Below are 57,671 nucleotides of genomic sequence, written 5' to 3'. Positions count from 1 at the left end.
CCCGACTCGGCCGCAGGATCCACCTTGCGGATCTCCACGCCCCCGTCTTCGGTGCGCCGCAGTGCCGCCGACTCCGGCGTGGCCTTGCGCACGTCCACCGAACCATCCGCATTGCGCTGCACGTCCACCGCGTCGGGCAGGGCCTCCCCTTCCGCGGGCTGAGCCGGCTGCATCTGCATGGCCTCACCCACCGGGCGCGCCGGAGCGCTCTCGGTGCCAGCATCGCGTTCGACGGTCTGCGCGGGATCGTTGGTTGGCGTGCAGGCCGCCAGTGCCAGCAACGCGAAGGGAACCCACAGCGTGCGGTGCAATCGATTGATATCAGCCATCAACATCTTCCTTCGTGCATGCGCCACTGGCGCGGAAGATCCATTGGGTGCGATACAGGACGCGACGCGGTGAGAAGCAGCGCACAGCATTGAAAACACTGATGACGCGTATGCCCCTGATTTCAGCATCGCTTCAGTAGATCCACGCCATTCATGGATGACGTGCGACCGGGCGTGCAGGCATCCGCACGCTCAACCCGGCGCGCAGACAAGAAAAAAGCCACTTGGCGAACCAAGTGGCTTTCGTCTGGTGGGCTGTCAAGGATTCGAACCTTGGACCTATTGATTAAGAGTCAACTGCTCTACCAACTGAGCTAACAGCCCGAAATCGGGGCGCGAATTATGACCCGATCCGCTCGGTGGGTGCAAGCGCTTTTCTCAACGCCGTTGAAACCAGCACTGCGATCCCGCTGCCGTTGCAGATCCGCGCCGAGCGGGGCCTGCAACGCGTGATCCATCCAAATGAAGGAGTCACACTTATAAGAAAAAAGCCACCTGGCGTACCAGGTGGCTTCTGTCTTGGTGGGCCGTCAAGGATTCGAACCTTGGACCTATTGATTAAGAGTCAACTGCTCTACCAACTGAGCTAACGGCCCGTGAAACTCAGACGCACATTGTAGCGTGCATTCTTCTTATTGCAATACCGTTTCGGCTGCGCCGGCACGGTTGAAACAGTGGGGTGGCTGAGGGGATTCGAACCCCCGACCACCGGAATCACAATCCGGTACTCTAACCAACTGAGCTACAGCCACCACTGAAACGCTTGTTCCTGCCGATGCGGCTGGCAACGGAACTTGAAACCTTTGCCTGGAGACTGTCACCGAAGTTCCGGTCCGCCGAAGCGAGTCCGATATTCTGGTGGAGTCTTTACGCTTTTGCAAGCACTTCTTCACATCGGCCGATGCGATCCCGTTACTCGCCGATGGCGCGCCCGACAGGAATCGAACCTGTAACCGCCGGCTTAGAAGGCCGGTGCTCTATCCAGTTGAGCTACGGGCGCCCGAACCGGAACGGTGTCCAATCCGACGTGACGTGGGATTGGTCGGGGTAGAGGGATTCGAACCCCCGACATCCTGCTCCCAAAGCAGGCGCGCTACCAGACTGCGCTATACCCCGGTCTTGCAATCCCCTCGGGCCAGGCCCGGGGAGTCGTTCATTGTGGCCAAGCACATCGTGAGCTGTCAACGCAGGCGAGACCAGCCATGAAACCGCCACGGCGCCATGCGTGGTCATCGGCTATGCTCGCAGACATCGGCCGGACGGCCGTCCCGACCTTTCATTCGCACGGAGAACACGCATGCGCAGCGGCAATCCGGCTCTTTCCGAGTCGACCTTCCTCGACCTCGCCAGCGGCTCGGTGGTGACCAGGCCCGACCAGGCAATGACCCTCAACGGCACCGTCAACAAGACCGGCTTCCTGTTGCTGTTGACCGTGCTGACGGCCGCTTTCGCCTGGAACCAGACCATCGATGACTACGGCCAGGTCATGGCCGGAGCCAAGCTGTATGCCATGGGCGGCGCCATCGGCGGCCTCGTGCTGGCGCTGATCACCGTCTTCAAGAAGGAATGGTCGCCGGTCACCGCGCCGATGTACGCGCTGGTGGAAGGTCTGTTCCTCGGCGCCATCTCGGCCGTGTTCAACGCCAAGTTCCCCGGCATCGTGTTCCAGGCCGTGCTGCTGACCTTCGGCACCCTGTTCGCGCTGCTGTTCGCGTACCGCAGCGGCCTGATCAAGGCCACCGAGAACTTCAAGCTGGGCGTGATCGCGGCCACTGGCGGCATCGCCCTGCTCTACCTGGCCTCGTTCGTGCTGGGCTTCTTCAACATCAACGTGCCGGTGATCCATGACTCCGGCTGGCTGGGCATCGCCTTCAGCCTGTTCGTGGTGGTCGTGGCCGCGCTGAATCTGGTGCTGGACTTCGACTTCATCGAGACCGGTGTCGCCCAGCGCGCGCCGAAGTACATGGAGTGGTATGGCGCATTCGGCCTGATGGTGACCCTGGTCTGGCTATATGTGGAGTTCCTGCGCCTGCTGTCGAAGATCCAGCAGCGCTGAACCGGATAGAGCCATAAACGACAAAGGGCGCCTTCTGGGCGCCCTTTTCTCTTTGTTACGCATCGCTGCATTTCCCGGCTAGCCAGTCGCGCCCACCTGTGCAGCGTAGTGCGCCGCAAGGTGCTCGACCAGCGCGCGCACTTTCGGCGCCAGCGCCCGCGCATGCGGATACAGCGCGAAGTAGCGCCGCTGCCCGGCGTGCCAGGCGGGCAGCACACGGATCAAACGACCGGCGCGCAGGTCTTCCTGCACGGTCAGTGCGGTGAACAGGCTGATGCCCATGCCCGCCAGCGCGGCGGCATACAGCGCCGGCGTTGCATCCACCCGCAGGCGTTGCCCGGCCTCGATGCTCGCGCTGGCGCCGCGCGGCCCCTGCAGCTGCCAGGGCGACATCGCCGCTGCAGGACTGAACCCCAGCAGCGCGTGCTGCGCAAGGTCCGACGGCTGACGCGGCAGGCCATGACGCGCCAGGTAGGCCGGTGCGGCGACCAGGATGCGCGGGCAGCTGGCCAGCTCGCGCGCGACCAGCTGGCTGTCCGGTAGCGAGGCTGCAATACGCAGCGCCAGGTCGAAGCCACCACCGACGACATCGACGAGCTGATCATCGGCCGACAGATCCAGCGCGACCTGCGGGTAGCGCTGCAGGAAGGACGGCAACCAATGCGGCAGCTCCTGGCTGGCCACCACCTGCGGCACGCTGATCCGCACCCTGCCACGGGGTTGCGCCTGCCCGGCGCGGGCACGATCGTCCGCCTCCTGCAGGCGGTCCAGCAGCGTTGCCGCCTCGCGATAGTAGTCGCGCCCGGCCTCGGTCAATGACAGCCGGCGGCTGTTGCGATCGAGCAAGCGAACCTGCAGATGTTCTTCCAGCTGGCGCAACTGCCGTGACATCGCCGAATGGGTCGTCCCCAGTCGTTCCGCAGCAGCAGTGAAGCTGCCCGCGTCGACGATGGCGCGCAACGCACGCAGGGCGGCGAAATGATCCATCGGCGGGTGGCTCCACATGGCGGGACCCGCGGCGCGCGGGCCCCGCCAGCTTATCAAGCGCCGTCGCCTGCCCTGCGCACCGACAACGACAGGATCGTATCGGTACTCATGACATCACCGAAAGCGTCTTCGACCTGCGCCAGCGAAGCCTCGTGCAGCGCGCGATGATCGATGCGACGGCCGCCGGCCAGATCAAGGTCGCGGCTGGCACTGGCATCGGACGCCACGATCACCCGATAACCGCGCGGTGCGGCAGCAGCATCGCGCGCGGCACCTGCCACGCAGGCATGGGTCTGCAGGCCGGTGACGATCAGGGTGTCGATGCCAGCGTTCTTCAGCACCTGGTCGAGCACGGCGGCCGACGCGCCGGCGAATACGCTGACGTTGTCCTTCTGCACCACGGTCTCCCCTTGGCGCGGCTGCAGGTCGCGATGGAAGGCCGCATTGACGCTGCCCTGCGCGAACAGCGGTGCACCGGCAGGCAGCACGTGCTGCACATGGATCACGCGGATGCCGTGGGTATCGGCGAACCGCACCACCCGCTGGGCCTGGCGCAGCGCGGCCACGCCCTCGGGGATCACCATGCGGCCACCGGCAAAGCCCGGTGCGGCCTCGGCATCGAAGTACTCGTTCTGGAAGTCGATCACCAGCACGGCGGTCTTCGCCGCATCCAGCGAAGTGACAACAGGCACGCCAGCCATGTGGCGGATGGTGGGATGGGCCGGTTCGGCAGCGGCGACCGGGGTGGTGGCGGCCATGCCGATCAGGCTGGCCAGGCCGAAGGCGGTGAGGTTCATGTCCAAGCTCCTGTGCAGTGGAAAGCGGGCACAGGATGCCGAGCGCACGGCGCACGAACCAGCCGCGTAGCGGCACATGATCTGTGCGATATACGCACAGAAAATCCCCTGTAGAGCCACCCCATGGGTGGCTGCGGACCGTAGGGGGCCCCGTCATCCACGCATGGCGTGGATCTACCGAGCCAGCCCACAACGCAACGGGGCGCCCGAAGGCGCCCCGCTGTAGATCCAACCGAGGTCGGCCAGCCGCTTACAGGCGGCTGGCGATGGCCCGGGCAAAGCTCATGGTGGTACCGGTACCGCCCAGGTCGCCGGTCAGCGAATCCTTGGCTTCCATGGTCGCCACGATGGCCTTGCGCAGGCGTTCGGCGTTTTCCGGCTGGCCAATGTGGTCCAGCATCTGCGCGGCTGCCAGCAGCAGCGCGCACGGATTGGCCTTGCCCTGGCCGGCGATGTCCGGCGCGGTGCCGTGCACGGCTTCGAAGATCGCCGCGTCCTTGCCGATGTTGGCACCCGGGGCCAGGCCCAGGCCGCCGACCAGGCCGGCGCACAGGTCGGAGATGATGTCGCCGAACAGGTTGGTGGTGACGATCACGTCGAACTGTTCCGGACGCATCACCAGCTGCATGCAGCAGTTGTCGACGATCATTTCCTGGAATTCGATGTCCGGGTACTGCGCGGCCACTTCACGGGCGACGTTCAGGAACAGGCCCGAGGTCGACTTGATGATGTTGGCCTTGTGCACGGCGGTGACCTTCTTGCGGCCGGTGCTCTTGGCCAGCTCGAAGGCGTAGCGCACGATGCGCTCGGAGCCCTTGCGGGTGATGCGGGTGCCGGAGAACGCGGTCTCGCCGTCGGCAGACACTTCCTGGCCTTCGGCCAGGTAGGCACCTTCGGTGTTCTCACGAACGGTGATCAGGTCGACGTTGTCGAAACGCGACTTGGTGTTCGGGAAGGTGTGGGCCGGACGCACGTTGGCGTACAGGTCGAAGTGACGGCGCAGGCTGACGTTGATCGAGGTGAAGCCACCGCCGACCGGGGTGGTCAGCGGGCTCTTCAGCGCGACCTTGTTGCGCGCGATCGATTCCAGGGTCACCGCCGGCATCAGGTCGCCGTGCTTTTCCAGGGCCACCAGGCCGGCGTCAGCGTCTTCGTACTCCAGGCCAGTCTTGAGCTGGTCGAGCACGAACAGGGTGGCGTCCATGATTTCCGGGCCAATGCCGTCGCCGCGGATGACCGTAATTTTCTGCGTCATTGATCGATGTTCCGAACAGGGGGAAAAACGCCGTCCGGACGTGCCCGGAAACGCCGGCGCAAAGGAAGTTTCACCGGCAATTATGCCTGAGCCGGGGCCGAGGTCCCAAATAGACCATGGTCCCAGTCCCCGGCTCAGGCAGAATTGCCCGCGCATCCCGCCTTAACCCTGCGCCTGTCGGCGCGCCCCCTTGAACAACAAGGGGGCTCCTGGGCTGTTGGATTGCGGGGAAGGCCCCCTTGCAGGTCCGGTAGTGCCGGCCGCTGGCCGGCAACCCCGGCCATGTCGGGTTCAGGTGATGCCGGCCCGCGGCCAGCACGCCCCTCAGTGCTCGTGCGCGGCTGGCGCGGCGGCGCCGCCTTCGAGCTGGTCGAGGAAGTCGACCGCGCGGCGCAGGTGCGGGATCACGATGGAACCACCGACCACCAGGCCGACCGAGAAGGTCTCGAAGAACTCTTCGCGGGTCACCCCGGCGTCCTTGCACTGGGCCACGTGGTAGCTGATGCAGTCGTCGCAGCGCAGCACCATCGAAGCCACCAGGCCCAGCAGTTCCTTGGTCTTCACGTCCAGCGCGCCGGCCTGGTAGGTCTGCGTGTCCAGCGCGAAGAAGCGCCGCACCACCTGGTTCGGTTCGCCCAGGATGCGTTCGTTCATGCGCTTGCGGAAGTCGGTGAACTCGGCGATGCGGTCCTTGCTGCCGTCGTCGGCCGCGCTCATGCCTGACCCTGCCCGGCCAGCAGCGGCTCGAGCTTGCCTTCACGGTGCAGGGCCATCATGTCGTCGTAGCCGCCGACATGGACGTCGCCGACGAAGATCTGCGGCACGCTGGTACGGCGGGTCTTGGCCACCATCTTCTCCCGCTCGGCCGGGTCCAGGTCGATGCGGACCTCGGTCCACTGCTGGCCCTTGCTCTTCAGGAAGTTCTTGGCGGCCACGCAGTACGGGCAGACGGCGGTGGAATAGATGGTGATGGCGGGGGCACCGCCGGCGGTCTGGGCTGTCACGGGAAACTCCACGATGGATCGACGGTCTACATATGGTACCGGTGCGCTGGAATTTCCACGCCACGGCCGCAACACTGTGGATTAACGAATGGTTGCCCCCTGCCCTGCCACGCTTGGCGCGCCCCGCCCGAGGACCCCCTGCTTGCGAGCCCTGCTGCTGACTACCGCCGTCACCCTGGCCCTGGCCGTGCCGCTGGCCCAGGCCCAGGCCCAGGAGAAGCTGCCCGACATCGGCTCCTCGGCCGGTGAGCTGCTGACCCCGGCCCGCCAGGCCGAGTACGGCGCGATGATGCTGCGCGAGCTGCGCAACTATGGCTACCTGCTGGACGACCCGCTGGTGAACGACTGGCTGCAGACCATGGGTACCCGGCTCGGCTCCAACAGTGACCAGCCACGGCAGCCCTATACCTTCTTCGTGATGAAGGACCGGCAGATCAACGCCTTCGCCACCCTCGGCGGCTACATCGGGGTCAATGCCGGCCTGGTGCTGACCGCCGAGCGCGAGGACGAGGTGGCCGCGGTGCTGTCCCACGAAATCGCCCACGTTACCCAGCAGCACGTGCTGCGCGGGGTAGAGCGCGCCCAGCGCGACCAGATCCCGATCCTGCTGGGCATGCTGGCGGCGGTGGTGGCCGCGCAGGCCAGCAACAGCACGTCCTCCGGCAACGCGACCATGGCCGCGATCAGTTCCGGCATGGGCCTGATGCAGCAGCGGCAGATCAACTACACCCGTTCCAACGAGTCCGAGGCCGACCGCCTCGGCATCCGCACGCTGTCGCGCAGCGGCTACGACGTGGATGCCATGGCCGGCTTCTTCGAACGGATGGCATCGGCGATGCGCGGCAACGAAGGCGGCTACAGCGTGCCCGAGTTCCTGCGCACCCACCCGGTCAACATCACCCGCATCAGCGAGGCCAAGGCCCGCGCCGAGCAGATGAAGAAGGACACGGTGCTGCTGACCACCACCACCCCCAGCGGCGAGCGCAGGGAGCGCGTGGACCCGGCCGACCCCAGCCTGGCCGAGCCCCTGCTGCGCGGAAACAACCCGCTGCTGCCCAGCAACGTGCTGCGCATCCCGATGGGCCAGCTCAGCCGCGGCGCCAGTGGCGACTTCGACTGGGCGCGCGAGCGCCTGCGCGTGCTCAGCGCGGACTCCGCGCCCGAGCTGGAACGCGAGTATGCCGACCTGGCCAAGCGCCAGGAGGACGGCCTCAACGATGCCCAGCGCTATGGCCAGGCGCTGGCTGTGATGCGCGGCGGTCGCGCCGGCGCCACCCAGGCCCGGCAGACCCTGGCCGGCCTGCTGCAGGCCCGGCCGGACAACCTGTGGCTGGCGCTGGCGCTGGGCGAAGCGGAGTCACGGGCCGGCCAGGCCGCCCAGGCCAACAGCCGCTTCGAGCAGTTGCTGCGCCAGCACCCCAACAGCCGCCCGGTGGCACTGACCTATGCCGAGATCCTGAACGAACAGGGTACCCGCGAGGCCGGCCAGCGCGCGCAGGCCATGCTGCGGCCCCTGCTGTCGCAAAGCGGTAACGATCCGGTCTTCCAGCAGCGATATGCCCGCGCCAGCGAGCTGGCCGGCGACAGCGTGCGTGCCAGCGAGGCCTATGCCGAGGCGGCCTTCCTCAGCGGACGGCCGGAGCAGGCGCTGCTGCAGTTGCAGGCGCTCAAGCGCAACCCGGCACTGGATTACATCGGCCGTGCGCGGGTTGACGCGCGCATCGAATCGATCACCCCGACCGTGCTGGAGCTGCGCCGCCAGGGTGTGCAGGATCCGGACCTGGACCGGCGCTGAGCGCTGCATGACCGGCCGATGGCAGTCCCAGCCGGTTCCAGGCCGGGTAGTCACAAACATGTCATCAAACCGTAGTCTACTGGCACCACTCCAGTAACCGAGCCCTACGGTGTCCTCGTGCAGAAACGCATCCTGATCGTCGATGACGAGCCCGCGATCCGTGAAATGGTCGCCTTCGCCCTTCGCAAGGGCGATTACGAACCGGTCCACGCCGGCGATGCCCGGGAGGCCCAGACTGCGATCGCCGACCGCGTCCCCGACCTGATCCTGCTGGACTGGATGCTGCCCGGTACGAGTGGCCTGGACCTGGCCCGTCGCTGGCGCAAGGAAACGCTGACCCGCGAAGTGCCGATCATCATGCTGACCGCGCGCGGCGAAGAGAACGACCGCGTTGGCGGCCTTGAAGCCGGCGTCGACGACTATGTGGTCAAGCCGTTCTCGGCGCGCGAACTGCTGGCCCGCATCCGCGCGGTGATGCGCCGCGCCCGCGAGGACGACGAGGACGGCAGCGTGGCGGTCGGCCCGATCCGCATCGATGGCGCGGCGCATCGCGTATTCGCCAATGACCAGCCGGTGCCGATCGGCCCGACCGAATACCGCCTGCTGCACTTCTTCATGACCCACCCGGAGCGCGTCTATACCCGCGCCCAGCTGCTGGACCATGTGTGGGGCGGCAGCGTGTACGTGGAGGAGCGCACCATCGACGTGCACATCCGCCGCCTGCGCAAGACGCTGGAACCGTTCAACGCCGAGAACATGGTGCAGACCGTGCGCGGCGCCGGCTACCGTTTCTCCACTGCCACCTGAGTCTCGTCGTGCCGGCGCCAAGCACCTGCGGGTGCCGGTGCCGGCAACTCTGCTATAACCCTCGGTTCACCCCAGTGAACCGCCGCACCTCAACGACGAGATCGCAATGCCCCGCCACATCCGCTCTGCCTGGTTGAAGACCCTGGCCACCGTTGCCGCGGTGCTGCTGTTCGCCGGACTGGTGGGGTGGTTCACGGGCCATCTGTGGTTGTGCATCGCACTGGGCGCGCTGGCGACCCTGGCCTGGCATTACTGGCGCCTGCGCAGCGTTCTGCGCCGGCTGACCGCTCGCCAGCGCTGGGACACCGCCGAGGAAGGCAGCGGCGTCTGGAACGAGCTGGACCGCCTGCTGTACCGCAACCAGGTGGAAATGCGCGTACGCAAGCGCCGCCTGCTGGACATGCTGCGCAGCTACCGCGCCGCTGCCGCCGCGCTTCCCGATGCGGTGGTGGTGCTGGACCGCAACAGCCAGCGCGTGCAGTGGTTCAACGAAGCGGCTACCGCCCTGCTCGGCCTGCACCATCCCGGCGACCTTGGCGAGGCCCTGGTCGAACGCCTGCAGCCAATGCCGCTGGCGCACTGGCTGGCCGGTGGCCGCAACGCCGAGCCGATCCTGGACGTGCCCTCGCCGGTCGACCCGGCGATCCGCCTGAATCTGCGCCTGATTCCCTATTCGTCGGATTACTGGCTGCTGATCGCGCGTGACGTCAGCAAGCTGCTTCGCCTGGAACAGGTGCGCCGCGACTTCGTGGCCAATGTTTCACACGAACTGCGCACGCCGCTCACCGTGGTCCACGGCTACCTGGACATGATGGACCCGGAGGATTTCCCGGGAACCGGACCGATGCTGGAGGAAATGCGCAAGCAGAGCCAGCGCATGGCCCAGCTGGTGGAAGACCTGCTGACGCTGTCGCGCCTGGAATCGCAGGAACACAGCGAGGAAGAGACCGTGGCCATGCAGCCGATGCTGGCAACCCTGCGCCGCGAGGCCGAAGCGCACAGCCAGGGCCGCCACCAGATCAGCATCGACGATCTGGCCGGCGTCGACCTGCAGGGCTCGACCAAGGAGCTTCACAGCGCCTTCTCCAACCTGGTCACCAACGCGGTGCGCTACACCCCGGCCGGTGGCCGCATCGCGGTGGAGTTCCGCCGCGAGGGCGACGGCGCCGTGCTGGCCGTGCGCGATTCCGGCTACGGCATTCCCGCCACGCACCTGCCGCGCCTGACCGAACGCTTCTACCGGGTTTCCAGCAGCCGCTCACGCGAGAGTGGCGGTACCGGACTGGGCCTGTCGATCGTCAAGCACATCCTCGGCCTGCACCACGCACGGCTGGAGATCGAAAGCGAAGTCGGCAAGGGCTCGGTGTTCTCCTGCCATTTCGATGCCGACCACGTGCGCCCGCGCGAGTCCGCCCCCCTGACCTCCATCGAAGAATGACGCCATGAGCAGCCTCGGATCCCTCCCCCTCCCCGTGAGCCCGGACAACGATCCGTTGCGCGACCCGGCGCTGTACATCAACCGTGAGCTGTCGCAGCTGGATTTCAACTTCCGCGTGCTGGCCCAGGCGATGGACCCGCAGGTGCCGCTGCTGGAGCGCCTGCGCTTCATGTGCATCTCCTGCACCAACCTCGACGAGTTCTTCGAGATCCGCGCCGCCGCCGTGCGCCACGCGCAGGAGTTCGGCCTGCCGCCGGCACCGGACGGGATGAGCCCGCAGGCCATCCTCAGCGCCATTCATGACCGCGCCGCCGAACTGGTTGACCAGCAGTACCGCTGCTGGAACGAGACGCTGCGCCCGGCGCTGATGGACGCCGGCATCGGCGTGCTCGGCCGCCATTCCTGGACCGATCGACAGAGGCGCTGGCTGCGCGCGTATTTCCGCAACGAGATCATGCCGGTGCTGTCGCCGCTGGGCCTGGACCCGGTGCATCCGTTCCCGAAGATCCTCAACAAGTCGCTGAATATCGTGGTGGTGCTCAAAGGCACCGACGCGTTCGGCCGCGCCGGCCACCTGGCCATCGTGCGTGCGCCGCGCTCACTGCCGCGCATCATCCAGCTGCCGGAAAAGCTGGGCGGATCACAGAATTTCGTGTTCCTGTCGTCGGTGCTGTCCACCTTCGTCGATGAGCTGTTCCCGGGCATGGAAGTCCAGGGCGCCTACCAGTTCCGCGTTACCCGCAACTCCGAGCTGGTGGTGGATGAGGAGGAAGTGGAAAACCTGGCGCTGGCGCTGCGCGACGAGCTGGTGGACCGCGGCTACCGGCCGGCGGTGCGCCTGGAGATCGCCCACGACATGCCGCGTGAGATCGTGCGCACCCTGCTGCAGAATTTCGGCCTGACCGAGAACGCGGTCTACCGCATTGATGGCCCGGTCAACCTCAACCGCATCATCCAGCTGTACGACCTGATCGCGCAGCCGGACCTGAAGTACCCGCCGATGACCCCGCGCACCCTGCGCGACAGCGACGGCATCTTCGAGACAGTGACACGCCAGGACCTGCTGCTGCACCATCCGTTCGATGCCTTCACCGCGGTGCTGGACCTGATCCGGCAGGCGGCGATCGATCCGAACGTGCTGGCGATCAAGCAGACCCTGTACCGCACCGGCAAGGATTCGCTGATCGTCGATGCACTGATCCAGGCCGCGCGCAACGGCAAGGACGTGACCGTGGTGGTTGAACTGCGCGCGCGCTTCGACGAGGAAGCCAACCTGGGCCTGGCCGATCGCCTGCAGGAGGCCGGCGTGCAGGTGGTGTACGGCGTGGTCGGCTACAAGACCCACGCCAAGATGCTGCTGATCGTGCGCCGCGAAGGCCGCAAACTGCGCCGCTATGTACACCTGGGCACCGGCAACTACCACAGCGGAACCGCCCGCGCGTACACCGACATCAGCCTGATCACGGCTGACCCGGACATCGGCAACGACGTGCACCTGCTGTTCCAGCAGCTGTCCGGCCTCGCCTCGAAGATGAAGCTCAAGCGCCTGCTGCAGTCGCCCTTCACTCTGCATACCGGCATCCTCGGCCGCATCGAGCGCGAGACGCGCATCGCCGCCGCCGGCCGCCCGGCGCGGATCATCGCCAAGATGAACGCGTTGAACGAACCGCAGGTGGTGCGCGCCCTGTACGCGGCCTCGCAGGCCGGCGTGCAGATCGACCTGATCATCCGCGGCGCCTGCACCCTGCGCCCGGGTGTGCCGGGCATCTCGGACAACATCCGCGTGCGCTCGATCGTCGGCCGCTTCCTGGAACACAGCCGCGTCTACTGGTTCGGCAACGACGGCGCTCCGGAAATGTACTGCGCCAGCGCCGACTGGCTGGAGCGCAACCTGCTGCGCCGGGTCGAGACCTGCTTCCCGATCCTCGACCCGGAGCTGGCCAAGCGGGTCTATCGCGAAGTGCTGCAGAACTACCTGGACGACAATCTCAACGCCTGGGAACTGGATGCCGACGGCATCTACCACAAGCGCGCGCCGGCGCACGACGAAGCGCCGCATTCCGCGCAGATGGCATTGATGCAGGGGCTGTAGTCCTGCCCCGGTGGATCCCGACCGCTGGTCGGGATTCGATCAGTGCCGACGAACGGTCGGCACCCACCCACAGCGGGATCTGACCCCTTGCCATCGTGCTGCACGCCTCCTTCCAAAATGTGAAGGCCGCGCGGTGACGAGCACACCGCCCCTTCGGCTAACATTCGTCCATGCCGCATACCACCACGACTCCGCCCGCATTGCAGGATGGCGACCTGCTGGCCGCCATCGACCTTGGCTCCAACAGTTTCCACATGGTCATCGCGCGCTACACGCTCGGTCAGCTGCGGGTGATCGACCGCCTGCGCGAGACGGTGCGCATGGCCGATGGCCTGGATGGCAAGGGTGGTCTCTCTTCCGCTGCACGCCAACGTGCACTGGAATGCCTGGCCCGCTTCGGCCAGCGCATCCGCAATGTGCCGCCGCACCGGGTGCGTGCGCTGGCCACCAACACCGTGCGCCAGCTGCGCTCGCCGCAGTCGTTCCTGGTTCCCGCCGAAACCGCGCTCGGGCATGCCATCGAAGTGGTCAGCGGTCGCGAAGAAGCGCGCCTGATCTACCTGGGCGTGGCCCATGCGCAACCACCCAAGCCCGGCCAGCGCCGGCTGGTGATCGATATCGGCGGCGGCTCCACGGAATTCATCATCGGCATGGGCATGCAGACCCTGGAGCGCGAAAGCCTGCAGGCCGGCTGCATCGCCAGCACACGGCGTTTCTTCCCTGGCGGCAAGCTGAGCAAGAAGCGCTGGAAGGATGCGCTGGCCGAGATCGGCCGTGAGTTCCAGCCCTTCGCCAGCAAGTACCGTGCGCTGGGCTGGCAGGAAGCCCTGGGTTCTTCAGGCACGCACAAGGCGATCAGCGAGATCTGCGCAACGATGAAGCTGAGCAAGGGCGCGATCACCGCCGAGGCCCTGCCGCAGCTGCGCGATGAACTGCTGAAGGCGAAGAAGATCGACGACATCCAGCTGCCCGGGTTGTCCAGCGACCGCCGCCCGATCATCGCCGGCGGGATCCTGGTACTGGAAGCCGCGTTCCAGGCGCTGGGCCTGCAGAAACTGCTGGTGAGCAAGGCCGCGATGCGCGAAGGCATCCTGTATGACATCGTCGGCCGCGCCGGCGAGAACGACCTGCGTGATGAATCGGTGGCCGCACTCAGCCAGCGCTACGGCATCGATACCGTGCAGGCCGAGCGGGTGCAGGAGACCGCGCTGTCGCTGCTGGAACAGGTGCAGGATCGCTGGAGGCTCGATGCCGACGATGCGCGCATGCTCGGCTGGGCCGCGCGCCTGCACGAGCTGGGCCTGATGATCGCGCACAGCGGCTACCACGTGCACGGCAGCTATGTGCTGGAGCACTCGGATATCGCCGGCTTCTCGCGCCAGGAGCAGCAGATGCTGGCCGCGCTGGTGCGCAGCCACCGCCGCAGCGTAACCAAGACCGCCTTCGACGCCCTGCCCGAGCGCCTGCTGCTGACCGCACGCCGGCTGGCCGCCCTGCTGCGCCTGGCGGTGCTGCTCAACCGTGCCCATGAGGACGATCCGCTGCCGGCACTGGAACTGACCGCCGACGACAACCGCCTGTCGCTGATCGTGCCGCAGGCCTTCATCGATGCCCGGCCGCTGCTGCGCGCGGACCTGATCGGCGAGACCGATGGCATCGCCGGGCTGGGCATCCAGTTCCGGCCGTTCGTGGCCTGAGCGCCGCGCCCCCACGAGGGGAGTAGGTCACACACCGTTACAGTTGGCGCACGTGCCCCGCATAGATCTGCTGCGATGCAGCAGATCATGTCGAGCAAGCGCATTCAGCGTGACCGCTAAGCGACTGCTTTTGTTGAGCTTTCGTGAAATCTGATGAAGAAAGCTGGTACAAACCGACATATCCTCTTTACAGAGACTTAACCAACGAGACTACTATCGGGTCATCGGTCCGCTTGTCGGCGGCCGATTTCTTCGACGCCCTTTTTGGCGTCCCTGCACGACCTTAGAGAGAGAGAGCTCGTCATGACTTCACGTACTACCCCCCTGGGGCAGGCCATCCGCTACGCCCTGGCAACCACGGCGGCGCTGGCCGCCCTGCCTGCGTTCGCCCAGAGTGGCGGCACCGCCGCGCCGACCACCCTGGATCGCATCGAGATCACTGGCTCGCGCATCCGCCAGGTGGACGTGGAGACCGCACAGCCGGTCCTGGCACTGAGCCGGCTGGACATCGAGCGCCAGGGCTTCAGCTCGGTGGCCGACATCCTGCAGAACGTCACCGCGATGGGCAGCCCGGCGATCAGCCGTGCCAACGCGCTGAGCGCTGGCGAGAACACCGGCGGCACCTATATCGACATGCGCAACCTGGGCGCGCAGCGCACCCTGGTGCTGGTCAATGGCAAGCGTCTGGGCATCAGCACCTCCGGCTACCAGGACGTGTCCTCGCTGCCGGTGTCTGCGGTGGAGCGCATTGAAGTGCTGAAGGACGGCGCCTCGGCCATCTACGGTTCCGACGCGATGGCGGGCGTGATCAACATCATTACCCGCTCCAACGTCAACGGCGTGACCGCCAATGTCTACCACGGCCAGTACAGCGAAGGCGACGGTGCCCGTGACCGCTTCGATGTGGTCGGCGGCTGGAGCAACGATCGCGTGTCGCTGACCCTGGCACTGGAGCACTCCGAAGAAAAGAGCGTCTGGGCAAAGGACCGCTGGTTCAGCAAGTACGGCGTGAGCGACCGCCACCCGAACGACGCCTCCAACTGGACCACGCTGAGCCAGTGGGGCCAGGTTACCGGCCTGAAGGGCGGCCCGGGCTGCACCAACGCCACCCAGGGGTGTGGCTACTCGCTCAACCGCGGCGCTGACCCGACCAACCCGGCCAACTACCACCTGACCGACGCAACCCCGTTCACCGGCGACGTCAGCAACGCCAACGAACAGATGCACGTCATGTATCCGCTCAAGCGTGATTCGGTGTACTTCGACGGTCGCTTCAAGATCACCGACCAGGTCAACCTGCGCACCGAATTCGGCTACAACAAGCGTTCGGCCGAGCGCCAGATTGCAGGCTACCCGCTGCAGTCCAGCTCGGTGTCCATCTCCGGTGACCCGACCGCCACCGGCCTGATGTCCAAGGACAGCTACTTCAACCCGTTCGGCACCCAGCACGGCTATGCCAGGCCAACCGACGTGGCCTGGAACCGCCGCACCTGGGAAATCCCGCGCGTGAGCACCAGCGAACTGAAGACCTACCGTGCGGTAGTGTCGCTGGATGGCAGCTTCGAGATCGGCCAGCGCTACTTCGACTGGGACGTGGGCTACCAGTACAACCGCAACGAGCTGACCGCCACCGCCACCGGCAACCTGCACAAGAAGCGCGTGCGTGACGCCGTGGGCCCGTCGTTCCTGGATCCGGCCACCGGCAAGGTGATGTGTGGCCGTCCGGGCGCGGTGATCAGCGGCTGCACGCCGTGGAACCCGCTGGTGCCCTACGGCAGAAACGATCCGAACGGACTGACCGGCAATGAAGAGCTGATGGCCTGGCTGTTCCCGGCGGAGCACACCACCGGCCGGACCACCACCAAGAACGCGTTCGCCAATCTGTCCGGCAGCATCCTGACCCTGCCGGCCGGCGACCTGGGCTTCGCCTTCGGTGTGGAAAGCCGAAAGGAAGATGGCCGCTACACCCCCGACGCTCTCGCCCAGACCGGTGCCACCACCAACCTGGCCGCTGGCCCGACCGGTGGCAGCTACAACGTGAAGGAAGCCTACCTGGAACTCAACGTGCCGGTGCTGGCCGACCTGCCCGGCGCACGCGAGCTGAGCTTCAATGCCGCTACCCGCTATTCCAAGTACAACACCTTCGGCAACACGCTCAACAGCAAGTTCGGCTTCAAGTGGAAGCCGATCGACCAGCTGCTGGTCCGTGGTACCTGGGCCGAGGGCTTCCGCGCACCGACCATCAACGATCTGTACGGTGGTGGTTCGGAAACCTTCGCGCAGTTCAGCGACCCGTGCGACACCGTGTTCGGCTCGGCCAAAGGCAGTGCCGAAGTCCGCGCACGGTGCGCACGTGACATCGCCGATGCAGCCAACTTCCGCCAGCTGAAGCAGGGCAACACGCCGGTAACCACGGCGCAGGATGCCACCCCGACGCCGTTCGTGTCCGGCTCCAACCCGCTGCTGGTTCCGGAGACCTCGACCAGCAAAACGCTGGGCCTGGTGTGGAGCCCGACCTTCCTCAGCAACTTCAACGTGGCGCTGGACTGGTGGAAGATCCGCATCGACAACACCATCGTCGGTGACAGCCCCAACCAGATCCTGAAGGATTGCTATGAGCAGGGCATCGAATCGCGCTGCAGCCGCTTCACCCGCGATCCGTCCAACGGCATCGTCACCGGCCTGAAGTTCGGCAACCGCAATGCCGGTTTCGCCGAGACCGAGGGCTACGACCTGGATGTCAGCTATCGCGTCGACACCGGCTACGGCAAGCTGAGCGCAGGTTGGACCAGTACCTATGTGAGCAAGAACGTCTACCGCTCCACCAATGATGTCCGCGATGCGATCACGCCGATCAACGGCGTTGCCAACACCATCGGCACCGCTACCAGCCTTGCGTTCCGCGTGCGCTCGAACCTGGTGCTGGGCTGGGATGTGGGTGACTTCGGCGTCAGCTGGACGGCACGCTACTACTCCGGTGTGAAGGAGCGCTGCCTCAACGCCTCGCGGTATGCCGACGAATGCTCCGATCCGACCTTCCTGGCTCCGTGGCTGAAGTCGCCGACCGCCTACAACGAGCGGGGCGCGGTAACCTTCCACGACGTGCAGTTCCGCTACAACCTGCCGTGGGAGGCAACCGTGTCGGTGGGTGCCAACAATGTGTTCGGCAAGGAAGCGCCGGTGATGTACAGCAAGCCGAACTCGTCGTTCTCCTACTACGGTGGCTACGACATCGGTCGTTTCATGTACATGAAGTACCAGCAGCGCTTCTGATCCATCCACGCTGTTGAAGCTCGACGACCACGGCCCTTCGGGGCCGTGGTTTTTTTCTGCCTCCGCGCAGACTGTCGCTTTCCACATTGACCTTGATGCGTTCAATCAGGGGCACGGTCCTCTGATCTGCTTCCGCCGCACGGCCACTGTTTGCAGCAATCGATTGATTTACTTCTGCTTTGTGCAGAAGCGTCACGACTGTCTACGGTGCTTTCGTCGTTTGCCCATACGTCTCCACGCCCGTCTTCACTAGGTTCGAACGTCCACCACCGCGGTGGCATTTACGCAGCCCCGCTTGGCTGTGTTCCGAAGACTTCGAAGACCGAGAGAGAGACCCATGACCATCCGTATTCCCGAACTGGGGTTGGCGATCCGTCGTGCACTGACGATGACGGCCACCACCGCACTGGCCGCCCCCGCATTCGCCCAGCATGCACCGGAAGCCACCACGCTGGACCGTATCGAGATCACCGGTTCGCGCATCCGCCAGGTCGACCTGGAAACCGCACAGCCGGTGCTGACCATCAGCCGCGCCGACATCGAGCGGCAGGGCTTCAATTCCGTCGCGGACATCCTGCAGAACCTGACCGCGACCGGCAGCCCCGCGCTCAGCCGCGCCAGCCCGCTCAGCAGTGGCGAAGCCTCCGGCGGCAGCTACGTGGACATGCGCGGGCTGGGGGCGCAGCGCACGCTGGTGCTGGTCAACGGCAAGCGCCTGGGCATGACCACTTCGGGTTACCAGGACATTTCCAGCATTCCCGCCGCTGCCGTGGAGCGCATGGAAGTGCTGAAGGACGGCGCTTCGGCCATCTACGGTTCCGACGCGATGGCCGGCGTGGTCAACATCATCACCCGGCGCAACGTCCAGGGCGTGGCGGCCAACGTCTACCACGGGCAGTTCAGCGAAGGTGACGGTGCGCGCACCCAGTACGACGTGGTTGCCGGCTGGTCGAACGACCGCGCCTCGATCAGCGTCGCCGCCGAGCATGTCGAAGAGAAGGGCGTATGGGCCAAGGACCGCGGCTTCAGCGCCTACAGCTACACCGATCGTCATCCGGACGATGGCTGGACCACGGTCGGCCAGTGGGGGCGCATCGTCGGCTTCAAGGGCCCGGGCTGCAGCAGCAGCCGTGGCTGCAGCTATTCCCTCGACCGCGGCAGCCAGCCGGGCGGGCCGGACAGTTTCCACCTCAGTGACAACACACCGTTCACCGGTGATGTCAGCAACAGCAACGAGCAGATGCACGTGCAGACACCGATCAAGCGCGATTCGCTCTTTGTCGACGCACGCATGGATATGAACGACCAGGTCCGCTTCAGTACGCAGCTGGCCTACAACCGGCGTACCACCACGCGCCAGGTCGCCGGCTATCCGTTCCAGTCCGCTGCGGCCGGCATCACGCCGATGTCCGCCGACAGCTGGTTCAACCCGTTCGGCAGCCACCACGGCTATGAACACCCAAGCGACGTGCACTGGAACCGCCGCACCTGGGAGATTCCGCGGGTCAGCATCAGCGAACTGACCACCTGGCAGGGTGTGGCCGCGTTTGAAGGCAGCTTCCAGTTCGTCGGTCGCGAGTTCGATTGGGAAGCCGGCTACCAGTACAACCGCAGCGAACTGGAGCAGCGTGCCACCGGCAACCTGCACAAGCAGCGCGTCGCCGATTCCACCGGCCCTTCGTTCTACAACCCGGCCACCGGCAAGGTGGAATGCGGTACACCGGAGGCACCGATTGCCGGCTGCAAGCCCTGGAATCCGCTGGTGCCGTATGGCCAGGATGACCCTTACGGCCTGACCGGCAACAGCGAACTGCAGGACTGGCTGTTCCCCGAGGAAATCACCCGTGGCAGAAACACCACCCGCAACCTGTTCGCCAGCCTCAGTGGAGGCCTTGCCACGCTGCCTGCGGGGGAACTGGGCTTCGCCCTGGGCGTGGAGAGCCGCCGCGAGGAGGGGCGCTTCATTCCCGACGCGCTGGCCCAGACCGGTGCCACCACCAACCTGGCGGCGGGCCCCACTGGAGGGGGTTACCGCGTCGACGAGGCCTACCTGGAGCTGAGCGTGCCGTTGCTGCACGACCTCCCCGGTGCACGCCAGCTGACCCTCGACGCGGCAACGCGCTACTCGGACTACACCACCTTCGGCGGAACCCTCAACAGCAAGTTCGGCGTGTCGTGGAAGCCGATCGACCAGCTGCTGGTCCGTGGCACCTGGGCGCAGGGCTTCCGTGCACCGACCATCGCGAATCTGTACGGTGGGGGTTCGCAGACCTTCACCACCGGCTTCCGTGACCCCTGCGATACGGTGTATGGCGCGGCCGCCAGCAGCCCGGAGGTGCGTGCACGCTGCGCCGCCGACATCGCCAATGCAGACAGCTACCGCCAGCTCGGCCAGGGCAATGAGCCGATCACCGGCAGCAGCGGGCAGACACCGCTGCCCTTCACCAACGGTTCCAATCCCGACCTGAAGCCGGAAACCTCTACCAGCCGCACCCTGGGCCTGGTGTGGAGCCCGACGTTTGCCGAAGGGCTGAACATCGCGCTGGACTGGTGGAAGATCCGCATCGACAACACCATTGTCGCCGACCACCCCAACGACATCCTCCGCGACTGCTACGAACTGGGCATCGCCGAGCGCTGCGGCAGCTTTACCCGCGACCCGGAGCTGGGCATCGTCAACACGCTCAGCTATGGCAGCCGCAACAGCGGTTTCCGCCAGGCCGAAGGCTATGACCTGGAGATCGGCCACAAGATCGAAACCTCCTGGGGCACGTTGAGCGCCGACTGGAAGACCACCTATGTGGTCGCTGCGGAGCAACGGACCACCAACGAGGCGGATGTACCGCCGATTCCCAGCAATGGCATCGCCACCGACGGTGGCATCGGCTTCCGCGTGCGCTCCAACGCATCGCTGGGCTGGGAACGCGGCAACCTCGGCCTGACCTGGGGCCTGCGCTACTTCTCTGCGGTCAAGGAGCGCTGCCTGGGCGTTGATGAGTATCCGAACGAGTGTTCGCACCCCGACCAGCGCGCACCATGGTTCAGCGGCAGCCGTGACTACAACCGTCGCGGATCGGTCACCTTCCACGACGTGCAGGCACGCTACAACCTGCCATGGGATGCGACCGTCTCGATCGGTGCCAACAATGTGTTCGGCCGCCAGGGTCCGGTCATGTACAGCCAGCCGAGCGCCAATTTCTCCTACTACGGTGGCTTCGACATTGGTCGTTTCATCTACATGAAATACCAGCAGCGCTTCTGATCCACCGCGCTTGCTGCAGCACCGCCACGGCCCTTCGGGGCCGTGGCTCCACGGCAACCGGACGGCCGTCATCCCGTGGTCGCAAAGCGGTCATATCCGCTACATCGCCAGGCCCGAGCATGCCGGAAACCCGGAGGCCCGCCATGCGCTATGCCATCGTCACCGAGACCTACCCGCCGGAAGTGAACGGCGTTGCCCTCACCGTGCAGGGCCTGGAGCAGGGACTGCGCACTTCCGGCCATGAAATCGACCTGATCCGGCCACGCCAGACCAGCGAAGCGCTGGACTCGGCGCCAGGCACGCTGCTGGTTCCGGGTGCCGCACTGCCGCGCTACCCCGGCCTGCGCTTCGGCCTGCCTGCACCGATCCGGCTCAACCGCCACTGGCAGCAGCAGCGTCCCGATGCGGTCTACATCGCCACCGAAGGCCCGCTGGGCTGGTCGGCGCTGCGCACCGCGCGCCGCCTTGGCATTCCGGTCGCCAGTGGTTTCCACACCCGCTTCGACGAGTACTTGCCCGACTACGGCGTCGCCTGGCTGCAGGCCGCTGCGATGCGCTGGATGCGCCGGTTCCACAACCAGGCCGACGCAACGCTGGTACCCACCCGCGAACTGCAGCAGTTCCTTGTTGAACAGGGCTTCGACCGCGTGCGCCTGCTGGCGCGCGCGGTCGACAGCCAGCAGTTCGATCCCGGCCGGCGCGACCCGGCGCTGCGCGAGGAATGGGGCGTGGACGGCAATGGCCTGGTCGCGATCTACGTCGGCCGCATCGCCGCGGAAAAGAACCTTGGCCTGGCGGTGAGAGCCTTCCGACGACTGCAGCAGATCCGGCCCAAAGCCCGCTTCGTATGGGTGGGCGATGGCCCAGCCCGCGAAAAACTGGCACATGAAAACCCGGATTTCATCTTCTGCGGCATCCAGCGCGGCGATTCGCTGGCCCGGCATTTCGCCAGCGGCGATCTGTTCCTGTTCCCCAGCCGCAGCGAGACCTTTGGCAACGTGACCCTGGAAAGCATGGCCAGCGGCCTGGCCACCGTCGCTTTCGACTATGGCGCGGCTCGCGAATACCTGCGTGACGGCGAGAACGGCGCGGCCGTGGAAAACGATGAGCAGTTCATCGAGGCAGCCGTGCAGCTGGCCGCCGATGATGCACGGCGCCGCGAGTTGGGCAGCAGCGCCGCGCGTGCGATGAAGCGCCTGCATCCACAACAGGTGGTTGCCGAATTCGATGCGCTGCTGGCCGAGCTGGCCCAGTCGCGGAGGAGCGGCCATGCGCACTACGCCGCTTGAGCTGCTGGCCGGCCGCGAAGCACGGCTGTGCCGCCGGGCCAACCACTACTGCCGGCGTCGCCGTGTGCGCCGGCTGTTCTCGGTCATCAGCCGGCTCGGCGATGGCGTGTTCTGGTACGTGCTGATGGGCGCACTGGTGCTGCTGGACGGCTTCGACGGACTGCGTGCATCGGTGCACATGGCCGCCACCGGGCTGGCCGCACTGCTGCTCTACAAGGGCCTCAAGCGCTGGACCCGACGCCCTCGCCCGTATGCGGCCGATCTGCGCATCCGCGCCTGGGTGGCGCCGCTGGACGAGTTCAGCTTCCCTTCCGGGCACACCCTGCACGCGGTGTCGTTCACCATCGTCGCGCTGGCCTACTACCCGTGGCTGGCACCGCTGCTGGTTCCCTTCACCTTCGGCGTCGCGCTGTCGCGGGTGGTACTGGGCCTGCACTACCCGTCCGATGTACTGGCCGCCACCGGCATCGCCATCCTGTTGGCCTCGGCCAGCCTGGCCTGGCTGCCGCTGCCGGTGTGATGGCCGCTGCACCGGCCGCGCGTGGCCCGGCGCTACCGTCATCGTTGATGGCCTAGAATGCAGGCATGACCACGCTGTTCATTTCCGACCTGCATCTGGACCCCAGCCGTCCGGAGATCACCGACCTGTTCCTGCGCTTCCTGCGCGACCAGGCGCCCGGCGCCGATGCGCTGTACATCCTGGGCGACCTGTTCGAGGCCTGGATCGGCGACGACACGCCCTCACCCGCCGCCGATGCGGTGGCCGACGCACTGAAGGCACTCTTCGACAGCGGCGTGCCGGTGTACTTCATCCGCGGCAACCGCGATTTCCTGCTCGGCGAGGACTATGCCCGCCGCGCCGGCCTGCGCATCCTGCCCGACCCCTGCGTGATCGAACTGTACGGCCGCCCGGTGCTGCTGCAGCACGGCGACCTGTTGTGCACCGACGACATTCCCTACCAGCAGTTCCGCGCGCAGACGCGCGACCCGGCATTCCAGGCGCAGTTCCTGTCGCAGCCGCTGGCCGCGCGCATCGCCTTCGCGCAGAAGGCGCGTGATGCCAGCCAGGCACGCCAGGCGGAAATGAAGCAGGGTGACCGCGCACAGTTCGAGACCGTCACCGACGTGGCCCCGGCCGAAGTCGATGCCACCTTCGTGCGCCACGGCGTGGATACGATGATCCATGGCCACACCCATCGCCCGGCGGTGCACACGCTGCAGGCCGGTGGACGCACCTGCACCCGCATCGTACTGGGCGACTGGTACGAACAGGGATCGGTGCTGCGCGTGGATGCCGGCGGCTGGTCGCTGGATACGCTCGCGCGCGAATGATGGATCGCAGGGTGCCAACCAGGGTTGGCATCTACCCGGGCAGGTGCACGCACCCGGGCAGACACCGCCCCTGGCCGGCGCCTGGCCTCAGCGGAAGCCCGCGATGGTGGCCTTGGTATTGACCAGCACGCGCTGGTTGTCGGCGGTACTGGCGTTGCCCATCGGGATGCCGTTGTAGCTGATGTTCGGGTTGGACCAGTAGTTCAGGCGCGGGCAGCTGCGGGTGCAGTTGTAGGCCATGATCGTGCGCCAGCCGGTGCCGCTGGACGGCTCATAGCGATAACCATGGCCATAGGCGTACGGCGAGGTGCTCGGGTCGGTGGCGATATCATGCCGTGCACTCTGCAGGTGGCCGATCTCGTGCGCGAACGAGTAATAGCCTGTCGCGCAATCCCAGTACACCGCCGCGAAGGCGGTGGAAGCCGTCGAGCCTATGCCCGAGGCCAGGCCACAGTACGCACTGTTGTTGATCAGCAGCACGCCCACGTCCGCCGTGTAGGTGTTCCGGCTGGTGTGGATGCTGTCCATGTAGCCGTCGCTGGTGCCACGGAAGCGGGCCAGATCAGTATCGAAGCTGCCCGATTCGGTGTAGTTGGTGGTCTCGTAGCGGGCCAGCTGCATGGTGATGCCCACGTTGCTGTTGACATACCCCTGGTTGGACTCGGCCACGGCCAGCTGCACCAGCGACTGCATGTTGCCGCCATAGGCCGCCACGGCCGCATTGGTCGCCACCACCAGCACGCGGATGGTGGCCGGGGTGCCGGACGACGCCTGTGCGGTACCGATGCGATCGTTGGCGCCCATCGGGATTTTCGGCAGCTGGTTGTAGTCGGCCGGATGGTCGGCCGGCATCCGCGATTCGTCCACTTCCACCAGCACGTGGCGGTTGCCCAGCGGGCGCAGGCGATAGAGCTTGCCGTCCTTGCGGATCGACCCAGTGATGGTGTCGCCCGAGCGCACCAGGATCAGCGAATTGCCCGGATCGTCCTGGCCATTGGACGTGGCAGCGGTCAGCTTGTCCGAAGGGGAGCGGAACTGGCCGTACCAGATGCTGCCGCCATCGGGCAGCGCCTCCACCTTGCTGCGCACCGCCTGCACGCGCCGGCCGAGCAGTTCGAACTCGAGCTGCGGCTGCGCGGTGGCAGCTGCATCGACACGCACTTCCTGTACCGTCGCGGTGGACGGGGTGGCCAGCAGCTTGCCCAGCGCGGGCTCACTGTTTGCCGATGCACGGCTGATGACCGTCACTGGCTCGAACAACGGTGCCGCCTGCGCGGCCGCTGCCACCGACAAACCCAACACCAGGCCACCTGCCGCTTTGCCAATCGATCTGGACAACATTGCGTCGCTCCTTGAATGATGTGAACAGCGTTGATGCAGCACGCCCGGGTTTGCCGGGTTGGGCCATATGGCCTGCGTGGGCCGTGTGAATTCAATAGAAGACGGAGATGAAAATCAGGAACTGTGATCCACCGCATCTACGTTAATTAAGGTCAAAAGCGTCACTACACTTCGCCAATACACCGCTTTCGCGCTACCGTGACGTAGCCACGACGGGACATGCACATGGCTCCATCGCAGGACACGGACGAAGATGTCGGCTTGCTGCGGATAGGCCTGTTCTTCGATGGCACCCGCAACAACGCACACAACCTGGCACGCGGTCGCCCCCGGGTTCCGCAGCCACGTCCGGCGCAGCTGCGTGCGGATGACGATTCGACCTACCAGAGCCGGCTGACCAGCAGCTACGACAACGGCCTGACCAACATCGCACGCCTGCAGCAGCTGTATCCGGACAGCCGCCGCGATGCGATGGCCACACCTTCGCTGTCGATCTACGTGGAAGGCGTGGGCACCCGCGACGATGCCGACGACGACCTGATCGGACTGGCGTTCGGCATCGGCGCCAGTGGTGTGCGCGCGAAAGTGCAGCGCGCGCTGCAGGTGCTGCTTCCGGCCGCACTGTCGGGACTATCCGCACGCTGGCAGCGACCGCTGCATGGCGTGCAGCTGGACCTGTTCGGTTATTCACGCGGCGCTGCTGCCGCACGTGACATCGCCAACCAACTTCAGGGCTGGGACGGCGTGCGCTGGCGCCAGCTGCTACAGGCCGCCGGCCTGTCCTGCACTGCGAACTTCGCCCCGTCCACGCCGGTGCTGCGCTTCATCGGGCTGTTCGACACCGTTGTCGCGGTCAATGGCGGCCGCGCCGAGGAACAGCCGCAACTGGCGCTGCGCAGTGGCATCGCACGCCACGTCGTGCAGCTCACCGCGCGTGATGAACATCGCCAGCACTATGCACTGACCAGCGTGGCGCCGCCGTTCACCGAGATTGCTCTGCCCGGCGTGCACGCCAACATCGGTGGCGGCTACAACCAGCTCGAGGAAGGGCCCAAGCTGCTCAGTCGCCCGCGCCGGCAGTTGCTGCGCCGCCCCGCGGTTGCCGACTACCAGATTCCTCCACTGGCGATGCTGCAGGCCACCACGGCCTATGCTGAAACACAGGCCGATGCCGAACGCTGGCGACAGCAGCTGGGCGTGGACGAGAAGGAAATCTGGGTGGATGTCTGGCACCAGTGGCAGCAGCAGCGACGCGCCGGCAGCCGCAGCGTGCTGTTGTCACCGGTGCTGTATGTGACCGCCGCCGTGGTACTGCGCCGGCCCATCGACTGGCGTTACCAGCTGATCGCACTGCAGGTGATGCAGCAGCAGGCCATCGATGCCGGCGTGCAATGGACTGCAAATGCCGCCGAGGTTCCCGGCTGGGAACTGCCGTCCGCCCTGCGGCCTATCGCACGGCGCCTGGTGGCCGGACAGCCACTGACGGCGACACAGGAGGCGCTGCTGCGTCGGCGTTACCTGATGCAGTCGGCGCACTGGAACTTCGATGCGCTGGGCGACACCGCACTGACCTACGCCGCCGATGCCGGCGTCAGCGAACTGCCGTACCGGCCAGGCCCTGGCTTGTTCTATATCAACCGGCCAACCGTGGATGGCAAGCGCGTGGTGTTGCCGAACGCATAAGAAAAGGGGACCTCCCCTGTTCTCAGCCGGCCTGCTCGACAAGGTTGGCCAGCTCATCCGCATCGAACCCGGCCAGCAGGCGCGCTTCCATGTTGAACGGCCCGTGCAGGTAGCCGCCGGCATACTCCACAAGCAGTTCCTTGAAACGTGCGCGCGGCTCGACACCGGCGCGGTCGCAGTACCAGCGGTACCAGCGCGAACCGGCGGCAACATGCGCCACTTCCTCACGCAGGATCACCTCCAGCACATCGGCGGTTTCGCCATCACCGACATTGCGCAGTTTCTCGATCATGCCGGGCGTCACGTCCAGGCCTCGCGCTTCCAGCACGCGCGGCACCAGCGCCATGCGTGCCAGGCCATCGTGCGCGGTCTTTTCGCACATTTCCCACAGGCCGTTGTGCGCGGGGAAGTCGGCGTAGTCGTGGCCATGCACCTGCAGGCGCTCGCGCAGCAGCATGAAATGCCGCGATTCGTCGTCGGCACAGCTGACCCAGTCGGCATGAAACGCCGACGGCAGGCCACGGAAGCGGTACACCGCGTCCCAAGCCAGGTCGATCGCGTTGAGTTCGATATGGGCGATGGCGTGGATGAAGGCAGCCCGACCTTCCACGCCACCCAGTCCGCGCCGCGGAACTTCGCGCGGATGCACCAGCATCAGCTGCGCTGGCCGGCCCGGCATGCGGATCGGTTCCGGCGGTGGCGCATCGGCCACCACCTTCAGGCGACCGGCACGGAACGCGGCCGCATACGCCTGGGTCAGCGCAACCTTGCGCAGCGGGTCGGCTTCGGCCAGGCACTGCTGCGCTGCGCGCAGCAGGTCGCCACCAACGTCGGGTACATCGACCACGCCTGGTCCTCAGGCGCGCCGCTTGTGCTTGGCGTCGTCCGACCGCAGCTGCTGGATGCGCTCGAAGTAGCCCGGTTCAATGCCGGTCGGGTAGTGGCCGTTGAAGCAGGACGAATCGAAGCTGCGCAGCGCCGGGTTGCCTTCGCTCACTGCCGCTTCCATGTCTTCCAGGTCCTGGTAGATCAGCCAGTCGCAGCCCAGGTGGGCTTCGATCTCTTCCACGGTGCGGTTGTGCGCGACCAGTTCCTCGGCCGCCGGCATGTCGATGCCGTAGATGTTCGGGTAGCGCACCGGCGGCGCGGCGCTGGCCAGATAGACCTTGCGCGCGCCCGCGTCACGGGCCATCTGCACGATCTGCTGGCTGGTGGTGCCACGCACGATCGAATCGTCCACCAGCAGCACCACGCGGTTGCGGAACTCAAGGTGGATCGGGTTGAGCTTGCGACGCACCGACTTCACGCGTTCGCCCTGCCCCGGCATGATGAAGGTACGGCCGATGTAGCGGTTCTTGATGAAGCCTTCGCGGTACTTCACCCCAAGTACGTTGGAGATTTCCAGCGCCGCGTCGCGCGAGGTGTCCGGGATCGGGATGATGGTGTCGATGTCATGGTCCGGGCGCAGGCGCAGGATCTTCTCGCCCAGCTTGATGCCCATGCGCATGCGCGCCTTGTGCACCGAGACGTTGTCGATCATCGAGTCCGGGCGCGCGAAGTACACGTATTCGAAGATGCACGGGGTGTGCTCGGCCGGCTCGGCGCAGATCTCCGAGAACAGCTCGCCACGCGCGGTGATCACCAGCGCTTCGCCCGGCTGCACATCGCGCACGCGCTGGAAGCCCAGCACGTCCAGCGCGGCCGACTCGGACGCCACGATGTACTCGTCGCCCTCGGCATGGCTGCGCTTGCCCAGCACCAGCGGACGGATGCCATGCGGGTCGCGGAAGGCGACCAGGCCCAGGCCCAGCACCACGCTGACCACTGCATAGCCACCCTTGCAGCGGCGGTGCACGCCGGCCACCGCGCGGATGGCCGCTTCCGGGCTGAGCTGGCGCTGCTGTTCCAGTTCGTAGGCGAACACGTTCAGCAGCACTTCGCTGTCCGAATCGGTGTTGACGTTGCGGCGGTCCTGTTCGAACACCTGCTGGCGCAGCACCTCGGTGTTGATCAGGTTGCCGTTGTGGGCCAGCGCGATGCCGTACGGCGAATTGACGTAGAACGGCTGCGCCTCGTCCATGCCTTCCGAACCGGCGGTCGGGTAGCGCACGTGGGCAATGCCCACGCTGCCTTCCAGGGTGGACATGGTGCGGGCATCGAACACATCGCGGACCAGGCCGGTGGCCTTCTGCACGCGCAGGCGGCTGCCGCTGGCGGTGGCGATGCCCGCCGCATCCTGGCCACGGTGCTGGAGGACGGTCAAGCCGTCATACAACTGCCCGGCGACGTTCTGGTTGCCGACGATTCCGACGATGCCACACATGATGCGAGGTCTCCGCTGGGCTGTGCCCAGTTACAAGGAAGGTGGCCGTACCTGGCCGCGGTGGTCGCCGCGCACGCGGTCGACGTTGGCCGGATCGCCCGGCTCGATACTGTCCGGCAGTGCAGGAGCATCCGGGCGCACTTCCGCCGGATCGTAGGAATCGCCCTGTTCCGCTTTCGCAGGCCGCAGCCATCCGCTGCCTGCCACTACCTGGTTGAGGATGCCATTATCGCCTGCCGCGCCCGGCTTTCCCAACCCGGCGCCTGCGTTCTTGCCCAACTCCATCAATGCAGATGGGGACAGCGCGTCGGTCGGCAAGGCCTTGGGCAGCAGATCGGCCCCGGGAACCTCCCAGTGCGGCAGCTTGCTGTTCATCCAGGCAACGGTGGGATTCAGCAGTGGCCGCACCGCCGAGCGCTGCCAGGAGGGCTCGGCAGTCAACGGGGTGAAACTGCCCAGCAGCAGCAGGATCGCGGCGATCAGGCCGCCCCGCACGGCCCCCAGCACCCCGCCCAGCAGGCGGTCCAGGCTGGTCAGCATGCTGCGGTGGACCAGAGCCTTGATGACCATGCCGATCACCGCGACCACGATCATCACGCCGATACCGACGCCCAGGTAGCCGCCGACGAAGTGTTCGCCACCGGGGGCCGCCGGGGCAGCCCACCAATGGGCGGCATCATTGCCGAAGGCGAAGGCCGCCCACGCGGCCAGCAGCCACGACAGGGTGCCAATGACGATGCCGACGAAGCCGCGCAGCATCCCCAGCAGGGTGGAGGCGGCGATCACGATCAGCAGCACCACGTCGATCATGGCGCCCCGCTCCTTCGGCGGCGCTGGCAACGCGGCTGCGCGTGGGTCATGGGTGCGGCCGGACCATGCCGGCGACGCCGACCTTGGCGGCGACCTGCGCCTTCAGCTGCTCGGCATCGCCACGGTTGGCCACCGGCCCGACGCGGACGCGATGCAGGGTGCCCTTTTCGGTGCGCACCTGCTCGACAAAAGCACTGAAGCCGGCGGCGCGGACCTTGTCGCGCAGGGCGTTGGCATCGTTGGCCTGGCCGAACGCGCCCAGCTGCACGGCAAAGCCGACGCCGCTGGCGGCCGGTGCTGCCGGCGTGGCCGGGGCCGTTGCCGGCTTGCTCGCGGTGGCCTCCGGCTTCGGCTCGGGCTTCGGGGTTTCGGGCTTCGGCGCCGGCTTCGGCGGCTCGGGCTTGGCCGCCGGAGTGGTCGTTGCAGTCGGCGTACTCGGCGGCAGGCTTTCACTGCGCACCGGGTTGCTGCTGGCCGACGGCGCGGTGGCGGCGGATGGGGTACTGGCGCTCGGCGTAGCCGGTGCCGGGGTGGCTGCCACCGGGGCGCTGCTGTCCGCTGCGGCATCCAGGGTGATCACTTCGGCCTTCACATCGGCACGGATCTTCACCGCCTGCAGGCGGGCGGCCTCGGCCTGTGCACGGTCGGCGTACGGCCCCACGCGCACACGCCATGCCTGACGGCCGTTGATGGTGGTCGCTTCTGCGAAGCCCGGCAGCTGCGAGCGCTGCAGGTAGGCAATCACGGCATCGGCGTCGGCCTTGCTGCCGTAGGCGCCGAAGGTGACGGCGTAGTTGCCGGCAGCAACCGCCGGGGAGGTGTCCACGGTCGGCGGAGTGGCCGGCGTGGCGGCGTCCTGCAGCGGCTTGGCCTGCCCGGTCTGCAGGCCGGTGGCACCACCGGCCGGAGCCACCAGCGGTAGTTCACGGGTTTCGAACTGGCCATCGGCCGGCGCGTCCGGCGCGGCGATCGGCACCGAGGCCACACCGCTGTCCGGTGCAGGTCCCTTGACCAGCATCGGCAGGAAAATCACGGCCAGTGCGACCAGCACGATGGCACCAATCAGACGCTGTTTCAGAGGCGTATCCACGTGAGGCGGCAACTGTCCGGAGGTTGCGGTCGATTATACGGGTGCCGGACCGGACGGCGTCGGGATTGGCTGAACGTGGCTCAGGCGTTGCGCTGCAGCCACTGCAACGCGGCGGCGGCGGTATGGAAGGAGCCAAACACCAGTACGCGGTCACCGCGCTCGGCCCGGTCCAGTACCTGCGCCAGCGCCTGCTCGACCGAAGCGGCCTGCTGCGCGCTGCCAGCATCGGTCTCGGCCAGGCGCGCCTGCAACTGGGCGGCACTCTGGCCGCGCGGGCCGTCCAGGCCGGCAAGGGTCCACTCGCCAACCACGCCCTGCAATGCCTGCACCACACCCACCGCGTCCTTGTCCTGCAATGCGGCATACACCGCCAAGGTGCGCCCGGCCGACGCTTCGGCCTTCAGCGCGCGGGCCAGCTGGCCCGCCGCCTGCGGGTTGTGCCCGACGTCGACGCGGATCTGCACGCCATCTCGCTCGAACGCCTGCAGCCGACCCGGGATACGCGCCGCCGCGATACCAGCGGCCCACGCCGCGCGCGGCACCGGCTTGTCCAGCGCGCGCAGCGCAGCAATGGCGGCACCCGCATTGGCCAGCTGGATCGGCCCGGCCAGCGCCGGGGTTGGCAGTTCCATGCGCAGGCCAACGTCCCGCCAGCGCCAGCGCTGGGCATCGATCGGCTCGTAGAAATAGTCGCTGCCGCCGCGGATCGCGTTGGCACCCACCAGGTAGGCCCGTGCGAGCACGCTCGACGGCGGGTCGGTCTCACCCAGGATCACCGGCTTCCAGCCACGGATGATGCCGGCCTTCTCGGTGCCGATTGCTTCGCGGTCTTCGCCCAGCCATTCGGCATGGTCGATGTCCACAGTGGTGATCACGGCCACATCGGCGTCGACGATGTTGACCGCATCCAGGCGACCGCCCAGACCCACTTCCAGAACCGCCAGGTCCAGCCCGGCGTCGGCGAACAGCTGCAGCGCGGCCAGCGTGCCGTACTCGAAATAGGTCAGCGTGGTCTCGCCGCGTGCGGCCTCGACGGCGTTGAACGCAGCAACCAGCGCCGCATCGTCCACGTCCTGGCCGTCGATGCGCACGCGCTCGTTGTAGCGCAGCAGATGCGGCGAGGTGTATGCGCCAACCTTCCAGCCGGCGGCACGTGCAATGGCTTCGATGAAGGCGACGGTCGAGCCCTTGCCGTTGGTGCCACCAACCACGATGGTGCGCTTGCCCGGCGCCCCCAGGCCCATCGCGGTGGCCACGGCGCGCACGCGCTCCAGGCCCATGTCGATGGTCGCCGGGTGCTGGCGTTCAATGTAGTCCAGCCAGTCGGCCAGGGTGGTCGGGGTGTTCGTCACGGCAGGGGTTCCAGCAGAAGCAGGTGGTTCGGGGATCAGAGGGCGCGGTGCTTGGCTTCGCCGAAGAACGGCGTGTGGTGGGCGCAGTCGTTCAGGCGCACCACTTCCAGGCTGTCCAGGTCGGCGCCTTCGAGCAGGTTGAGCGTGGTCGGTGCCTGGCGGAAGGTCCACAGCCGGGAAAGCGGCAGGCCCAGCACCTTGCACAGGATCACGCGGTTGACCGCATCGTGCGCAACCACCAGCAGGGTGTCGTGCTCGCCGAGGCCTTCGGTGGCGCGGGCCAGGCCACGCCAGCTGCGCTCCAGCACCAGGCGCAGCGATTCGCCGCCGGGCATCAACACCGTATCCGGCTCCTCGCGCCAGGCCTGCAGGCGCGACGGATCCTTCTCGTGGATCTCGCTGGCCAGCAACCCTTCCCATTCACCGTGGGCGATTTCCTGCAGCTCCGGCTCGGTCAGCAGCATGTCGGCGCGGGCGGCGCCAAGCGCCAGCTGCGCGGTCCGCTGCGCGCGCGACAGCGGCGAGGCGACGGCACGGGTGATGTCCACCGAGGCCAGGCGGGCACCCAGGGCCTGGGCCTGGGCTTCGCCGATCGGCGAAAGCGGGATGTCGATCTGGCCCTGGTAGCGGCCTTCGGCGTTCCACGGCGTTTCGCCGTGGCGGGCAAGCAGGATGCGCATGCGTGCAAGGGGTCCTGGGGGGAGGAGGTTTCCGCGTTTCGTTCACATCCTGTGAAGCACGCGGAACAGGGATGATACCTGTTCGGCGCACCGGGCCGGGCCGGGCATGAAAAAACCCCGCGACGTGGGTCGCGGGGTTTCGGAATTCCCGGCCATCGGGTCGTGTTTGCCGGCCAGCGGCCGGCACTACCGCAACCGGTTTATTTCGCCAGGTTCAGTTCCTTCAGCAGCTGCGGCGCCGGCGCCACTTCCTGCATGATCCACTGCATGTAGCGGCTGTCGACGGCGATCATGCGGGTCATCACCGGGTCGAACACCCAGTTGGAGCTGACCGATTCCCAGTTGCCATCGAAGGCCAGGCCGACCAGCTTGCCGTTGGCGTCCAGCACCGGCGAACCCGAGTTGCCGCCGGTGATGTCCAGGTTGGACAGGAAGTTCACCGGCACCGAACCGATGCGCTTGTCTTCCAGGCCGCCGTAACGCTTGGCCTTGACCGCATCGAGCAGCGCCTTCGGCGAATCGAACGGATCTTCACCGGTCTCCTTCGCCGCCACGCCTTCCAGGGTGGTGAACGGGGTGTACGTCACGCCGTCCTTGCCATAGCCCATGACGTTGCCGAAGGTGATGCGCAGCGACAGGTTGGCGTCCGGGTAGACAAACTCACCCTGGCTCTTCTTGTAGTCGGCCACGGCCTGCAGGTACAGCGGGCGCGCGGTCAGCGATTCGCCTTCGCGGATCTTCTTCTGCTCTTCCTGCTTCAGCAGTGCCGGCATGACAGCCACGGCGTACTGGATGGCCGGATCGCTGCTGGCTTCAAACGCGGCACGGTCGGCCTTGAACCACTTCAGGCGTGCATCCAGGCTGCCCAGCTCGGTGCCCGACAGCTTGGCCACCACCGACTTCACCGCAGCGGCATCGCTGCCGGCCAGCCACTTGTTCAGCACGTCATTGTCGCGCTGCGCGGCCGGCAGGGCCACGTACTGCTCCAGCCAGTAGGCCTGCAGCTGCTGGTCCATCTTCGCCACGTAGCGACGATCCATCTGCTTCAGGCCACCTTCGATGGTGGTCAGGTCGCGTTCCTGGTAACCGGCTTCGCGTTCGGCATCCGGCTTGCTGCGCTCGATCGACAGGCGGTACAGGGTGATCGCCGCGCCAACGGCCGAGGTGTTGTTGAACTGGCCGACGAACAGGTCGCGTTCGCGGGTGGCCTTGCTGGTATCCAGATGCTTGAGCAGCTGCGCGTGTGCGGCCAGGGCCGGCTTGCCGGCAGCGCCCTGCTTCTTCAGCCACGCCAGTACGGCGGCTTCTTCAGCCTGCTTCTGGCCAGCGGCGTCGATGCGCTTGAAGCCTTCCAGCTGGCCCAGGTAGTTCTTGGCCACGTTGTTCATGCTGGCGGCGGTGGCGGCGTACTTCACCTTGACGTCGGCGTCGGCCTTGCCGGCGTCGGCGATCAGCTTCAGCACCGCGTTGTAGTGCTTGGCGATGGTCGGGTAGGTGAAGCTGGCGGTTTCGTTGAACTCACCGGCCAGCGCGTAGCGGTTGGTGCGGCCCGGGTAGCCGGCCACCATCACGAAGTCGTCGGCGCCCAGCGGCTGGTCGGCGAACTTCAGGAAGTGCTTGGGCTGGTACGGCACGTTGTCGGCGGCGAAGGCGGCCGGCTTGCCGTCCTTGCCGACGTAGGCGCGGTAGAACGAGAAATCGCCGGTGTGGCGTGGCCACATCCAGTTGTCGACGTCGCCGCCGAACTTGCCGACGCTGCCCGGGGGCGCGTAGACCAGGCGCACATCCTTGATTTCCATGTTGCGGAACAGGCGGTAGGTGTTGCCGCCGGAGAAGCTGTACAGCCGGCAGCGGAAACCGGCATCGGCCTCACAGGCGGCAACCTGGGCCTTGTCGAAGGCGTCCAGCGCGCGGCTGCGGGCCAACGGGTCATTGCCGGCGGCGGCGATGGCGGCCTTGGCCTGGGCGGTGACGTCGGTGATCTGGTCGAGCACGAACACGCGGGCGTTCGGGCCGGCGCTCAGTTCGTCCTTCAGGGTCGGCGCGTTGAAGCCGTCCTTGATCAGGTTCTTCTGCGCGGTCGAATTCAGCTGGATGGCGCCATACGCGCAATGGTGGTTGGTGACCACCAGACCCTGCGGCGAGACGAAGCTGGCGGTGCAGCCGCCGAGGGCGACGACCGCGCCCATCGGGTCGCCGGTCAGGTTGGACAGCTGCTGCGGGGACAGCTTCAGGCCGGCCTTCTGCAGCGGGCCGGCGATTTCCGGCAGCTGCTGCGGCACCCACATGCCTTCAGCGGCATGGGCGACCTGGGCCAGCCCGAGGCTGGCGACGATGGAAAATGCAAGCAGGTTCGAGCGCATGGAGCGGCCCCTGGTAGTGGAACCCTCGATTGTAGCCCGCCGCCCTGCCCCGGCCCGAACCCCGGAAGTCATGGGCCTGCTTCTTGCTCTGCCACGCGCACGTCGGCCGCGCACACGGAAATCGTCCAGAGGGGGCGTGGTCACCCTGGACGGGACCGTTGGTGCCATGGGCCGGGCGCATGCGACTGGCGGGTTGGGCAGGACGCCCAACCCCGGTCTTGCCGTGTGCGCAGGATAGCGCGCACGAGCAAGGCGCCATCGAGCACCATGGATGGGCTTTTGCGTGTCCCGGCCAGGGTGACCACGCCCCCTTTCCCGGATCAGGGAGGCGCCGCTGTTCGCAGTACGTTCGAAACGCCCGCCGGCGCACGCCTTTCGTTCCACCACTGCACCCGCAGCGCAACATGGGAAATCCGCGCGGCACCCTATAATCCGCGCTTTCCCCCCTGATGAGTTCCACCCCGATGGCGCAGCAAACGATGAAGGCCCTGGTCAAGCGCGAAGCGGCCAAGGGCATCTGGCTGGAAGAAGTTCCGGTGCCGACCCCCGGCCCGAACGAGGTCCTGATCAAGCTGGAGAAGACCGCGATCTGCGGCACCGACCTGCACATCTACCTGTGGGACGAGTGGAGCCAGCGCACCATCAAGCCGGGCCTGACCATCGGCCACGAATTCGTCGGCCGCGTCGCCGCGCTGGGCTCGGCAGTGACCGGCTATGAGATCGGCCAGCGCGTCTCGGCCGAAGGCCACATCGTCTGCGGTCATTGCCGCAACTGCCGGGGCGGCCGCCCGCACCTGTGTCCGAACACCGTCGGCATCGGCGTCAACGTCAACGGCGCGTTCGCCGAATACATGGTGATGCCGGCCAGCAACCTGTGGCCGATCCCGGACCAGATTCCGTCGGAGCTGGCCGCGTTCTTCGATCCTTACGGCAACGCCGCGCACTGTGCGCTGGAATTCGATGTGATCGGGGAGGACGTGCTGATCACCGGTGCCGGCCCGATCGGCATCATCGCCGCCGGCATCTGCAAGCACATCGGCGCGCGTAACGTAGTGGTGACCGACGTCAACGACTTCCGCCTGAAGCTGGCCGCCGACATGGGCGCTACCCGCGTGGTCAACGTGGCCAACCAGTCGCTGAAGGACGTGATGAAGGAACTGCACATGGAAGGCTTCGACGTGGGCCTGGAAATGAGCGGCAACCCGCGCGCTTTCAATGACATGCTCGACTGCATGTACCACGGCGGCAAGATCGCCATGCTCGGCATCATGCCCAAGGGCGCCGGCTGCGACTGGGACAAGATCATCTTCAAGGGCCTGACCGTGCAGGGCATCTACGGCCGCAAGATGTACGAGACCTGGTACAAGATGACCCAGCTGGTGCTGTCCGGCTTCCCGCTCGGCAAGGTGATGACCCACCAGCTGCCGATTGACGATTTCCAGAAGGGCTTCGACCTGATGGAAGAAGGCAAGGCCGGCAAAGTGGTATTGAGCTGGAACTGATCCGCCCCACGGTAGCGCCGGGCCATGCCCGGCGTCACCGGAATGAAAAAGGCGCCCGATGGGCGCCTTTTTCGCAATGCGTGCCAGGCAAGCCTGGCACCTGCCGTAACGCCTGTGGCGTTACTTGCCGACGGCCACGCTCAGCATCACCCGGCTGTGGGCCAGCTTGCCGGAGTTGTCACGGCCGTTGCCATCGGTGCCGTAGTAGCCCAGGCCGACGTTGAACAGGCCGAACTGGCGCGCGACGCCGACGTTCCAGTCGGTGTAGTCCTTGGCGATGCCGTCCTCGAAGGTGCTGCGACCGACGTTGGCATTCAGGGTGAAGTCTTTCGGCAGGCCCCAGCTGCCGCCCAGGCCGAAGTACCAGCCATCGGTGCTGCTGTTCCAGACATCGTTGGTGTAGGCCACCGTCAGCTTGTAGGTCTCATCCAGCGTGGTGGTGGTGATCAGCTCGTTGTAGTTCAGCTCGCTGGCACCGAGGTAGGTGTAGCGGTTCAGCAGGGCGTCGAAATTGACGCGGGGCGTGACGTCAACGCCATAGCCAATCTGGTAGTCGACCTCGGTGCTCGGGTCGCCCGGACCGAAGTCGACGCCCGAACCCCAGACACCGGCATACAGGCCGACCGGCGAGGTGTAGGTGAACCCCGCCTGCAGGGTCGGCTTTTCGTCGGTCTGTGAGACACCACGGAACAGGTAATCGGAAACGGCGGTGACGTTCCAGCTGTACGGCGATTCGTCTTCCTGGGCACTGGCGGTGAACGGGGCGGCCATGGACAGGGCAGCGGCAATGGCGAGGCAGGCACGGGCGTGCTTCATGAGCGTCTCCGGTGGGGGCGGTGGCGTGGCGCGGAAGGCGGGGCGGCCGGAGCGGGACAGCGCCGGTTCACGAATTTTTAACCCGTTTGCTATTGCGATGCAACATGTGTCCGCTCTGGTGACGCCGCAACTGCGCCGGTTGGCAAGCGGCGATGCCCGGTAGAATCAGCGGTTTCCCCGCTCAGAACCGTGCCCACGCCATGACCGACCCCTCCTCCGCCCTGACCCGCCACTACGCCGAGGAACTGGACGCCATCCGAGCCCAGGGCCTGTTCAAGTCCGAGCGGATCATCACCAGCCCGCAGTCGGCCGAGATCACCCTCGACGACGGCCGCACGGTGCTGAATTTCTGTGCCAACAACTATCTGGGCCTGGCCGACCACCCGGACCTGATCCAGGCCGCCAAGGACGCGCTGGACAGCCACGGCTTCGGCATGGCGTCGGTGCGCTTCATCTGCGGCACCCAGGACCTGCACAAGCAGCTGGAGAAGCAGATCGCCGATTTCTTCGGCAAGCAGGACACCATCCTGTACGCGGCCTGCTTCGATGCCAATGGCGGCCTGTTCGAGCCACTGCTTGGCGAGAATGACGCGATCATTTCCGACGCACTGAACCATGCGTCGATCATCGACGGCGTGCGCCTGTGCAAGGCCAAGCGTTTCCGCTACGCCAACTGCGACATGGCCGACCTGGAAGCCCAGCTGCAGGCCGCCGATGCCGCCGGCTGCAAGACCAAGCTGATCACCACCGACGGCGTGTTCTCGATGGACGGCTTCATCGCGCCGCTGGACGAGATCACTGCGCTGGCGAAGAAGTACAACGCGCTGGTGCACATCGACGAATGCCACGCCACCGGTTTCCTTGGCGCCACCGGCCGCGGTTCGGCCGAGGTCAAGGGCGTGCTGGAGAAGATCGACATCATCACCGGCACCCTGGGCAAGGCCATGGGTGGCGCACTTGGCGGCTTCACCTGCGCCAGCGCCGAAGTGATCGAACTGCTGCGCCAGCGCTCGCGCCCGTACCTGTTCTCCAACTCGCTGCCGCCGCACGTGGTGGCCGCAGGCATCAAGGCATTCGAAATGCTGGCCGCCGCCGACGACCTGCGCAGCACGCTGGCCGAGAACACCGCCTACTTCCGCGAAAAAATGACCGCGGCCGGTTTCGACGTGAAGCCGGGCGTACATCCGATCAGCCCGGTGATGCTGTACGACGCGCCGCTGGCACAGAAGCTCGCCGAGCGCCTGCTCGAAGAAGGCATCTACGCGATCGGTTTCTTCTTCCCGGTGGTACCCAAGGGCCAGGCGCGCATCCGCACCCAGATCAGCGCCGCGCACAGCCGCGAGCATCTGGACCGCGCGATCGATGCATTCACGCGCATCGGCGTCGAACTGGGCGTGGTCAAGGGCTGACCGCACCGGGGTCGGATCCCCAGGGGTAGCGCCGGGCCATGCCCGGCGATTTCCCGAAAGCCGCGCCATGCGCTCGCCGGGCACGGCCCGGCGCTACCGAAATGACGCGCGACGCGCGTCACTTCTTTTTCTTCTTGCCCTTCGGCTCGTCCTTGCTGGCCACCACCACCGGCTTGGCGGCGGCATCCTGGCCATTGCCCTTGGCTACGCGGATACCGTTGGCCTTCATCCAGGCATCGAACTCATCGGCGGTCATCTTCTTGTCGCCGTTGCTCATCAGGAAGCGGTAACTGCCGCGACCATCCAGCTCCGGGGTCTTCACTTCCACCACCGGGGTCTCGGCCGGCGTTTCCGCCTTGGCCACCTTCTTGTGGCCACCACAGGCGCTCAGCAGCACCATCGGCAGAAGCAGGCCTGCGCAGCGCAGGGTTTGATTGAGGGTCAGGTGGTACATGGCAGGCTCCGTTCGGGATATTCGACAGCCAGGCGCCCCCTACGCCTGGAACGGCGGCCGGCAAACGCCGGCCACGGGCGATGATCAGCCCGGTGCAGCGGCCCCCAGCCGCTGCTGGTCGCTGACCTGCAGGACCCGCCACTGGCCCTTGCCGAGATCGCCGAGCTGCAGCCCGCCGATCGCGACCCGGACCAGGCGCAGCACCTGCAGGTCGAAGGCCGCCAACAGGCGGCGGATATGGCGATTGCGGCCCTCGTCGAGGACCACCTCCAGCCATGCGGTCTTGTCGCCACTGCGCAGTACGCGCACGGCACGGGCGGCGAGGAACTCGCCCTCGTCCTCCAGGCCGGCCCGCAGTGCCGCCAGCGTGGCGTCATCGGGCAGGCCATCAACCTGCACGTGGTAGGTCTTGTCCGGCCCGGTCTGCGGGTCGGTCAGGCGCGCCGCCCACTGCGGATCGTTGCTGAACAGCAACAGCCCTTCACTGGCCTTGTCCAGGCGCCCGACCGGCGCGATCCACGGCAGCCCCGCGCCATCGAAACAGCGGTAGACGGTGTCGCGGCCGCGCTCGTCCTGCGCGGTGGTCACTACCCCGCGCGGTTTGTTGAGCATCAGGTACAGGCGCTGTGGCGCGCCCATGGGCTGGCCATCGACCTCGATCGGCGGCACCGGCTGGCCAATCGGAAATTCCGGGTCGCGCACGATCCGGCCGGACACGCGTACGCGGCCTTCGGCAATCCAGCGCGCGGCCTCGCTGCGCGAGCACACGCCGGCCTTGGACAGTATGCGCGCCAGGCCATGGCGGACACCGGCGGAAGCGGCAGCGGAAGTCGCACGCCCACGCGGTGCGTGGGAGCGGGCAGCGGGGGCAGCAGGTGGGCGGCGCGTGCGCAAGCCTCTGCTCCCCGCGGTGCTTATTTCTTGTCGACCGGCTTGGTCTCAGCCGGTGCTTCAGCCGCCGCCGGCGTGGCGGCCGGGGCCGGACGCGCCTTGACCACGCGCACACCGCGCGCCTTCATCCAGGCGTCGAACTCTTCGGCGGTCATGCGCTTGCCGTTCTGGCTCATGTCGAAGCGCCAGGGCGTGTTGTCGAATTCGGTCTGCGGCTTGTAGGCCGCCGGATCGTTCGGCTTCACCGCCGGTGCGCTAGGGATGGCCTTGGCGATGTTCTGGCAGCCGTCGATGCGCAGGCGCTGCAGCACCTGGTCCAGCGACTGCGACGGATCGTAGTTGCTGCTCAGCACACCGGCCGGCATGCCCAGCTGGTTGCCACGGATGTACAGCTCGTCGGCAACCGGCGCGATGGTCGTGGCCGGCAACGGCAGCGGCGAGGCGCTGGTGTTGACCGAGCAATCGACCGCAGCGTGGGCGGCGGGAACCAGGGCCAGCGCCAGGAAGGCGGCCGATGCAGAGCGCAGCATGAGGGGCATCCAGGAAAGGAAGGGACGCGGCGAGTTTAGCAATGCCGCGACAGCTTTCAAGCGCCACTTTCAATGAATACGGCAACTCATTGGTTTTAAGGATAAAAACCCGACGAACGGTTACTTGCAGACCACCAGATGCCTGGATTGAGTGCCGCAGAAACAACAAGACCCGGCCGAAGCCGGGTCCTGCTGTGTCCTACTGGCAGAGCGTCAGAACTTAGTTCTGGACGTTCAGCTCGGTACGACGGTTCTTGGCGCGACCTTCCGGGTTGTCCGAACCATCCGGGTTGGTGTTCGGAGCAATCGGACGGCTCTCGCCGTAGCCGATCGGGCCGACCAGGCGACCGGCGTCAACGCCGTTCTTGGTCAGGTAGTTGTACACGGCGGTGGCGCGACGCTCCGACAGCTTCTGGTTGTAAGCGTCGGTACCCTTCGAGTCGGTGTGACCGGCAACTTCAACGCGCAGATCCGGGTAACGCTTCAGGATCTCGGTGGCTTCGCTCAGGATCGCCACGGCGTCCGGACGCAGGTTCGACTTGTCGAAGTCGAAGTTGACGCCCTTCAGGTCGATGGAGACCGGCACCGGGCAACCGTCCGGACCGATGGTCTGACCCGGCTGCGAGTTCGGGCACTTGTCGTCGCAGTTGTTGACGCCGTCACCGTCGTCGTCCAGATCGGCGCAGCTCGGGGCAACCGGAGCCGGAGCCGGAGCAGCCGCGACCGGAGCCGGGCCCAGCGGGATCACGACGCCGACCGAAGCCAGCACGTCACCGAACCAGTCTTCGTTCGGAGCGGCAACGCTCTGGTCGTCGAAGTCAGCGCGGTAAGCCACTTCGGCGCGGACAGCAACGCGCTTTTCGAAGGTGGTCTGCAGGCCGACGCCCAGCTTGGCGGCAACGTTGCCGTCCTTACGCTGGCGCGGACCGTTGGCATTCAGCGCCGGGTACTCTTCTTCCGACTTCTGGTAGCCCAGGCCACCGACGATGTACGGGTTCCAGCCGCGGCCTTCCTTGATGAAGTGGCGACGCAGGTCCAGCGAGACGCCGTACTGCGACCAGTTCAGGTCCTTGTTCGAATCGAAGTTCGGGTTCTGATAGTTCAGCTCACCGTCCAGCGACCAGTTCGGGCTGATGAACTTGCCCAGGCCCAGGGTCACGAACGGAGCATCATTGGTCAGACGGTCGCTGTCCTGGAAGTTGAAGCCGGCCGAACCGGTCAGGTACCAGCGGTCATCGAACTCCTGCGCCGAAGCTGCCTGGGCGAAAGCCAGGCCGCCCAGCAGCGCGGCAGTAAGGATCTTCTTGTTCATTGAGTACAGCTCCTATTTCGGGGGTATGAAACCGGTAGAGGCATGGGCCAGCACAAGTGCGTCGATGTACGACAGCCGATTCAGCACGCCACCGCCGCGAACATTATGCTCAGGCGGGTGAAGGCCATGTTAACAGTCCCGTAACATGTGAAGTGTTGCGCCCGACCGTCCATCGGTCCGACGTTGAAACCCTATACAGGATGATGAAAATCCGCAAGACCCTCACGCTGCAAGGGTTTGACGGGGTTTAGGCGTTGGAAACGACACATTGCGCAGCGCGCTGCGATGAGCAGTTCAGCGTCTCTGCGAAAAGGTGAGGAACCTTATGATTGAACCACGAACCCAGCCGGAGCCGTGATGAAAGCCGTCGCCCTGAGTCGTGAGTCCGCCCCCGCGCTGTGCGATATCCGCCTTCCTCCGCCGCTGCCTCCATGGGGGCGCGACCTGCTGGTGCGGGTCGAGGCGATTTCGGTCAACCCGGTCGACGGCAAGCAGCGTGTCAGCACGGATCCAGCCACGCTCCAGGCACCTCGCATCCTTGGCTGGGACGCGGCCGGCGTAGTGGAGGCGATCGGCGACGAGGCCAGCCTGTTCGCGTCCGGTGATGAGGTCTATTACGCCGGTGATGTCACCCGCCCGGGGTGCAACGCGCAGTACCAATGGGTGGACGAACGTCTGGTCGCGCGCAAACCCACGACGCTGGATTTCGCCGAGGCCGCGGCACTGCCGCTGACCACGCTCACTGCCTGGGAACTGCTGTTCGAGCGCATGCCCCTGCGGCTGGATGATTGCCGCCACGCCGGCCAGAACCTGCTGGTGATCGGCGGTGCGGGCGGCGTCGGCTCGATGGCGATCCAGCTGGCCCGCCATGCGGGTTTCGAGGTGATCGCCACTGCGTCGCGCGAAGCCTCGGCCGACTGGTGCCGGCAGATGGGTGCCCGGCACGTGATTGATCACCGGCAGCCGCTCCAGGCCCAGCTGCATGCGCTCGGCATCGACGCGGTGCAGGTCGCACTCAACCTGGCCGACACCGACCAGTACTGGGATGAGCTGGGCCAGCTGCTGGCGCCGCAGGGACATGTCGGGCTGATCGTCGAGCCACGTGGCCCGCTGCGCATCGGCGATCCCTACAAGGCCAAGTGCATCGGCATCCACTGGGAATTCATGTTCGCGCGCTCGCGCTTTGCCACCGCCGACCGCATCGAACAGCACCGCATCCTCAGCCGCGCCGCCAGCATGATCGATGCTGGCCAGCTGCGCGGCACGCTCAGTGAGTCACTGGGCACGATCAATGCGGCAAATCTGGACATTGCGCATCAGCGCCTGGCCAGCGGACGCACGGTGGGCAAGCTGGCACTGGTGGGCTGGGACGACTGAAGCGTCATGTAGAGCCGAGCCCATGCTCGGCTGGTGGTGCCAGGCAAAGCAGCCGAGCATGGGCTCGGCTCTACAGATTCCGCCTGTAGCGGCGGATTGGTCGGCATCTGTATCTATTGAAGTGACTGAATCGGGATTACGGTGGAAACAGATTCCTCTCCCCCGAGCCCACCGTGCCCACCGCCCTGCCCCTGCGCCTGCTGCAACTGATCACCGGCCTGTTCCTGTACGGCTTTGGTGCTTCGCTGATGATCCGTGCCGCCATCGGCGTGGCGCCGTGGGATGTGCTGTCACAGGGCATCGCCGCGCAGACCCCGCTCTCGTTTGGCCTAGCCACCAATGTGATTGGCGCACTGGTGCTGCTGCTGTGGTGGCCGCTGCGGCAGAAGCCGGGCGTCGGCACCGTGCTCAACGTGATGCTGATCGGTCCCTCCGCGCAGTTCGGGCTGTGGCTGCTGCCGCCGGCCGTCGGCCTTGGCTGGCAACTGACGATGTTCTGCGCGGGCATGCTGCTGGTGGCATTGGCCACCGGCCTGTACATCGGCGCCCGCCTCGGCCCGGGTCCACGCGATGGCCTCATGACCGGCCTGCATGCCCGCACCGGCTGGGCGATCTGGAAGGTGCGCAGCCTCATCGAAGGCAGCGTGCTGCTGCTGGGCTGGTGGCTGGGCGGCAACGTCGGCCTCGGCACTCTCGCCTTCGCCCTGCTAATCGGCCCGCTGTGCGGCGTCACCCTGGGCTGGTTCGGGATCGGCCGCCGCCCGGTCGTGCCGACCGCAGGCCGACAACCACAATCGCCCTGAGTTGACCCGAATGCCGGCCAGCGGCCGGCACTATCGCCCCCCGAGTTCGGGGGCAGCGCTGCAGGCGCGATCCAGCGGCCCTTGCCCCGGCCGCCATTTCGCGGCACGCTTCGCGCTTCCGTACGCAAGCGTATCGACCATGTCGCCAGCCAACGAAAGCGCCTATCCCCATCTGTTCGCCCCGCTGGATCTGGGCTTCACCCAGCTGCGCAACCGCGTCCTGATGGGCTCGATGCACACCGGACTGGAAGATCGCGCCCGCGACTTCCCAAGGTTGGCGGCCTACTTCGCCGAACGCGCCGAGGGCGGCGTTGGCCTGATCGTCACCGGCGGCTTCGCACCGAACGTGGTGGGCTGGCTGAAGCCCTTTGGCGGCAAGTTGTCCTGGCCCTGGGAGGTACGCCCGCACCGGCAGCTCACCGCCGCCGCGCACCAGCACGGCGCGAAGATCTGCCTGCAGCTGCTGCACGCCGGCCGCTATGCCTATCACCCGCTGTCGGTGGCACCGTCGAAGCTGAAGGCGCCGATCAACCCGTTCACCCCGCGCGCGCTGTCGGCCAGTGGCGTCGAGCGGCATATCGCCGACTACGCGCGCAGCGCGAAGCTGGCCCGCGAGGCCGGCTACGACGGGGTGGAGGTGATGGGCTCGGAGGGCTACCTCATCAACGAGTTCATTGCCCCGCGCACCAACAAGCGCTCCGACCGCTGGGGTGGCGACGCCAACCAACGCATGCGCTTTGCAGTGGAGATCGTGCGCCGCATCCGCGAGGCCTGCGGCCCGGACTTCATCATCATCTACCGCCTGTCGCTGGTCGACCTGGTGGACGACGGCAGCAACTGGGACGAGATCGTGCAGCAGGCGCAGGCCATCGAGGCGGCTGGCGCGACGATCATCAATTCCGGCATCGGCTGGCACGAGGCGCGCATTCCGACCATCGCCACCTCGGTGCCGCGTGCGGCCTTCGCCGGTGTCACCGCCAAACTGAAACCGCATGTGACGCTGCCGCTGGTGGCGACCAACCGCATCAACATGCCCGACGTCGCCGAACGCATCCTCGCCGGCGGCGGCGCCGACATGGTGTCGCTGGCACGTCCGCTGCTGGCCGACCCGCAATGGCCCAACAAGGCCCGTGCAGGCCGCGCGGAAGCGATCAATACCTGCATCGCCTGCAACCAGGCCTGCCTGGACCACGTGTTCGAGAACAAGCTGGCCAGCTGCCTGGTCAATCCGCGCGCCGCGCACGAGACCGAACTGGTCTATCGCCCCACCCCCGCGCCGAAGAAGGTTGCCGTGGTCGGTGCCGGCCCGGCCGGCCTGGCCTGTGCCACTGTCGCGGCCCAGCGTGGCCACCAGGTCACCCTGTTCGATGCCCACGATGAGATCGGCGGCCAGTTCAACGTGGCCAAGCGCATCCCCGGCAAGGAAGAGTTCCACGAAACCCTGCGCTATTTCCGCCACAAGCTGGCCGAAACCGGCGTGCAGCTGCGCCTGAACACCCGCGCCGACGCGTCCAGCCTGGCCGGCTTCGACGAGGTGGTGCTGGCCACCGGCATCACCCCGCGCAAGGTCAGCTTCCCCGGCGCCGACCACGCCAAGGTGGTCAGTTATCTGGACGTACTGCTGGGCCGCGTCGAAGTGGGCGCCACTGCCGCGATCATCGGCGCCGGCGGCATCGGCTTCGACGTCGGCGAATTCCTCAGCCACGCTGGCGAGTCGCCGTCGCTGGACCCGCAGCGCTGGATGGCCGAATGGGGCGTAGACGCCAGCTTCGAGGCACGCGGCTCGCTGGGCCGGCCCGAGGTCGAGCCGTCACCGCGGCGCCTGTGGCTGCTGCAGCGCAGCGCCGGCAAGCCCGGCGCGCGACTGGGCAAGACCACCGGTTGGATCCACCGCGCCACACTGAAGGCCAAGGGCGTGCGCATGCTCGGTGGCGTCGAGTACCTGGGCGTGGACGATCAAGGCCTGCGCATCCGCGTGGAAGGCAGCGAACAGTTGCTGCCGGTAGACCATGTGGTGATCTGCGCCGGGCAGGAACCGAACCGCGCATTGCAGGCCGAACTGCAGGCCGCCGGCATCAACGCGCAGCTGATCGGCGGTGCCGACGTGGCCGCCGAACTGGACGCGAAGCGGGCAATCGACCAGGGCAGCCGGGTGGCCGCCACGCTCTGATGAGCGCCTGAATGGGGGACGGAGTGTGATTTCCGTCACCTCCGTCGAACCTGAATGTCAAGCCGGGCGGTTCACGATGCGTTCGGCTATTCCCCCCTACCTTGCGCCATCTTTCCGCTCACCAGCCAGTTTCCGGTGAGCTGGCGTGGCCCCACCGATCAGTACTGATCGATTCTTTTTGGGGCTGCCCACGGGGCGGCCCCGATGGCCGCCTCCCCATGACGCCAAGTCGTACCCCGCCTCCTGTCGCCCCCGCGGCCGGAACCGGAAGGTGCGGCCCATACGGAGCAAGGAGTTATATGAAACTGGCCTGGATTCTCTGGCTGTCGCAGTTGTTGCCGCAGCCGGCCGCTGATTCACTGTGTCTGAGCACCACCGTTTACCTGGAAGCCCGCGACCAGACCCTGCGCGGCCAGCAGGCCGTCGCCGAGGTCGCCCTGCGTCGCCTTGACAGCGGCCTGTGGGGCGACTCGATGTGCCAGGTCGTCACCGCGCGCAAGCAGTTCGCACCGACCATCGTCTCCCCCGGCACCCAGCTGGGCAATGACGCGGCGTGGAGCGAGGCGATGAACGTCGCTTTCGACGCCGAGCGCAACTGGGCGCTGCCGGCCGGCGAGCGCCGCGAGATCGTGCCCGGTGCCAGCCACTTCGCCGCGCTGTCCATCGCCAGCCCGAACTGGCGCAATGCCTACCAGGTGGCCACCATCGGCGATCACACCTTCTATAAGGTGCAGAACCTCAAGCCGCGGCAGTCGTAACGATCCGTGCCGGCGGCAGCGTTGCCGCCTGCCGGCAGGCTCTGGGATAGTGGGCGTTTCCCGCCCGCATCACCTGGAGTTCCCATGAAGCTGTACAGCAAGCCCGGTGCCTGTTCCACCGCCGACCACATCGCCCTGCAGTGGACCGGCCAGCCGTTCGAGGTTGAACTGCTGAACAAGGACACCCTGAAGGGTCCGGAATTCCTCAAGATCAATCCGGCCGGTGCGGTGCCCGCGCTGGTCGACGGCGACTTCGTGCTGCTGCAGAACGCCGCGATCATGGGCTATATCGCCGATCGCTTCCCGCAGGCCGGCCTCGGCGGTGACGGCAGCCCGCGCCAGCGCGCCGAAGCCACCCGCTGGCTGGCCTTCGTCAATTCCGACGTGCATCCGGCCTTCTCGCCGCTGTTCGCGCCGGGCAAGTTCATCGCCGACGAGAGCCAGTTCGATGCGATCCGCGCCGCCGCGCACAAGCGCCTGCGTGGCCTGTTCGAGACCGCTGACAGGCAGCTGGCCGACAAGCCATGGCTGGCCGGCTTCCGCAGCTTCGCCGACCCGTACTTCTACATCACCCTGCGCTGGGCCGCCGGTACCAAGGTCGACCTGTCGGGCCTGGACAACCTGGCCGCCTACAAGGCGCGCATGGACGCCGATGCCGGCGTGCAGGCCGCATTGAAGGCCGAAGGGCTGGCCTGACCATGACCCGGGGTCAGAGCCGTTCGCGTGGCGAACGGATCTGACCCCATCGGCTACCAGGCGGCTCCGCCCCCCTCGATTTCATTGGCGCGATCAGCCGATCTGGCGGATCACTTCCCCCTTGGCATCGCGCAAGTAGGTCGGCACCACCTCGATACGCAACCTTCCTGCCAGCGGGTAGACCCCGCGCTCGGCGTGCACCCCTGCCAGGGCCTGCAGGCCCGCCTCGTCCAGTGACCAGCGCGCGCTGTCGGCGGATACGTCCGCCACTTCACCGCCCCCGTCCGCGACGAACTCCCACTGCCGCTCGCGGCTGACCAGTTCCAGCGATCTGCCGTGGCGCAGGCGCAGCGGCAGCAGTTCGCACACGCTCGCCACCTGGCCGGCGCCAAGCACCAGCGTGGTCATGCCCGCCTCCTGGCGCCAGTCCAACGTCTCGATGAACAACATGCCGGTGCTGGAGCCTTCGCGCTCGCTGCCGGCCCGCACCTCTGCCGCCAGCGCAGGGTCCTCCAGCAGGTTGCCGCGGTGCAGGTCGCTGATCCACAGTGGCATTGCCGGCTGCAGTACCTGCAGCACGCCGCGCGTGGACCAGCGCTTGACCGCTTCCATCTCCTCATCGGTCAGCCCGACCAGCTGCAGGAACTGCAGGTGGCCATTGGGGGTGTCGCGTGCCGGCAACTGCGGGTCGGCAATGAACGCCAGATGGCACAGCCGCGTGTCGGTCTCCAGCGCGATCGGGCCGTTGGCATTCAGATGGTGGCCATCCTCGAACACGTTGCCGCTGGCGAACACATAACGCGCCAGGTTCTGCAGCAGGTTCATCGGCCACACCGGCGGCGTGCTGTCGGCGTTCTCAGCGGCTTCGGCGGCGAGACGGAACGTCAGCTCGAAACCATAGCCACTGGTGGCGGCATCACTGCTCTCCTTGGCATACAGCTCGGAGAAGCCGTAGGTCACGTAGTGCCAGTGGGGTATCGGCGCATCCGCCCAGTACACGCTGATGCCATCGAGCGGATCCTGGCCACCGAGCGTGTACGGAAGCGCGGTGCCGAAGTGACGTGGCTCCTGCCCGGCATACAGCGGCGCCAGCGCCGCATTGATCGCGTCCCAGCCGGGGGTATCGGTGTCGTCGTGGTCGTCCTGCACGCGGGACTCCTTGTGGGGGAAGTGAACCGATCACTTTACGCGGTGGCTCAGGCCTGCACGACCTCACCACCACCCTTGACCACGGCAGCCTGGGTTTCCTGCCACCAGCGCTGCGCCAGCGCCGGACTGCGCGCCTTGCCCACCGCCGCCAGCAGTTCCGGGCACAGGCGTTCCAGCGCCAGCGCATCGGTGCAGCGTTCGATCTTCAACTGCATGAAGTAGCCCTTCAGGCCCAGGTGGCGGCGTACCGCCTCGCTCATCGCGTCGTACAGCTGCTGGTACAGCGCCGGGTCCTGTTCGCGCCCGGTGCTGATGCCGCGCAGCGGTGTCACCTCGGCACTTCCGCCGATCACTTCGATCAGGCCCTGCGCTGACAATTGCTCCAGTGCGTCGGGCGGCGCACGCAGGCCTTCGAACAGGCCGCGCAATTCAGTGTCATCGCGATGGCCGTCGACCATCAGCAGGATCGAACGCAGTGCCGCCGGCAGGCGCCGGCCACGGTCTTCGATTTCCTGACGGCCAGCCGCCGTCTTGGCGTGCAGCAATGCCATTGCCTCCCCCTCCCTCGATGCGCAATGCCGGCGCGCCCTGGCGGGCACGCTCCCCTGCAACCGAGCTTAGCGCACCGGTTGCAGGGAGGAAGCTGCGGTGCAGCAACGGCCTCCCCTGTAGAGCCGAGCCCATGCTCGGCTGCTTTGCCAAGGCATGCGGAGCCGAGCATCGGCTCGGCTCTACAGAAGCAGGTCAGCGGCCCAGCGCGCGGCGGATCTCCTCCAGCGCGCCGGGGTCGTCCAGCGTCGACAGGTCGCCCGGGTCGCGCTGCTCGGCCAACGCCTGCAACGAGCGCCGCAGCAGCTTGCCCGAACGGGTCTTGGGCAGCGCGTTGACCACGTGCACGTGCGCCGGGCGCGCCACCGCGCCGAGCGAGGTGGTCACCGTGGCCATCATCTCGGCCACCACCGGCGCCGGATCCTCGCCATCCAGGCCCTGCTTGAGGGTGACGAACACCAGCGGCACCTGCCCCTTCAGTTCGTCCTTGACGCCGATCACCGCTGCCTCGGCCACGCGCGGGTGGCTCGAAATGGCCTCTTCGATCTCGCGCGTGCCCAGCCGGTGCCCGGCCACGTTGATCACATCATCGGTACGGCCGAGGATGAAGGTGTAGCCATCGTCGTCGCGGATCGCCCAGTCCAGCGAGCTGTACAGCAGTTCCTTGAAATGGCTGAAGTAGCTCTGCAGGAAACGGTTGTCGTCGTTCCACACCGTGCTCATGCAGCCCGGCGGCAACGGCGGCGACACCACCAGCACCCCCTTCTGCCCCGGTGCGACTTCCTCGCCGGTGTTCTCGTTGATCACCTTCATCCGGTAGCCAAGATTGGGGAAGCCCGGCGAACCGAAGCGCACCGGCTTCATCTCCAGGCCCGGCAGCAGGGTCAGAGCCGGCCAGCCGGTCTCGGTCTGCCAGTAGTTGTCGATGATCGGCTTGCCCAGCGCTTCGCTGATCCAGTGCGCGGTCGGTTCGTCCAGCGGCTCGCCGGCCAGGAACAGGTACTTCAGGGCGCGCAGGTCGTGGCGATGGATGAAGTCCGCATCGTGCTTCTTCAGCACGCGGATGGCGGTGGGTGAGGAGAACATGGTGCGCACGTTGTACTGCTCGCACAGCGCCCACCAGATGCCCGGATCCGGATTCGTCGGCAGCCCTTCGTACAGCAGCGAGGTGCAGCCACCGATCAGCGGGCCGTACACGTTGTAGGAATGGCCCACCGCCCAGCCGACATCGGAGGTGGAGAACATCACCTGGCCCGGCTTGCAGTCGAACACGGTCTCCATCGACTGGGCCATTGCCACCGCATAGCCACCCACGTCGCGCTGCACGCCCTTCGGCTTGCCGGTGGTGCCGGAGGTGTACAGCAGGTAGCTCGGCTCGCTCGCTTCCAGCCACTGCACCGGCACATCCGCTTCCCCGATCTGTGCACGCAGCGTGGCGTACTCCACATCACGGCCCGGCACGCGTGGTTCGGCGGCATCCAGCCCGCGCGACACGATCAGCACATGCGGTGGCGGCGAAGCCGCTTCGGCGCAGGCCGCGTCAACCATCGGCTTGTACGGAATCAGCTTGCCACCGCGCATGCCGGCATCGGCGGCGATGAGCAGCTTCGGCTTCGCATCGTCGATGCGCAGCGCCAGGTTGTGCGCGGCGAAGCCACCAAACACCACCGAGTGCACCGCACCGATGCGCGCACAGGCCAGCATCGCGAACACGGCTTCGGCCATGTTCGGCATGTAGATCACCACGCGGTCACCATGGCCGACGCCGAGGTGCCTGAGCACGGCGGCGAAGTCGTTCACTTCGCGATACAGCTGGCGATAGGTGATTTCGCGGGTGCTGTTGGTTTCGGTGGAGATGGCGACCAGTGCGAGCTGGTCGGCGCGCTCGGCCAGGTGGCGGTCGACGGCGTTGTAGCAGAGATTGGTTTCGCCGCCGACGAACCAGCGCCGGAACGGCGGATTGCTGTAGTCGAGCACCTGCTGCGGCGGTTTGTGCCAATGGATGCGCTTGGCTTCCTCGCCCCAGAAGGCCTCCGGCTCGTCGATCGAGCGACGGTAGGTTTCCTCGTAGTTCATGACGCAGCCCTCCCAGACGAAGTCATGGGTTCGAGGATAGTCCGGCGCTGGCGCGCGGGCCGCCCTACCTTGGTAGGGGGTGGGTTTGTTCTGCAGGGCTTTGCAGCCCTGCACCCGTGGTAGTGCCCGCCGCGGGCCGGCCACAGCATCAGCAACAGCAGAAACGGGTTTACGGGGGGATGGCGGGGTGGGTCCGGTTGCGGGGGCGTGAGCCGCATGGGCCCGAGGCATGCCTCGGGCGGGTTGGGCAGGACGCCCAACCCCGGTCTTGCCGGGTGCGCAGGACAGCGCACACGAGCAAGCCGCTGCCAAGCCTACAAGGACGTACTTGCGGCGTCTCCCGCGAACCCACCCCGCCCGGCCAAGCACGGCTTTTGCTTTACGCGACCAACCGCCCACCCACGAGGGGCTGCGCCGTTCGCCGGAACCTACGCCGAAGGCGCCGGCTTCTGCCGAAGCAGGCTGACCGCCAGGCCGCCAACAACCAACACACCCAGCCCCAGCAGCGCCCACAGCAACCACGCCTTCCAATCGTGCTGCGGCTTCAGCGCCGCATCGCCGGCCAGCGGTTCCGGACTGCCTTCCAGGCGCGCCAGCGTCGGCTGCCACGACGGATCATTACGCTGGCGCAGCTCTTCAATCAGCACGCCGATCGGCGCTTCCATTCGGCGCGCGGTCGCGCTGCCCACTGCCAGTGCATATGGCGCTGCTCCCTGGCTCAGGAACACCAGTACTTCGGGTTGATAACCCAGGCGCAGGGTGGGTGCGGTTGCCGTTTCGGCGGGGTTCGCCACCAGCTTCCAGTAACGATCGCGGTGCACGCCGCCCAGCGGCTGGGCCGCTGATTGCTGGCGCTGGCCCTGCGCGCCCTGCTGCAGCTGATAGGCAATCCACGGCGCACTGCGCCGCTGCCACTCTGCACTCTCGTCATCGCGACTGAACAATGTCCACTGCACCAGGCTGTTGTCAGTGCTGGCCACGTCGGCACGCGCCGCCGGGAAGCGGCCATCCATCTCGAAGGTGTACTCGCCCTTGCCCTTCGAGGTCGGTGCCAGCGACAACCACTCCCATGGCAGTGTGGCCGGTGCCGGCGGCAGCTCGGCCAGTACGCTGCGCAACGTTGGCAGACGGGCATCGCCCTGCGCCAGCACGCGCAGATAGCGCGCTTCCCCATCCACCTGCAGGCGGCGCTGCAGCAGGCGCTTGCCGGCGCGCTGCAGGTCCACCAGCGGGATGTCGCGGCCAAGTGCACGCCAATGCTGCAGGTCGTCGCTGACGTCCAGCTGCACCTGAGCCTGCAACGGCTGGCCACTGTCGGCCCAATCCAGTACCAGCGCCGCCAGCGGCTGCTGGCCCAGCACACTGGCGTCGATCAGCCAGCCGCCCTGCCCGTTGGCCCTTGCACCGCCAGTCACACGTGCTTCCACGCGACGGACACGGCCATCGGTATCGCGCTCGGTCAGCAACTGCAGGTCGTTACGCTGTGCTTCGGCCAGCGGCGGCAACGCGAACCACGGCAGTTCCCGCTGCACCGGCGGTTGTGCCAGCGGCTGGTCCGGCGCGAGCAATGCCGACGGCAACGATTGGCCGGCGGCATTGAACACCTGCACGTCACCCAGGTCTGCGCTACCGGAGCGACGGTAGATCGCCGGTTCCAGCACGACACGGTAGGCACCCGATTGTGCGCTGGACAACGTCAGCGGCCACTGTTCGGCGTACTGGGTACGGTAATCGGCAGCCTGTGCGGTGACGGCGGCCAGCATGCCGAACATCGCCGGCAGCAGCGCCCTGCTCCACGTCTTCATTGTTTTTCCTCCACGGTCGGCGCCGCGCTCGGCGGTGCCGGTGCCAGATAACCCACGACCGTGCACAGCAGGCCGTAGGCGATGAACGATGCAATGCCCAGCAGGTTGCCCAGGTGCTGGCGATCAACAATGACCAGTTTGGCCAGTACCACACCCATCAGCACGGCACCGACCATCCACAACACGCGCTGGCCGCGGCGCGAACCCCATACCCAGGCGATCACGCCGAGCACGCTCCACAGCACGGTCAGGCTGGTCTGCGCCAGGCTGGAACGCATCATCGACGAACTCCACGACAGGCCGCCCCACTGATGCACGCCGTGCAGCACCAGGCTGGTCAGCGCGACGAAGGTGGCCAATGCCAACAGCGGCAGCCGGATCTTCACCAGTGCCTGCGGCGCCTGCCCGCTGTACAGCCAGCGCGCCAGCAGCGCCAGGCTCAACCACTGCCCCAGCTCGGCCGGGTTCAACACCGGCAGCCACGGCAGCGGCGCTGCGTCACCCGGCAGCAACTGGCCGAACAGCCAGCCTGCGGACAGCAGGCCGAACAGCACGCACTGCAACGGCAGGCGCACGCTGTCGAAGGCAGCCCCCAACGGCCAGCGCAGTGCATCCCAGCGCCACAACGACAGCGCCGCCATCAGCAGCCACGGCAGCGTGAACAACAGCAGCGTCCAGCCCTGTGCCAGCCCGGCCTCGCCGCCGCCCCACAGGGCCAGCAACGAAAGCAGCGACGGCCACAGCAGCCACCACAGGAACTGCGCGATGCGTGCCACGGTGTTGCCGCCCTGGCGCAGGCACAGCAACGTACGTACGCCCAGCGCCGCGAACACCGCCCAGGCCAGTGCGCCATAGCCGGCGAACGGCTGCTGGTGCGCATCGCTCTGCATCAGCGCCAGCGGGAAGCCCAGGGCCAGCATCGCCAGGGCGGTTACGCCCAGCGCGCGTGCCGGCTGGCGGCGCTGCATTTCAGCCGCCAGCCAGGCCGTGGCAGCGACCAGCACAAGCAGCGCATCGGCCTGCGTGCGGTGCGGGAAGAAGCGGAAGATCTCGTGCACCAGACCGCCCAGCCACCACAGCAGGCCCCACAGATAGTAGACCAGTGCGATCTCATGGCGCTCCCTGCGCTGGTAACTCCACGCCGACGCGAAGCCGGCAATGGCCAGCAGCAACGCGCCGATGGCGGTCGGGTTGAGCAGGACGCGTGCGTCGTCGAGCCAGTGGTCGGCGCCGGCCACAAAGGCGAACGCAGCACCGATCTGCAGCAACGCGCCGGACACCTGCGGCAGCCAGCGCTTCTGGCGCAGGCCCAGCCAGGCCAGGCCCGCACCTTCCAGTGCGAACACCGCGCCGGTGGCACGCGCAGACAATGCCAGCGGCACCGCCAGCGTGGCGAAGCCCACCGCCAGCACCGCATGCGACTGCGCCAGCACGGTGTAAGACGCGCGCGCGATCAGTGCCCGCGCCAGTACGGCGTAGATCGCCGCCAGGCCCAGCGCGCACAGCGCCAGCGTCATCGGCTGCTCGTGCAGCATGCCCGCCTGCATCGAGAAGGCAACCAGGGGCGTGCCGAACACCAGGCTGCCGTCGACCAGGTCACGTCGCCCGGCGGGCTGCCGGCGCGCGTACAGCAGCGGGATCAACAGGTAGAAGGCGAAGAACAGCAGCAGGAACGGCTCGGTGCTGCTGAACTTGTCCGGCGCGTACTGCAACACGCCCCAGAACGTACCGATGCCGAAGGTAAAAGCGAAGCCAAGCAGGTTCAGCGCACGCCACGGACGGAACCAGGCGATGGCGAAGATGCCAGCGTTGAGCACCGCGTAGTAGCTGAACAGCCCCACGTGGTTGCCACTGCCGGTGGACAGCCACAGCGGTGCCATGAAGCCGGCGAGGATGCCCAGCACCGCCAACGTGCGCGAATTCTGCACCACCGCCAGCACGCACAGGCCGGCCACCAGCGCGATCGAACTGGCGAAGGCAAACCCGGGGTTGAGCAGCTCGAACCGTTTGAAGGCGGCGAAGATGGTCAGCAGCAACACGCCGATGGCACCGCCCTGCAGTGCCAGTGCGAACAGGCGCCGGCGCTCGCGCTGATGCCAGCCGAACGCCAACAGGCCCAGCGCACCCACCGTGACGCCGGCCAGGCGCAGCTCGATCGGCAACACCAGCCAGCCCTGGTCGCTGACGTACTTCAACAGCGCAGCAACACCGGCCAGCAGTACCAGCATGCCGATCTTGACCGGCACGTTGCCCTCGGTGAACCAACGCTTGACCGCGCCAATGCCGCGCTCGATGAAGTTGGGCAGTGCCGGTTCGGGGGGCAACGGCGGCTGCACCGGCGCGGGTGGCACCGGCGGTGGTGCGACCGGGCGCGGCGCCTCCACTGCCGCAGACACCGCTTCGCGCACCGGCGGTGGCGTTGGCTGGGGCGGAGGCGGTGCGGCAGCCGCCACCGGCCGCAGGAACGGCGGATCGGCGCCGGCCACAGGCAGGGGCGCAGACCGTTCCGGCGCAGGCTCGGCTGCAACCGGCCGGGCGGCCGGCGCGGCAGCCATGGCGGCCTCCAGCGCGGCCACACGGCGGCGCAGGCCGGCAATCATCACCAGCGCCACCACCAGCAGCAGCGGGATGGCCAGCAGAACCAGTACCACCAGGGCTATGAGTGCTTCCATTGCATGCTTCCATTGCAATCCCGCGCCCCAGCGGCAGCGGTCGACCGGCCCATGCTACGACAGGGCTGGCCCCATAAACGACGAACCCCGGCCAGGCCGGGGTCCGCGTGCGATCTTCGCCGGCCTTACTTGGCGGCGACGACCTTGGCCATTTCCAGGCACTTGTTCGAGTAGCCCCACTCGTTGTCGTACCAGGTGACCAGCTTGACGAAGGTGCCGTCCAGGGCGATGCCGGCCTCGGCGTCGAACACCGAGGTGCAGGTCTCGCCGCGGAAATCGGTGGCCACGACCTTGTCTTCCGTGTAGCCCAGGATGCCCTTCAGCGCGCCTTCGCTCTGTGCCTTCACTTCAGCGCAGATCTCGGCGTAGGTGGCTTCCTTTTCCAGCTCGACGGTCAGGTCGACCACCGACACGTCGGAGGTCGGGACGCGGAAGCTCATGCCGGTCAGCTTCTTGTTCAGTTCCGGAATGACCACGCCGACGGCCTTTGCCGCACCGGTGGACGACGGAATGATGTTTTCCAGGATGCCACGGCCACCGCGCCAGTCCTTGTTGGACGGGCCATCGACGGTCTTCTGGGTGGCAGTAGCCGCATGCACGGTGGTCATCAGGCCGCGCTTGATGCCCCACTTGTCATTGATGACCTTGGCCAGCGGGGCCAGGCAGTTGGTGGTGCACGAAGCATTGGAGACGATCGCCTGGCCGGCGTAGGTCTTGTCGTTCACGCCGTAGACGAACATCGGCGTATCGTCCTTCGACGGTGCCGACATGATGACCTTCTTCGCGCCGGCATCGATGTGCTTCTGCGCGGTTTCCTTGGTCAGGAACAGGCCGGTGGACTCGATCACCACGTCCACGTCCACCTCGTTCCACTTCAGATTGGCCGGGTCGCGTTCCTGGGTCAGGCGGATCTTCTTGCCGTTGACCAGCAGGTCGTTGCCCTGCACCGCCACGTCGGCCTGGAAGCGGCCGTGCACGGAGTCGTACTTGAGCATGTACGCCAGGTAGTCCGGCTCCAGCAGATCGTTGATGGCCACGATTTCGATGTCGTCGCCGAAGTTCAGCACCGCCGAGCGCAGGACGTTACGCCCGATGCGACCGAAACCGTTGATACCAACCTTGATTGCCATTTCTCAAGCTCCTGCGGCCGCGACAGGTGCGGCGGGATGGATAGGGCCCACAAGTCTAGCAAACCGCCGCTGGCCACCGTGGGCCAGTCGGGGGGCCGCCGGCCGGCCCACGGACAGGATTTGATCCGGATCAAAGCGTTAGCACGGCGTGAGGCCGAGACTGTCGCCATCCACCCAGCAACGAGATCACCCCCATGCGCAAGACCTCCCCCCTGATCCTGGCCGGCCTGGCCGCCGCCCTGTCCCTCGCCGCCGCCCCGGCCATGGCCCAGTCCAAGGGTGACTGGACCGTCTCGGCCGGCGTCCACCAGGTGGCGCCGAAGTCGAACAACGGCTGGCTGGCCGGCCACACCCTGAAGGTCGACGTCGACAACGACGTCAAGCCGACCATCACCGGCGAGTACTTCATCGCCGACAATTTGGGCATCGAAGTGCTGGCCGCGCTGCCGTTCAAGCACGACATCAACATCAACGGCCTGGGCCGCGTGGGCAGCACCAAGCAGCTGCCGCCGGTGGT

At 66.7% G+C, this 57,671-nt stretch carries 45 protein-coding genes and 5 tRNA genes (2 of these 50 cut by a window edge); 20 read left to right on the top strand and 30 right to left on the bottom strand.

The features are described 5' to 3' along the window. From R5H29_RS06125 to R5H29_RS06100, 6 genes are all read right to left on the bottom strand, one after another. Nucleotides 1-329, bottom strand: partial view of a hypothetical protein gene (locus tag R5H29_RS06125; RefSeq protein WP_332328925.1) — the 5' portion only. It extends 40 nt beyond the left edge of the window; the window shows 329 of its 369 coding nt (coding positions 1-329); it begins with the start codon at nucleotides 327-329; its stop codon lies beyond the left edge, outside the window. A gap of 248 nt (nucleotides 330-577) precedes the next feature. Beyond that, nucleotides 578-653 (bottom strand) — tRNA-Lys (locus tag R5H29_RS06120). A 196-nt stretch (nucleotides 654-849) separates the two neighbouring features. After that, a tRNA-Lys gene (locus tag R5H29_RS06115) sits at nucleotides 850-925 on the bottom strand. A gap of 79 nt (nucleotides 926-1,004) precedes the next feature. Continuing rightward, nucleotides 1,005-1,081, bottom strand: a tRNA-His gene (locus tag R5H29_RS06110). Between the two features lie 171 nt (nucleotides 1,082-1,252). Beyond that, nucleotides 1,253-1,329: transfer RNA gene (locus tag R5H29_RS06105), tRNA-Arg, on the bottom strand. Nucleotides 1,330-1,368: 39 nt separating this feature from the next. After that, nucleotides 1,369-1,445: transfer RNA gene (locus R5H29_RS06100), tRNA-Pro, on the bottom strand. Between the two features lie 181 nt (nucleotides 1,446-1,626). Here R5H29_RS06100 and R5H29_RS06095 point away from each other — a divergent pair. Then, nucleotides 1,627-2,385, top strand: a complete 759-nt coding sequence (locus tag R5H29_RS06095) for a Bax inhibitor-1/YccA family protein (protein WP_332328924.1) — start codon at nucleotides 1,627-1,629, stop codon at nucleotides 2,383-2,385. A 78-nt stretch (nucleotides 2,386-2,463) separates the two neighbouring features. Here R5H29_RS06095 and R5H29_RS06090 read toward each other — a convergent pair whose 3' ends face one another. From R5H29_RS06090 to grxC, 5 genes are all read right to left on the bottom strand, one after another. Then, the gene (locus R5H29_RS06090; RefSeq protein WP_019659532.1) at nucleotides 2,464-3,372 is read right to left on the bottom strand and encodes a LysR family transcriptional regulator; all 909 of its coding nucleotides are present in this window, start codon (nucleotides 3,370-3,372) and stop codon (nucleotides 2,464-2,466) included. Nucleotides 3,373-3,425: 53 nt separating this feature from the next. After that, the gene (locus R5H29_RS06085; RefSeq protein ID WP_332328923.1) at nucleotides 3,426-4,169 is read right to left on the bottom strand and encodes a cysteine hydrolase; all 744 of its coding nucleotides are present in this window, start codon (nucleotides 4,167-4,169) and stop codon (nucleotides 3,426-3,428) included. A gap of 250 nt (nucleotides 4,170-4,419) precedes the next feature. Then, a complete protein-coding gene (locus R5H29_RS06080; protein ID WP_058980324.1) occupies nucleotides 4,420-5,424 on the bottom strand; it encodes an isocitrate dehydrogenase in 1,005 nt (334 codons plus the stop codon). A 324-nt stretch (nucleotides 5,425-5,748) separates the two neighbouring features. Continuing rightward, nucleotides 5,749-6,141 (bottom strand): carboxymuconolactone decarboxylase family protein, encoded by a 393-nt coding sequence (locus R5H29_RS06075; protein WP_005408260.1) that lies wholly within the window; start codon nucleotides 6,139-6,141, stop codon nucleotides 5,749-5,751. After that, nucleotides 6,138-6,428: a glutaredoxin 3 gene (gene grxC, locus R5H29_RS06070; RefSeq protein WP_019659535.1), complete on the bottom strand. Its 291-nt coding sequence runs from the start codon at nucleotides 6,426-6,428 to the stop codon at nucleotides 6,138-6,140. Before grxC ends, R5H29_RS06075 begins: the two co-directional genes overlap by 4 nt. 88 nt (nucleotides 6,429-6,516) lie before the next feature. On the opposite strand from grxC, the gene R5H29_RS06065 reads away from it, so the two are divergent. The 10 genes from R5H29_RS06065 (at nucleotide 6,517) to lpxH (ending at nucleotide 23,413) form a co-directional block, all read left to right on the top strand. Beyond that, nucleotides 6,517-8,223 (top strand): M48 family metalloprotease, encoded by a 1,707-nt coding sequence (locus R5H29_RS06065; RefSeq protein WP_193743837.1) that lies wholly within the window; start codon nucleotides 6,517-6,519, stop codon nucleotides 8,221-8,223. A 117-nt stretch (nucleotides 8,224-8,340) separates the two neighbouring features. Further along, nucleotides 8,341-9,030, top strand: coding sequence for a phosphate regulon transcriptional regulator PhoB (gene phoB, locus R5H29_RS06060; RefSeq protein WP_005408258.1), 690 nt, complete (start codon nucleotides 8,341-8,343; stop codon nucleotides 9,028-9,030). 106 nt (nucleotides 9,031-9,136) lie between these two features. After that, nucleotides 9,137-10,468: a phosphate regulon sensor histidine kinase PhoR gene (phoR, locus tag R5H29_RS06055; RefSeq protein ID WP_332328922.1), complete on the top strand. Its 1,332-nt coding sequence runs from the start codon at nucleotides 9,137-9,139 to the stop codon at nucleotides 10,466-10,468. Between the two features lie 4 nt (nucleotides 10,469-10,472). Further along, complete coding sequence (gene ppk1, locus R5H29_RS06050) at nucleotides 10,473-12,560, top strand: polyphosphate kinase 1 (protein WP_019659538.1); 2,088 nt, start codon at nucleotides 10,473-10,475, stop codon at nucleotides 12,558-12,560. 170 nt (nucleotides 12,561-12,730) lie between these two features. After that, complete coding sequence (gene ppx / locus R5H29_RS06045; protein ID WP_019659539.1) at nucleotides 12,731-14,257, top strand: exopolyphosphatase; 1,527 nt, start codon at nucleotides 12,731-12,733, stop codon at nucleotides 14,255-14,257. 303 nt (nucleotides 14,258-14,560) lie between these two features. After that, nucleotides 14,561-17,530 (top strand): TonB-dependent receptor domain-containing protein, encoded by a 2,970-nt coding sequence (locus R5H29_RS06040; RefSeq protein WP_227844981.1) that lies wholly within the window; start codon nucleotides 14,561-14,563, stop codon nucleotides 17,528-17,530. Between the two features lie 337 nt (nucleotides 17,531-17,867). Continuing rightward, entirely contained in the window at nucleotides 17,868-20,792 is a 2,925-nt protein-coding gene (locus R5H29_RS06035) for a TonB-dependent receptor domain-containing protein (protein ID WP_227844982.1), read from the top strand. Nucleotides 20,793-20,935: 143 nt separating this feature from the next. After that, nucleotides 20,936-22,081 (top strand): glycosyltransferase family 1 protein, encoded by a 1,146-nt coding sequence (locus tag R5H29_RS06030; protein WP_332328921.1) that lies wholly within the window; start codon nucleotides 20,936-20,938, stop codon nucleotides 22,079-22,081. Beyond that, on the top strand, nucleotides 22,062-22,601 hold the full coding sequence (locus tag R5H29_RS06025; protein ID WP_010483928.1) for a phosphatase PAP2 family protein: 540 nt from the start codon (nucleotides 22,062-22,064) through the stop codon (nucleotides 22,599-22,601). Before R5H29_RS06030 ends, R5H29_RS06025 begins: the two co-directional genes overlap by 20 nt. Nucleotides 22,602-22,666: 65 nt before the next feature. Then, nucleotides 22,667-23,413 carry a UDP-2,3-diacylglucosamine diphosphatase gene (lpxH, locus tag R5H29_RS06020; RefSeq protein WP_019659544.1) on the top strand — a complete coding sequence of 249 codons (747 nt, stop codon included), beginning with the start codon at nucleotides 22,667-22,669 and terminating at the stop codon, nucleotides 23,411-23,413. Nucleotides 23,414-23,500: 87 nt separating this feature from the next. Here lpxH and R5H29_RS06015 read toward each other — a convergent pair whose 3' ends face one another. Further along, nucleotides 23,501-24,754: a M12 family metallo-peptidase gene (locus tag R5H29_RS06015; RefSeq protein ID WP_019659545.1), complete on the bottom strand. Its 1,254-nt coding sequence runs from the start codon at nucleotides 24,752-24,754 to the stop codon at nucleotides 23,501-23,503. Between the two features lie 225 nt (nucleotides 24,755-24,979). On the opposite strand from R5H29_RS06015, the gene R5H29_RS06010 reads away from it, so the two are divergent. After that, nucleotides 24,980-26,437: a phospholipase effector Tle1 domain-containing protein gene (locus tag R5H29_RS06010; protein ID WP_332328920.1), complete on the top strand. Its 1,458-nt coding sequence runs from the start codon at nucleotides 24,980-24,982 to the stop codon at nucleotides 26,435-26,437. A 22-nt stretch (nucleotides 26,438-26,459) separates the two neighbouring features. On the opposite strand, the gene R5H29_RS06005 is transcribed toward R5H29_RS06010, so the two are convergent. The 7 genes from R5H29_RS06005 to R5H29_RS05975 form a co-directional block, all read right to left on the bottom strand. After that, entirely contained in the window at nucleotides 26,460-27,284 is an 825-nt protein-coding gene (locus R5H29_RS06005; RefSeq protein WP_155029009.1) for a ferritin-like domain-containing protein, read from the bottom strand. A 9-nt stretch (nucleotides 27,285-27,293) separates the two neighbouring features. Continuing rightward, a complete protein-coding gene (purF, locus tag R5H29_RS06000; RefSeq protein WP_019659548.1) occupies nucleotides 27,294-28,760 on the bottom strand; it encodes an amidophosphoribosyltransferase in 1,467 nt (488 codons plus the stop codon). A 30-nt stretch (nucleotides 28,761-28,790) separates the two neighbouring features. Then, entirely contained in the window at nucleotides 28,791-29,570 is a 780-nt protein-coding gene (locus tag R5H29_RS05995; protein WP_019659549.1) for a CvpA family protein, read from the bottom strand. 46 nt (nucleotides 29,571-29,616) lie between these two features. Further along, nucleotides 29,617-30,660 (bottom strand): SPOR domain-containing protein, encoded by a 1,044-nt coding sequence (locus R5H29_RS05990; RefSeq protein WP_021202992.1) that lies wholly within the window; start codon nucleotides 30,658-30,660, stop codon nucleotides 29,617-29,619. An 80-nt stretch (nucleotides 30,661-30,740) separates the two neighbouring features. Beyond that, a complete protein-coding gene (gene folC, locus R5H29_RS05985; RefSeq protein ID WP_332328919.1) occupies nucleotides 30,741-32,012 on the bottom strand; it encodes a bifunctional tetrahydrofolate synthase/dihydrofolate synthase in 1,272 nt (423 codons plus the stop codon). A 35-nt stretch (nucleotides 32,013-32,047) separates the two neighbouring features. Next, entirely contained in the window at nucleotides 32,048-32,692 is a 645-nt protein-coding gene (locus R5H29_RS05980) for a histidine phosphatase family protein (protein WP_005408242.1), read from the bottom strand. Between the two features lie 200 nt (nucleotides 32,693-32,892). Continuing rightward, the gene (locus R5H29_RS05975; protein WP_111097983.1) at nucleotides 32,893-35,055 is read right to left on the bottom strand and encodes a S46 family peptidase; all 2,163 of its coding nucleotides are present in this window, start codon (nucleotides 35,053-35,055) and stop codon (nucleotides 32,893-32,895) included. A gap of 479 nt (nucleotides 35,056-35,534) precedes the next feature. On the opposite strand from R5H29_RS05975, the gene tdh reads away from it, so the two are divergent. Beyond that, a complete protein-coding gene (gene tdh, locus R5H29_RS05970) occupies nucleotides 35,535-36,557 on the top strand; it encodes an L-threonine 3-dehydrogenase (RefSeq protein WP_026346966.1) in 1,023 nt (340 codons plus the stop codon). A gap of 120 nt (nucleotides 36,558-36,677) precedes the next feature. On the opposite strand, the gene R5H29_RS05965 is transcribed toward tdh, so the two are convergent. Further along, nucleotides 36,678-37,373, bottom strand: coding sequence for a TorF family putative porin (locus R5H29_RS05965; protein ID WP_021202258.1), 696 nt, complete (start codon nucleotides 37,371-37,373; stop codon nucleotides 36,678-36,680). A 200-nt stretch (nucleotides 37,374-37,573) separates the two neighbouring features. On the opposite strand from R5H29_RS05965, the gene kbl reads away from it, so the two are divergent. Beyond that, nucleotides 37,574-38,782 (top strand): glycine C-acetyltransferase, encoded by a 1,209-nt coding sequence (kbl, locus tag R5H29_RS05960; protein ID WP_332328918.1) that lies wholly within the window; start codon nucleotides 37,574-37,576, stop codon nucleotides 38,780-38,782. Nucleotides 38,783-38,900: 118 nt separating this feature from the next. On the opposite strand, the gene R5H29_RS05955 is transcribed toward kbl, so the two are convergent. The 4 genes from R5H29_RS05955 to R5H29_RS05940 form a co-directional block, all read right to left on the bottom strand. After that, entirely contained in the window at nucleotides 38,901-39,236 is a 336-nt protein-coding gene (locus tag R5H29_RS05955) for a hypothetical protein (RefSeq protein WP_019659556.1), read from the bottom strand. Between the two features lie 84 nt (nucleotides 39,237-39,320). Then, nucleotides 39,321-40,130, bottom strand: coding sequence for a pseudouridine synthase (locus R5H29_RS05950; protein WP_155029008.1), 810 nt, complete (start codon nucleotides 40,128-40,130; stop codon nucleotides 39,321-39,323). Between the two features lie 20 nt (nucleotides 40,131-40,150). Next, on the bottom strand, nucleotides 40,151-40,657 hold the full coding sequence (locus R5H29_RS05945; protein WP_014646073.1) for a hypothetical protein: 507 nt from the start codon (nucleotides 40,655-40,657) through the stop codon (nucleotides 40,151-40,153). 220 nt (nucleotides 40,658-40,877) lie between these two features. Next, nucleotides 40,878-41,969 carry an OmpA family protein gene (locus tag R5H29_RS05940; protein WP_019659558.1) on the bottom strand — a complete coding sequence of 364 codons (1,092 nt, stop codon included), beginning with the start codon at nucleotides 41,967-41,969 and terminating at the stop codon, nucleotides 40,878-40,880. Nucleotides 41,970-42,326: 357 nt separating this feature from the next. On the opposite strand from R5H29_RS05940, the gene R5H29_RS05935 reads away from it, so the two are divergent. From R5H29_RS05935 to R5H29_RS05915, 5 genes are all read left to right on the top strand, one after another. Further along, nucleotides 42,327-43,346: a zinc-binding alcohol dehydrogenase family protein gene (locus R5H29_RS05935; RefSeq protein WP_332328917.1), complete on the top strand. Its 1,020-nt coding sequence runs from the start codon at nucleotides 42,327-42,329 to the stop codon at nucleotides 43,344-43,346. A gap of 173 nt (nucleotides 43,347-43,519) precedes the next feature. After that, nucleotides 43,520-44,149, top strand: coding sequence for a YitT family protein (locus R5H29_RS05930; protein ID WP_021202254.1), 630 nt, complete (start codon nucleotides 43,520-43,522; stop codon nucleotides 44,147-44,149). Nucleotides 44,150-44,288: 139 nt separating this feature from the next. After that, nucleotides 44,289-46,319 (top strand): NADPH-dependent 2,4-dienoyl-CoA reductase, encoded by a 2,031-nt coding sequence (locus R5H29_RS05925; RefSeq protein WP_019659562.1) that lies wholly within the window; start codon nucleotides 44,289-44,291, stop codon nucleotides 46,317-46,319. Nucleotides 46,320-46,618: 299 nt separating this feature from the next. Further along, nucleotides 46,619-47,077 (top strand): cell wall hydrolase, encoded by a 459-nt coding sequence (locus R5H29_RS05920; protein WP_004154513.1) that lies wholly within the window; start codon nucleotides 46,619-46,621, stop codon nucleotides 47,075-47,077. An 84-nt stretch (nucleotides 47,078-47,161) separates the two neighbouring features. Beyond that, entirely contained in the window at nucleotides 47,162-47,773 is a 612-nt protein-coding gene (locus tag R5H29_RS05915) for a glutathione S-transferase N-terminal domain-containing protein (protein ID WP_019659563.1), read from the top strand. Between the two features lie 93 nt (nucleotides 47,774-47,866). Here the strand turns inward: R5H29_RS05915 and R5H29_RS05910 are convergent, their stop codons facing one another. The 6 genes from R5H29_RS05910 to gap all read right to left on the bottom strand — a co-directional run bounded on the left by R5H29_RS05910 (nucleotide 47,867) and on the right by gap (nucleotide 57,154). Then, nucleotides 47,867-48,922: a suppressor of fused domain protein gene (locus tag R5H29_RS05910; RefSeq protein ID WP_332328916.1), complete on the bottom strand. Its 1,056-nt coding sequence runs from the start codon at nucleotides 48,920-48,922 to the stop codon at nucleotides 47,867-47,869. A 47-nt stretch (nucleotides 48,923-48,969) separates the two neighbouring features. Beyond that, nucleotides 48,970-49,473, bottom strand: a complete 504-nt coding sequence (locus R5H29_RS05905; RefSeq protein ID WP_049434018.1) for a hypothetical protein — start codon at nucleotides 49,471-49,473, stop codon at nucleotides 48,970-48,972. A 193-nt stretch (nucleotides 49,474-49,666) separates the two neighbouring features. Continuing rightward, a complete protein-coding gene (prpE, locus tag R5H29_RS05900) occupies nucleotides 49,667-51,547 on the bottom strand; it encodes a propionate--CoA ligase (protein ID WP_332328915.1) in 1,881 nt (626 codons plus the stop codon). 428 nt (nucleotides 51,548-51,975) lie between these two features. Next, nucleotides 51,976-53,352 carry a DUF3999 domain-containing protein gene (locus R5H29_RS05895; RefSeq protein ID WP_155030036.1) on the bottom strand — a complete coding sequence of 459 codons (1,377 nt, stop codon included), beginning with the start codon at nucleotides 53,350-53,352 and terminating at the stop codon, nucleotides 51,976-51,978. Next, nucleotides 53,349-56,024 carry a DUF2339 domain-containing protein gene (locus R5H29_RS05890; protein WP_332328914.1) on the bottom strand — a complete coding sequence of 892 codons (2,676 nt, stop codon included), beginning with the start codon at nucleotides 56,022-56,024 and terminating at the stop codon, nucleotides 53,349-53,351. The genes R5H29_RS05895 and R5H29_RS05890 overlap by 4 nt, the downstream gene beginning before the upstream one ends. Nucleotides 56,025-56,149: 125 nt before the next feature. After that, nucleotides 56,150-57,154 carry a type I glyceraldehyde-3-phosphate dehydrogenase gene (gene gap / locus R5H29_RS05885; RefSeq protein ID WP_332328913.1) on the bottom strand — a complete coding sequence of 335 codons (1,005 nt, stop codon included), beginning with the start codon at nucleotides 57,152-57,154 and terminating at the stop codon, nucleotides 56,150-56,152. Between the two features lie 194 nt (nucleotides 57,155-57,348). On the opposite strand from gap, the gene R5H29_RS05880 reads away from it, so the two are divergent. Beyond that, nucleotides 57,349-57,671: the 5' portion of an OmpW family protein gene (locus R5H29_RS05880; protein ID WP_155030039.1), read on the top strand. Its footprint extends 307 nt past the window's final position; only the first 323 of its 630 coding nucleotides appear in the window; the start codon lies at nucleotides 57,349-57,351; its stop codon lies beyond the right edge, outside the window.

This window comes from Stenotrophomonas sp. A3_2, from assembly GCF_036624925.1.
In the GTDB taxonomy this organism is placed as follows: domain Bacteria; phylum Pseudomonadota; class Gammaproteobacteria; order Xanthomonadales; family Xanthomonadaceae; genus Stenotrophomonas; species Stenotrophomonas hibiscicola.
This window is presented reverse-complemented; position numbering and strand designations above follow the sequence as displayed.

What these genes read in the sequence shown, in the direction of transcription:
- R5H29_RS06095 (WP_332328924.1), top strand. Translation starts at nt 1,627, where the DNA reads ATGCGCAGCGGCAATCCGGCTCTTTCCGAGTCGACCTTCCTCGACCTC.
- R5H29_RS06090 (WP_019659532.1), bottom strand. Translation starts at nt 3,372, where the DNA reads ATGGATCATTTCGCCGCCCTGCGTGCGTTGCGCGCCATCGTCGACGCG.
- R5H29_RS06085 (WP_332328923.1), bottom strand. Translation starts at nt 4,169, where the DNA reads ATGAACCTCACCGCCTTCGGCCTGGCCAGCCTGATCGGCATGGCCGCC.
- R5H29_RS06080 (WP_058980324.1), bottom strand. Translation starts at nt 5,424, where the DNA reads ATGACGCAGAAAATTACGGTCATCCGCGGCGACGGCATTGGCCCGGAA.
- R5H29_RS06075 (WP_005408260.1), bottom strand. Translation starts at nt 6,141, where the DNA reads ATGAGCGCGGCCGACGACGGCAGCAAGGACCGCATCGCCGAGTTCACC.
- R5H29_RS06065 (WP_193743837.1), top strand. Translation starts at nt 6,517, where the DNA reads ATGGTTGCCCCCTGCCCTGCCACGCTTGGCGCGCCCCGCCCGAGGACC.
- phoR (WP_332328922.1), top strand. Translation starts at nt 9,137, where the DNA reads ATGCCCCGCCACATCCGCTCTGCCTGGTTGAAGACCCTGGCCACCGTT.
- ppk1 (WP_019659538.1), top strand. Translation starts at nt 10,473, where the DNA reads ATGAGCAGCCTCGGATCCCTCCCCCTCCCCGTGAGCCCGGACAACGAT.
- ppx (WP_019659539.1), top strand. Translation starts at nt 12,731, where the DNA reads ATGCCGCATACCACCACGACTCCGCCCGCATTGCAGGATGGCGACCTG.
- R5H29_RS06040 (WP_227844981.1), top strand. Translation starts at nt 14,561, where the DNA reads ATGACTTCACGTACTACCCCCCTGGGGCAGGCCATCCGCTACGCCCTG.
- R5H29_RS06035 (WP_227844982.1), top strand. Translation starts at nt 17,868, where the DNA reads ATGACCATCCGTATTCCCGAACTGGGGTTGGCGATCCGTCGTGCACTG.
- R5H29_RS06030 (WP_332328921.1), top strand. Translation starts at nt 20,936, where the DNA reads ATGCGCTATGCCATCGTCACCGAGACCTACCCGCCGGAAGTGAACGGC.
- R5H29_RS06025 (WP_010483928.1), top strand. Translation starts at nt 22,062, where the DNA reads ATGCGCACTACGCCGCTTGAGCTGCTGGCCGGCCGCGAAGCACGGCTG.
- lpxH (WP_019659544.1), top strand. Translation starts at nt 22,667, where the DNA reads ATGACCACGCTGTTCATTTCCGACCTGCATCTGGACCCCAGCCGTCCG.
- R5H29_RS06015 (WP_019659545.1), bottom strand. Translation starts at nt 24,754, where the DNA reads ATGTTGTCCAGATCGATTGGCAAAGCGGCAGGTGGCCTGGTGTTGGGT.
- R5H29_RS06010 (WP_332328920.1), top strand. Translation starts at nt 24,980, where the DNA reads ATGGCTCCATCGCAGGACACGGACGAAGATGTCGGCTTGCTGCGGATA.
- purF (WP_019659548.1), bottom strand. Translation starts at nt 28,760, where the DNA reads ATGTGTGGCATCGTCGGAATCGTCGGCAACCAGAACGTCGCCGGGCAG.
- R5H29_RS05995 (WP_019659549.1), bottom strand. Translation starts at nt 29,570, where the DNA reads ATGATCGACGTGGTGCTGCTGATCGTGATCGCCGCCTCCACCCTGCTG.
- R5H29_RS05980 (WP_005408242.1), bottom strand. Translation starts at nt 32,692, where the DNA reads ATGCGCATCCTGCTTGCCCGCCACGGCGAAACGCCGTGGAACGCCGAA.
- R5H29_RS05975 (WP_111097983.1), bottom strand. Translation starts at nt 35,055, where the DNA reads ATGCGCTCGAACCTGCTTGCATTTTCCATCGTCGCCAGCCTCGGGCTG.
- tdh (WP_026346966.1), top strand. Translation starts at nt 35,535, where the DNA reads ATGAAGGCCCTGGTCAAGCGCGAAGCGGCCAAGGGCATCTGGCTGGAA.
- R5H29_RS05965 (WP_021202258.1), bottom strand. Translation starts at nt 37,373, where the DNA reads ATGAAGCACGCCCGTGCCTGCCTCGCCATTGCCGCTGCCCTGTCCATG.
- kbl (WP_332328918.1), top strand. Translation starts at nt 37,574, where the DNA reads ATGACCGACCCCTCCTCCGCCCTGACCCGCCACTACGCCGAGGAACTG.
- R5H29_RS05955 (WP_019659556.1), bottom strand. Translation starts at nt 39,236, where the DNA reads ATGTACCACCTGACCCTCAATCAAACCCTGCGCTGCGCAGGCCTGCTT.
- R5H29_RS05945 (WP_014646073.1), bottom strand. Translation starts at nt 40,657, where the DNA reads ATGCTGCGCTCTGCATCGGCCGCCTTCCTGGCGCTGGCCCTGGTTCCC.
- R5H29_RS05940 (WP_019659558.1), bottom strand. Translation starts at nt 41,969, where the DNA reads ATGAACAAGAAGATCCTTACTGCCGCGCTGCTGGGCGGCCTGGCTTTC.
- R5H29_RS05935 (WP_332328917.1), top strand. Translation starts at nt 42,327, where the DNA reads ATGAAAGCCGTCGCCCTGAGTCGTGAGTCCGCCCCCGCGCTGTGCGAT.
- R5H29_RS05925 (WP_019659562.1), top strand. Translation starts at nt 44,289, where the DNA reads ATGTCGCCAGCCAACGAAAGCGCCTATCCCCATCTGTTCGCCCCGCTG.
- R5H29_RS05920 (WP_004154513.1), top strand. Translation starts at nt 46,619, where the DNA reads ATGAAACTGGCCTGGATTCTCTGGCTGTCGCAGTTGTTGCCGCAGCCG.
- R5H29_RS05915 (WP_019659563.1), top strand. Translation starts at nt 47,162, where the DNA reads ATGAAGCTGTACAGCAAGCCCGGTGCCTGTTCCACCGCCGACCACATC.
- R5H29_RS05905 (WP_049434018.1), bottom strand. Translation starts at nt 49,473, where the DNA reads ATGGCATTGCTGCACGCCAAGACGGCGGCTGGCCGTCAGGAAATCGAA.
- prpE (WP_332328915.1), bottom strand. Translation starts at nt 51,547, where the DNA reads ATGAACTACGAGGAAACCTACCGTCGCTCGATCGACGAGCCGGAGGCC.
- R5H29_RS05895 (WP_155030036.1), bottom strand. Translation starts at nt 53,352, where the DNA reads ATGAAGACGTGGAGCAGGGCGCTGCTGCCGGCGATGTTCGGCATGCTG.
- R5H29_RS05890 (WP_332328914.1), bottom strand. Translation starts at nt 56,024, where the DNA reads ATGGAAGCACTCATAGCCCTGGTGGTACTGGTTCTGCTGGCCATCCCG.
- gap (WP_332328913.1), bottom strand. Translation starts at nt 57,154, where the DNA reads ATGGCAATCAAGGTTGGTATCAACGGTTTCGGTCGCATCGGGCGTAAC.